48 protein-coding genes and 1 pseudogene (2 of these 49 cut by a window edge) are annotated in these 56,601 nt (G+C 72.5%); 21 read left to right on the top strand and 28 right to left on the bottom strand.

The window, feature by feature from the left end; all coding sequences use genetic code 11:
* Positions 1-663, top strand: the end of a protein-coding gene (locus HD593_RS16070; RefSeq protein WP_185102930.1) for an NAD(P)/FAD-dependent oxidoreductase. It extends 753 nt beyond the left edge of the window; the window shows 663 of its 1,416 coding nt (coding positions 754-1,416); the start codon falls outside the window, past its left edge; the stop codon is at positions 661-663.
* Between the two features lie 58 nt (positions 664-721).
* Here the strand turns inward: HD593_RS16070 and ligD are convergent, their stop codons facing one another.
* Positions 722-1,924 carry a non-homologous end-joining DNA ligase gene (gene ligD / locus HD593_RS16065; protein ID WP_185102929.1) on the bottom strand — a complete coding sequence of 401 codons (1,203 nt, stop codon included), beginning with the start codon at positions 1,922-1,924 and terminating at the stop codon, positions 722-724.
* A gap of 136 nt (positions 1,925-2,060) precedes the next feature.
* Positions 2,061-2,810 (bottom strand): crotonase/enoyl-CoA hydratase family protein, encoded by a 750-nt coding sequence (locus HD593_RS16060; protein WP_185102928.1) that lies wholly within the window; start codon positions 2,808-2,810, stop codon positions 2,061-2,063.
* A 158-nt stretch (positions 2,811-2,968) separates the two neighbouring features.
* Between HD593_RS16060 and HD593_RS16055 the strand changes: the two genes are divergently transcribed.
* Positions 2,969-4,945: a DUF4132 domain-containing protein gene (locus HD593_RS16055; RefSeq protein WP_185102927.1), complete on the top strand. Its 1,977-nt coding sequence runs from the start codon at positions 2,969-2,971 to the stop codon at positions 4,943-4,945.
* Here HD593_RS16055 and HD593_RS16050 read toward each other — a convergent pair.
* On the bottom strand, positions 4,926-6,590 hold the full coding sequence (locus HD593_RS16050) for an acyl-CoA dehydrogenase family protein (RefSeq protein ID WP_185102926.1): 1,665 nt from the start codon (positions 6,588-6,590) through the stop codon (positions 4,926-4,928). The genes HD593_RS16055 and HD593_RS16050 overlap by 20 nt on opposite strands.
* A 31-nt stretch (positions 6,591-6,621) precedes the next feature.
* On the opposite strand from HD593_RS16050, the gene HD593_RS16045 reads away from it, so the two are divergent.
* Positions 6,622-7,341, top strand: coding sequence for a PaaX family transcriptional regulator C-terminal domain-containing protein (locus HD593_RS16045; RefSeq protein WP_185102925.1), 720 nt, complete (start codon positions 6,622-6,624; stop codon positions 7,339-7,341).
* Here HD593_RS16045 and HD593_RS16040 read toward each other — a convergent pair.
* From HD593_RS16040 to HD593_RS16030, 3 genes are all read right to left on the bottom strand, one after another.
* The gene (locus tag HD593_RS16040; RefSeq protein WP_185102924.1) at positions 7,331-8,344 is read right to left on the bottom strand and encodes a hypothetical protein; all 1,014 of its coding nucleotides are present in this window, start codon (positions 8,342-8,344) and stop codon (positions 7,331-7,333) included. The genes HD593_RS16045 and HD593_RS16040 overlap by 11 nt on opposite strands.
* Before the next feature lie 77 nt (positions 8,345-8,421).
* Positions 8,422-9,819 (bottom strand): glutamate-cysteine ligase family protein, encoded by a 1,398-nt coding sequence (locus HD593_RS16035; RefSeq protein ID WP_185102923.1) that lies wholly within the window; start codon positions 9,817-9,819, stop codon positions 8,422-8,424.
* 36 nt (positions 9,820-9,855) lie between these two features.
* Positions 9,856-10,566 carry an SDR family oxidoreductase gene (locus HD593_RS16030; RefSeq protein ID WP_185102922.1) on the bottom strand — a complete coding sequence of 237 codons (711 nt, stop codon included), beginning with the start codon at positions 10,564-10,566 and terminating at the stop codon, positions 9,856-9,858.
* Between the two features lie 102 nt (positions 10,567-10,668).
* Between HD593_RS16030 and HD593_RS16025 the strand changes: the two genes are divergently transcribed.
* Together HD593_RS16025 and HD593_RS16020 are read left to right on the top strand one after the other, a co-directional pair.
* A complete protein-coding gene (locus HD593_RS16025) occupies positions 10,669-11,499 on the top strand; it encodes a helix-turn-helix transcriptional regulator (protein WP_185102921.1) in 831 nt (276 codons plus the stop codon).
* Position 11,500: 1 nt separating this feature from the next.
* Entirely contained in the window at positions 11,501-12,529 is a 1,029-nt protein-coding gene (locus tag HD593_RS16020) for a zinc-dependent alcohol dehydrogenase family protein (protein WP_185102920.1), read from the top strand.
* On the opposite strand, the gene HD593_RS16015 is transcribed toward HD593_RS16020, so the two are convergent.
* Positions 12,530-13,018, bottom strand: a complete 489-nt coding sequence (locus HD593_RS16015; protein ID WP_185102919.1) for a carboxymuconolactone decarboxylase family protein — start codon at positions 13,016-13,018, stop codon at positions 12,530-12,532.
* Positions 13,019-13,191: 173 nt separating this feature from the next.
* Here HD593_RS16015 and HD593_RS16010 point away from each other — a divergent pair, with 173 nt between their 5' ends.
* Entirely contained in the window at positions 13,192-13,797 is a 606-nt protein-coding gene (locus HD593_RS16010) for a response regulator transcription factor (protein ID WP_312904438.1), read from the top strand.
* A gap of 5 nt (positions 13,798-13,802) precedes the next feature.
* On the opposite strand, the gene HD593_RS16005 is transcribed toward HD593_RS16010, so the two are convergent.
* From HD593_RS16005 to HD593_RS64330, 6 genes are all read right to left on the bottom strand, one after another.
* Entirely contained in the window at positions 13,803-15,776 is a 1,974-nt protein-coding gene (locus tag HD593_RS16005; protein WP_185102917.1) for a prolyl oligopeptidase family serine peptidase, read from the bottom strand.
* A complete protein-coding gene (locus HD593_RS64335; protein WP_185102916.1) occupies positions 15,773-17,434 on the bottom strand; it encodes an ATP-binding cassette domain-containing protein in 1,662 nt (553 codons plus the stop codon). Before HD593_RS64335 ends, HD593_RS16005 begins: the two co-directional genes overlap by 4 nt.
* Positions 17,431-19,218, bottom strand: a complete 1,788-nt coding sequence (locus tag HD593_RS15995) for an ABC transporter ATP-binding protein (RefSeq protein WP_185102915.1) — start codon at positions 19,216-19,218, stop codon at positions 17,431-17,433. Before HD593_RS15995 ends, HD593_RS64335 begins: the two co-directional genes overlap by 4 nt.
* A gap of 67 nt (positions 19,219-19,285) precedes the next feature.
* On the bottom strand, positions 19,286-19,417 hold the full coding sequence (locus tag HD593_RS15990; protein WP_103955008.1) for a SapB/AmfS family lanthipeptide: 132 nt from the start codon (positions 19,415-19,417) through the stop codon (positions 19,286-19,288).
* Positions 19,389-21,950, bottom strand: a complete 2,562-nt coding sequence (gene lanKC / locus HD593_RS15985) for a class III lanthionine synthetase LanKC (RefSeq protein ID WP_185102914.1) — start codon at positions 21,948-21,950, stop codon at positions 19,389-19,391. Before lanKC ends, HD593_RS15990 begins: the two co-directional genes overlap by 29 nt.
* Before the next feature lie 136 nt (positions 21,951-22,086).
* The gene (locus HD593_RS64330) at positions 22,087-23,235 is read right to left on the bottom strand and encodes a sensor histidine kinase (protein WP_185102913.1); all 1,149 of its coding nucleotides are present in this window, start codon (positions 23,233-23,235) and stop codon (positions 22,087-22,089) included.
* 212 nt (positions 23,236-23,447) lie between these two features.
* On the opposite strand from HD593_RS64330, the gene HD593_RS15975 reads away from it, so the two are divergent.
* Together HD593_RS15975 and polX are read left to right on the top strand one after the other, a co-directional pair.
* Positions 23,448-24,416: an aldo/keto reductase gene (locus HD593_RS15975; RefSeq protein WP_185102912.1), complete on the top strand. Its 969-nt coding sequence runs from the start codon at positions 23,448-23,450 to the stop codon at positions 24,414-24,416.
* 53 nt (positions 24,417-24,469) lie between these two features.
* Entirely contained in the window at positions 24,470-26,149 is a 1,680-nt protein-coding gene (gene polX / locus HD593_RS15970) for a DNA polymerase/3'-5' exonuclease PolX (protein ID WP_185102911.1), read from the top strand.
* On the opposite strand, the gene HD593_RS15965 is transcribed toward polX, so the two are convergent.
* Positions 26,150-26,455: an SH3 domain-containing protein gene (locus tag HD593_RS15965; protein ID WP_185102910.1), complete on the bottom strand. Its 306-nt coding sequence runs from the start codon at positions 26,453-26,455 to the stop codon at positions 26,150-26,152.
* A gap of 277 nt (positions 26,456-26,732) precedes the next feature.
* Here HD593_RS15965 and HD593_RS15960 point away from each other — a divergent pair, with 277 nt between their 5' ends.
* Complete coding sequence (locus HD593_RS15960; protein ID WP_185102909.1) at positions 26,733-27,779, top strand: sulfite oxidase; 1,047 nt, start codon at positions 26,733-26,735, stop codon at positions 27,777-27,779.
* A 142-nt stretch (positions 27,780-27,921) separates the two neighbouring features.
* On the top strand, positions 27,922-29,403 hold the full coding sequence (locus HD593_RS15955) for a WS/DGAT/MGAT family O-acyltransferase (RefSeq protein ID WP_185102908.1): 1,482 nt from the start codon (positions 27,922-27,924) through the stop codon (positions 29,401-29,403).
* Here HD593_RS15955 and HD593_RS15950 read toward each other — a convergent pair.
* Positions 29,341-29,886 (bottom strand): TetR/AcrR family transcriptional regulator, encoded by a 546-nt coding sequence (locus HD593_RS15950; RefSeq protein WP_312903494.1) that lies wholly within the window; start codon positions 29,884-29,886, stop codon positions 29,341-29,343. The genes HD593_RS15955 and HD593_RS15950 overlap by 63 nt on opposite strands.
* 157 nt (positions 29,887-30,043) lie before the next feature.
* Between HD593_RS15950 and HD593_RS15945 the strand changes: the two genes are divergently transcribed.
* Together HD593_RS15945 and HD593_RS15940 are read left to right on the top strand one after the other, a co-directional pair.
* Positions 30,044-30,619, top strand: coding sequence for a TetR/AcrR family transcriptional regulator (locus HD593_RS15945; RefSeq protein ID WP_185102906.1), 576 nt, complete (start codon positions 30,044-30,046; stop codon positions 30,617-30,619).
* Positions 30,616-32,130 carry an MFS transporter gene (locus tag HD593_RS15940; protein ID WP_185102905.1) on the top strand — a complete coding sequence of 505 codons (1,515 nt, stop codon included), beginning with the start codon at positions 30,616-30,618 and terminating at the stop codon, positions 32,128-32,130. Before HD593_RS15945 ends, HD593_RS15940 begins: the two co-directional genes overlap by 4 nt.
* 42 nt (positions 32,131-32,172) lie before the next feature.
* Here HD593_RS15940 and HD593_RS15935 read toward each other — a convergent pair whose 3' ends face one another.
* Complete coding sequence (locus HD593_RS15935; RefSeq protein ID WP_185102904.1) at positions 32,173-32,607, bottom strand: helix-turn-helix domain-containing protein; 435 nt, start codon at positions 32,605-32,607, stop codon at positions 32,173-32,175.
* Between the two features lie 144 nt (positions 32,608-32,751).
* On the opposite strand from HD593_RS15935, the pseudogene HD593_RS15930 reads away from it, so the two are divergent.
* Positions 32,752-33,084 (top strand): annotated as a pseudogene (locus tag HD593_RS15930) (STAS domain-containing protein); the annotation flags it as partial.
* 205 nt (positions 33,085-33,289) lie between these two features.
* Here the strand turns inward: HD593_RS15930 and HD593_RS15925 are convergent.
* A complete protein-coding gene (locus HD593_RS15925) occupies positions 33,290-34,219 on the bottom strand; it encodes an aldo/keto reductase (protein WP_185102902.1) in 930 nt (309 codons plus the stop codon).
* Positions 34,220-34,390: 171 nt separating this feature from the next.
* On the opposite strand from HD593_RS15925, the gene HD593_RS15920 reads away from it, so the two are divergent.
* A complete protein-coding gene (locus tag HD593_RS15920; protein ID WP_312903493.1) occupies positions 34,391-35,209 on the top strand; it encodes an alpha/beta hydrolase in 819 nt (272 codons plus the stop codon).
* A 20-nt stretch (positions 35,210-35,229) separates the two neighbouring features.
* Here the strand turns inward: HD593_RS15920 and HD593_RS15915 are convergent, their stop codons facing one another.
* Positions 35,230-36,240, bottom strand: coding sequence for a polyprenyl synthetase family protein (locus tag HD593_RS15915; protein WP_246546558.1), 1,011 nt, complete (start codon positions 36,238-36,240; stop codon positions 35,230-35,232).
* 368 nt (positions 36,241-36,608) lie between these two features.
* On the opposite strand from HD593_RS15915, the gene HD593_RS15910 reads away from it, so the two are divergent.
* Both HD593_RS15910 and HD593_RS15905 read left to right on the top strand, forming a co-directional pair.
* Positions 36,609-37,964 (top strand): cytochrome P450, encoded by a 1,356-nt coding sequence (locus HD593_RS15910; RefSeq protein ID WP_185102900.1) that lies wholly within the window; start codon positions 36,609-36,611, stop codon positions 37,962-37,964.
* Positions 37,961-39,499, top strand: a complete 1,539-nt coding sequence (locus HD593_RS15905) for a prenyltransferase/squalene oxidase repeat-containing protein (RefSeq protein ID WP_185102899.1) — start codon at positions 37,961-37,963, stop codon at positions 39,497-39,499. Before HD593_RS15910 ends, HD593_RS15905 begins: the two co-directional genes overlap by 4 nt.
* Here the strand turns inward: HD593_RS15905 and HD593_RS15900 are convergent.
* Positions 39,496-40,557, bottom strand: coding sequence for a terpene synthase family protein (locus HD593_RS15900; protein ID WP_185102898.1), 1,062 nt, complete (start codon positions 40,555-40,557; stop codon positions 39,496-39,498). The two genes, HD593_RS15905 and HD593_RS15900, sit on opposite strands and share 4 nt — an antisense overlap.
* A gap of 193 nt (positions 40,558-40,750) precedes the next feature.
* Between HD593_RS15900 and HD593_RS15895 the strand changes: the two genes are divergently transcribed.
* Genes HD593_RS15895 through HD593_RS15880 form a run of 4 tightly spaced genes read left to right on the top strand, consistent with a single transcriptional unit; the run spans position 40,751 to position 44,469 of the window.
* Positions 40,751-43,111, top strand: coding sequence for a sensor histidine kinase (locus HD593_RS15895; RefSeq protein ID WP_185102897.1), 2,361 nt, complete (start codon positions 40,751-40,753; stop codon positions 43,109-43,111).
* Positions 43,108-43,527: a roadblock/LC7 domain-containing protein gene (locus HD593_RS15890; RefSeq protein WP_185102896.1), complete on the top strand. Its 420-nt coding sequence runs from the start codon at positions 43,108-43,110 to the stop codon at positions 43,525-43,527. The genes HD593_RS15895 and HD593_RS15890 overlap by 4 nt, the downstream gene beginning before the upstream one ends.
* The gene (locus HD593_RS15885; RefSeq protein WP_185102895.1) at positions 43,524-43,901 is read left to right on the top strand and encodes a DUF742 domain-containing protein; all 378 of its coding nucleotides are present in this window, start codon (positions 43,524-43,526) and stop codon (positions 43,899-43,901) included. Before HD593_RS15890 ends, HD593_RS15885 begins: the two co-directional genes overlap by 4 nt.
* A complete protein-coding gene (locus tag HD593_RS15880; RefSeq protein ID WP_185102894.1) occupies positions 43,882-44,469 on the top strand; it encodes a GTP-binding protein in 588 nt (195 codons plus the stop codon). Before HD593_RS15885 ends, HD593_RS15880 begins: the two co-directional genes overlap by 20 nt.
* Before the next feature lie 55 nt (positions 44,470-44,524).
* On the opposite strand, the gene HD593_RS15875 is transcribed toward HD593_RS15880, so the two are convergent.
* The 3 genes from HD593_RS15875 to HD593_RS15865 are packed head-to-tail and all read right to left on the bottom strand — an operon-like array spanning position 44,525 to position 46,360.
* Positions 44,525-45,244 (bottom strand): DUF6882 domain-containing protein, encoded by a 720-nt coding sequence (locus HD593_RS15875; RefSeq protein WP_312903492.1) that lies wholly within the window; start codon positions 45,242-45,244, stop codon positions 44,525-44,527.
* 59 nt (positions 45,245-45,303) lie between these two features.
* Positions 45,304-45,624: a DUF4240 domain-containing protein gene (locus tag HD593_RS15870; RefSeq protein ID WP_185102893.1), complete on the bottom strand. Its 321-nt coding sequence runs from the start codon at positions 45,622-45,624 to the stop codon at positions 45,304-45,306.
* 37 nt (positions 45,625-45,661) lie between these two features.
* The gene (locus HD593_RS15865; protein ID WP_185111886.1) at positions 45,662-46,360 is read right to left on the bottom strand and encodes a TioE family transcriptional regulator; all 699 of its coding nucleotides are present in this window, start codon (positions 46,358-46,360) and stop codon (positions 45,662-45,664) included.
* A gap of 93 nt (positions 46,361-46,453) precedes the next feature.
* On the opposite strand from HD593_RS15865, the gene HD593_RS15860 reads away from it, so the two are divergent.
* Positions 46,454-47,686, top strand: coding sequence for an erythromycin esterase family protein (locus tag HD593_RS15860; protein ID WP_312903491.1), 1,233 nt, complete (start codon positions 46,454-46,456; stop codon positions 47,684-47,686).
* Here HD593_RS15860 and HD593_RS15855 read toward each other — a convergent pair.
* The 6 genes from HD593_RS15855 to HD593_RS15830 form a co-directional block, all read right to left on the bottom strand.
* Complete coding sequence (locus HD593_RS15855) at positions 47,664-49,625, bottom strand: glycoside hydrolase family protein (RefSeq protein WP_185102892.1); 1,962 nt, start codon at positions 49,623-49,625, stop codon at positions 47,664-47,666. The genes HD593_RS15860 and HD593_RS15855 overlap by 23 nt on opposite strands.
* A complete protein-coding gene (locus HD593_RS15850; RefSeq protein ID WP_221524784.1) occupies positions 49,622-52,201 on the bottom strand; it encodes an alpha-mannosidase in 2,580 nt (859 codons plus the stop codon). Before HD593_RS15850 ends, HD593_RS15855 begins: the two co-directional genes overlap by 4 nt.
* Complete coding sequence (locus tag HD593_RS15845; RefSeq protein ID WP_221524783.1) at positions 52,186-52,779, bottom strand: D-sedoheptulose-7-phosphate isomerase; 594 nt, start codon at positions 52,777-52,779, stop codon at positions 52,186-52,188. The genes HD593_RS15850 and HD593_RS15845 overlap by 16 nt, the downstream gene beginning before the upstream one ends.
* An 82-nt stretch (positions 52,780-52,861) precedes the next feature.
* Entirely contained in the window at positions 52,862-53,827 is a 966-nt protein-coding gene (locus HD593_RS15840) for an ROK family protein (RefSeq protein WP_185102891.1), read from the bottom strand.
* A 107-nt stretch (positions 53,828-53,934) separates the two neighbouring features.
* Positions 53,935-54,978, bottom strand: a complete 1,044-nt coding sequence (locus tag HD593_RS15835) for a LacI family DNA-binding transcriptional regulator (RefSeq protein ID WP_185102890.1) — start codon at positions 54,976-54,978, stop codon at positions 53,935-53,937.
* On the bottom strand, positions 54,975-56,601 hold the 3' portion of the coding sequence (locus tag HD593_RS15830) for an MBL fold metallo-hydrolase (protein ID WP_185102889.1). 221 nt of this gene lie beyond the right edge of the window; the window shows 1,627 of its 1,848 coding nt (coding positions 222-1,848); its start codon lies beyond the right edge, outside the window; it ends in the stop codon at positions 54,975-54,977. The genes HD593_RS15835 and HD593_RS15830 overlap by 4 nt, the downstream gene beginning before the upstream one ends.

The following is a 56,601-nucleotide window of genomic DNA, read 5'->3' as shown; positions in this document are numbered from 1 at the left end:
GGCTTCACCGCCGGCCTGGCCGGCCAGCACCGGCAGTGGCTGCCGATGAACAGCTCCATGATCATCACAGAGCCGCTGCCCGCCGACGTGTGGAAGCACATCGGCTGGCAGGGCAACGAGCTGCTGGAGGACGAGGCCCACGCCTACGTCTACGCCCAGCGCACGGCCGACGACCGGATCGCGATCGGCGGGCGCGGCGTGCCGTACCGCTTCGGCTCCCGCACCGACCGGCGCGGCGCCACCCAGGCACAGACGGTCGCGCTGCTGTGGCGCATGCTCGTCAAGCTCTTCCCCGCCGCCGCCGACGTCCGCGTCCAGCACGCGTGGTGCGGGGTGCTGGCGGTGCCGCGCGACTGGTGCTCGACCGTGCACCTCGACCACGCCAGCGGCCTCGGCTGGGCCGGCGGCTACGTCGGCAGCGGCGTCACCACCACCAACCTGGCCGGCCGCACCCTGCGCGACCTGGTGCTGCGGCGCGAGACGGAACTGACGGGGCTGCCGTGGGTGGGGCGGCAGGTCCGGCAGTGGGAGCCGGAGCCGCTGCGGTGGGCGGGGGTGCAGCTCATCTACGCGCTGTTCCGCGCCGCCGACCGCCACGAGAACGAACGCGGCGCCACGACGTCGGCGTACGCGCGCCTGGCGAACCTGATCTCGGGACGCTGACCTCAGGACGCCGAGCCCGCGCCTTGGATCCCGGGACGCCGAGCCCGCGCCTTGGACCTCAGGAGGCTGAGCCCGTGTCGCGCCCCCACGGGTCGTAGTCGACCTCCAGCGGCTCCTGCGGCGGCCGCTCGGCCTCCGGGACGTGCTGGAGGTTGACGCGGATGCGGTACCACACGCTGCTGCGCCCCCGCATGCCGTCCACCAGCACGTCGGCGGGCTCCAACCGGGCGGCGACCTCGGGGTGGCGGGCCTTCCACCGCTCGAACCCCGCCATCGCCTCGTCCTTGTGCTCCGCCCTGGCGATCTCGATCACCGGCATCGTCTGCTGCCTGCGCCCGCTGCCCTTCGGCGGTTTGGGGGCCGGGCCCAGCTCCTCGGCCAGCTCCAGCAGCCCGTCGAGGGAGCCGGGGTGCAGGTCCATGTCCTCCCACGGGTCGCCGCGCTCGGCCAGCCGCTGCGGCACGGTGTCGATGGTGAACGCCTCGGGCCGGCAGCCCGGCACCTCGTCCCAGGTCAGCGGGGTGGACACGCGGGCGTCCTGGACGGCGCGGACGGAGTAGGCGGAGGCGACCGTGCGGTCGTAGGCGTTCTGGTTGAAGTCGACGAACACGCCGTGCCGCTCCTCCTTCCACCACCGGCTGGTCGCCAGGTCGGGCGCGCACCGCTCCACCTCGCGCGCCACCGTCTCGGCCGCCTTGCGCACCTTCGCGAACGGCCAGCGCCGCTCGATCCGGGCGTAGACGTGGAACCCCCGCGAACCGGACGTCTTGGGCCAGGCCACGAGCCCGTGGTCCGCCAGCACCTCCCTGGCCACCTGCGCCGTGCGCAGCACGTCGGCCCACTCGACGCCCGGCACGGGATCGAGGTCGATGCGCAGCTCGTCGGGCCTGGACAGGTCGTCGGAGCGCACCGGGTGCGGGTTGAGGTCGACGCAGCCGAGGTTGACCACCCACAGGAGCTGCGCCAGGTCGGTGCAGACCACCTCCTCGGCGCTCAGCCCCGAGCGGTACTTCAGCTCGGCCACCTCGATCCAGTCGGGCCGCTTGGCCGGGGCCCGCTTCTGGAAGAACGCCTCCTGCTCGATGCCGTGCACGAACCGCTTGAGCACCATCGGCCGCCCGTGCACGCCGCGCAGCGCAGCCTCCCCCACGGCCTGGTAGAACCGGACCAGGTCGAGCTTGGTGCGGCCGGACTGCGGGAAGACCACCTTGTCGGGGCTGGTGATCCGGACCTCGCGCCCGGCGACCTCGATGTCAGGCATGAAGGTCACGATACGCGGGCCGACCGACAACCCCTGGGAACGCCGGTCACAGCTTCAGCGAGGGATCCGTGGAAGCGCCGCGGGAGCGCTGCGGGGGCGCAGCGGGGGCGCAGCGGGGGCGCAGCGGGGGCGCCGTTCAGCGGTCGTGGAAGGAGCCGTGGCGGCCGGCGCCCGCGGCGAAGCGGGCCGCGCCGTCCGACGCGTCCGGCAGCGACACCAGGCCGTGGCGCAGCTCGTTCCGCATCGCCTCGACCTCCTCCAGGCCGTCCTGCTCCAGCACCGACATCCGGTCGCCGCGCAGGCACTCCTGCGGGAACCGCGCCAGCTCCCCCGCCAGCGCCTCCGCGTGCCGCCTGGCGGTGCCTGCGGGCACGAGCCGGTTGGCCAGCCCCCACGCGTACGCCTCGGGCGCCCCGACGGGCCGGCCCGTGAGGATCATGTCCAGCGCCCGCGACGTGCCGATGAGCCGCGGCAGCCGTACGGTGCCGCCGTCGATGAGCGGCACGCCCCACCTCCGGCAGAACACCCCGAACACCGCGTCCTCCTCCATCACCCGCAGGTCGCACCAGAGTGCCAGCTCCAGCCCGCCGGCCACGGCGTGCCCGGAGACGGCGGCGATGACCGGCTTGCTCAGGCGCAGCCGCGTCGGCCCCATCGGCCCGTCGCCCTCCTCGCCGACGTGGTTGTCGAGCGACTTGAGGTCGGCGCCTGCGCAGAACGTGCCGCCCTCGCCCCACAACACCGCCACGGCGGCGTCGGAGCACTCGAAGTCACGGAACGCCTCGGTCAGCGCGTCGGCGGTCTTGCGGTCGACGGCGTTGCGCGCCTCGGGCCTGCTGATCACCACGGTGGTGACCGGGCCCTGGCGCTCCACGCGTACGGTCATGCGGCCCTCCTCGGGGGAACGTGCGGTGGCTCTCCTCGGGGAACGTGCAGAGCGTACGTCGATGCCGGGGAACGGGCCAGGCCGCCTGCGTCAGGAGACGGGCGCGTGCTGTTGGATGATCGTCATCGTCCGACACGACAAACGGGACAGGATGGCCGATGGACGCTCAGGATGACCACGTCTGGTTACGCCGCTACCGGCCGCGGGCGTCGGACCTCATCGGCGAACGGGTGCTGGTGACGCTGGCCGGGCCGGGGACGGACGACCCGGCCGGAGCGGTCCGCGACGTGCTGGGGGAGGAGGATCCGCTCGCCGCCCGGCTGCTCGGCGGGTTGGCGCCCCGGCTCGGGTGCCCGCAGGTGCGGCCGCTGCTGCTGCACTGGGCCACCGCCGTCGAGTCCAGGCCCGGCCTGCGATGGATGTGGGAGGCCAAGGAGCTGCTGACAGAGGAGGCCGTCGAGGTGATCCCCGACGTGTTGCGGGAGCTCGCCGCCCATCGCGAGACGGCGATCCGGCGTTCGCGCGCGTACGGCGAGACCGTCTTCCTGCGGAAGAGCACCGCCACGACGCTGCGCGGCGTGGTGTGGACCTGCGAGCTGATCGACGAGCCGTGGGTGGTTCCGCTGCTCGGCGACGTGGCCGTGACGACGGGCACGGGCGTCGGCGGCTCGGGCGCGCACGCGCGCAGCGAGCTGCTGGCCAACGCCGCGATCGGCGTGCTGGCCAGGCACGGCGGCCTGGACGTGGTCGCGCAGCTCGCCCGCGTGCAGGCCAAGGCGCGCAAGAAGACAATCCTCACGGCGGTGAACCGCACGCTGGCCGAGGTCGGCGAGCGGGCGGGGCTCTCCCCCGAGCAGCTGCTGGAGCGCAGCGTGCCCACGTTCGGGCTCGGCCCCGACGGCACCCGTACCGAGCAGGGGCTGTGCCTGTCGGTGAACGGGCGGATCACCTTCGAGGGCCGCAGGACGATCCCGAAGAGCGTCGACCGGGAGCTGCTCGCCGGGTTCAGGGCCACCGCCAAGCAGCTGAGGAAGGTCCTGGCCGCCGAACGGTTCCGGGTCGAGCGGGCGCTGGCCACCGAGCGGGGCTGGCAGTGGCGGGACGTGTGCGCGTACTACCTGGACCACCCGGTCACCGGCGCGTCCGCCCGCAACCTGATCTGGAAGGTCCTTGACGGCCCCGCCGGGCTGCCGGTGCGGATGGACGGGGAGTGGGAGCTGGCCGATCCGGCGGGCCGGCGCGTCCGGCCCTCCCCCGGCACGCCCGTCGTGCTCTGGCACCCCATCGCGCACAGCGCGGAGGAGGTGCGCGCCTGGCGTGACCACCTCGTCGCGAACGACCTGCGCCAGCCGTTCAAGCAGGCCTTCCGCGAGGTCTACCTGCTCACCCCGGCCGAGGAGCGGACGCGCGACCACTCCCGCCGCTTCGCCCGCCACCTGCTGCGCTACGGCCAGGCCAAGGCGCTGCTGTCCGAGCGCGGCTGGACCGGCCTGTCGCTGGGCCACTGGGGCTGGCTGTACGGCTCCGGCGTGAGCGAGGCCACCAAGGAGCTGCCCGGCGGCCTGACCGCGCACTGGGACTTCCACCTCGACGAGGACTCCATCGACCGCGACGGCGGCGGCACCGTCTCGATCTGCGTCAGCGGCGATCTGCACTTCACGGCGGAGGGCCGCCGCGTCCCCCTGGCCGAGGTGCCTCCGCTGACGCTGTCGGAGGCGCTGCGCGACGCCGACCTGGCCGTCGGCGTCACCTCCACCGGGCTGGACCCGGAGGGGCACGGCGAGTACTGGGAGTCGTACGGGTTCGGCGAGCTCAGCGAGACGGCCGAGATGCGCCGCGACGTGCTGGCCCGGCTGCTGCCCCGCCTGGCCATCGCCGGCCGGTGCACGCTGTCCGGCCGGTTCCTGCGCGTCGAGGGCGATCTGCGCGCGTACAGGATCCACCTGGGCTCAGGCAACATCCTCATGGAGCCCAACGACGCCTACCTGTGCATCGTCCCCGGTGGTGGCGGCGACCAGGTGTTCCTGCCGTTCGAGGAGGACGGCGGCATGCTGTCGGTCATCCTGTCGAAGGCGTTCCTGCTGGCCGCCGACACCGCGATCACGGACCCGTCGATCACCCGCCAGCTTCGCTGAACGCCCCCGCGAGCAGCTCGTCGAAGGGGTCGTCGGCGGGGCGGTCGAGGCCGCGCAGCGGGCCCTGGTCCACCAGGTGCGCCTCGGCGTACAGGCGGGCCACGAGCGCCTTGCGGCCGTCGTCGAGCCCCCACGTGGCCTGGTCCTCCAGCAGGGCGGCGGCGTAGACGTCGGCCATGAACTGCGCGAGCGGGTAGAGGCGCGCCTCGGCCGTCGCGTGTTCCAGCGCGGACCAGGCCTCGATGGCCTTGGTGAGGTCGTCGATGCGGGTCCGTACCAGGTCGGAGGTGGCCAGGGCGCGCAGGTGGTCGAGGAAGGGCAGGTGGGCGCGTTCCTTGAGCATGGCGCGGCGCACGTCGAGGCAGAGGATGTTGTCGCCGCCCTCCCAGATCGGGTTGACCTGCGCGTCGCGCAGCAGCCGCGCCACCGGCCACTGCTCGATGTAGCCGTTGCCGCCGTGCACCTCGATGGCGTCGGTGGCGGCGGTCACGCCGAGCCGGGCGGCGCGCAGTTTGATCAGGGCGGGCGCCAGGCGCAGCCGGGGGCCGACGTGCCCGTCGAACACCATCGCCTGCGCGGCCTCGACCTCGACGATCAGCTCGCTCAGCTTGCGCCGCATGAGCGGCTGCTCGGCGAGGGGCCGGCCGAACGCCTCGCGGGCGCGGGCGTAGCAGAGCGCCTCGACCAGCGCCCGCCTGGCGACGCCGACGCCCATCATGGCCACGCCGAGCCTGGAGGCGTTGGTGAGCTTCATCATCGTGCCGAGCCCCGAGCCGGAGCCCTCGCCGGCCAGCAGGAACGCCTCCGCGCCGGCGAGCTCGACCTCGGCCGAGGCGACGGACCTGGTGCCGAGCTTGTCCTTGAGCCTGCGGATGCGCACCCCGTTGCGGCTGCCGTCGCGCCGCTCCCACAACACCAGGAACGGTGCCACGGCCCCTCCGGGCAGCCTGGCCAGCACGACGAACGCCGAGCCGTTGGCGTTGGAGGCGAACCACTTGAACCCGGTCAGCAGCCATGCGTCACCGGCGGGCACCGCCTCGGTCTCCAGGGCCGCCAGGTCGGAGCCGCCGGTCCGCTCGGTGAACAGTTGCGCGGCCTCGCCGGAGTAGAAGCCGTTGGCGAAGATCTCCCGCACCCGGTCGCGTACGTCCGGAGGCGCGTGCTTCTCGGCGAGCGAGACCACCATGTCCCCGCCCGTGCCGAGCGCGCAGCCCATCCCGATGTCGGCCTGGTCGAGCAGGTACGTCCAGGCGGCACCCAGCGCGGACGGATCGGCCCCGTTCGCGCGGGCCTGCCCGGCGAAGGACGGGGAGGTGAAGTTGTCGGCCATCAGCGCCTGCCTGGCGGTGTGGAACGACGGCGGCATGACGACTTGGCTGACGTCCCTGCCCCACTTGTCGTACTTCTCCAGCCGCGGCGGGTTGCGGTCGGTCTCCTCGGCGCATGCGGCGACGAGGCCGCCCATCAGCTCGCCCAGCCGGTCGAGGCGCGGCTCCGCCCAGGCGTAGCCGTCACCCAGGTGCCGCCGCATGAGCAGGCGGAGCGTGGGATCGCAGCGCCACCAGTTGCGCCCGGCGGCGCCCTGGTACGACTCGGTGGCGTAGCGGTCGCTGCGGTCGAACGGTTCGATGAGATACCGGCCCATACTCGCGAGTGTTACATATACTCGACACGCGATGGAAGAGCGTAATGGCCTGAGCGCGCGTTCGGCGGTGCTGAGCGCGCTGCTGGGCAGCCACCCGCCCCGGCTGCCCGCCCGCCACCTGGTGCGCATCGGCGCGCTGTTCGGCATCGCGGAGGGCACGGTCAGGGTGGCGCTGTCGCGCATGGTCGCGGCCGGCGACCTGCTGCAGGCCGGCGGGCAGTACACGCTGTCGCAGCGGCTCGTCGAGCGCCAGGCCAGGCAGGACGAGAGCCGCGACCCGCACACGAGGCCGTGGGACGGCACGTGGGAGGTGGCCGTGGTGACCGCCGAGCGGCGCGCGCCCGCCGACCGGGCCGCGCTCCGGCACACGATGACCGCGCTGCGCCTGGCCGAGCTGCGCGAGGGCACCTGGCTGCGCCCGGCGAACCTGGTCCGCGGCGCCTGGCCGGAGATCGTCACCGCGCAGTGCACGCTGATCGACGGCCGCCCGCACCGCGACCCCACTCCCCTGCTGTGGGACCTGGACGGCTGGGCGGCCGAGGCGCGGCGCCTCGAACGGTCTCTCGACGGCGCGCAGGGCCTGGCCGAGGGCTTCCTCGTCTCCGCGGCCGTGCTGCGGCACCTGCTGGCCGACCCGCTGCTGCCCGCCGAGCTGCTGCCGGACGGCTGGCCGGGCGCCGCGCTACGGTCCCGCTACGACGCCTTCGACCGCCGCTACCGGGAGGTGCTGCAGGAGCATCTCAGAGGCTGACGCCGAAGACCGTCCGCTTGCCCCTGAACTCGCTGACGCTCCAGAGCTTGCCGTCCTGCACCGTCAGGTCCTCCGGCCCGATCGGGAACGGCCTGGTCTCCAGCTCCCCGCCCTCGTACACCAGCAGCTTGCCGTTGGCGGTGGAGCCGGCCGACTGGCTCAGGTACCACTTGCCGCGGTACGTCATCGCGCCCTGGATCTTGGGGTGCCCCATGACGAACGCGTCCACCGGCTCCCCGCCCTCCAGGTCGAGGGTCCAGCGCCCCACCCAGCCGTCGGGCGTCCTCTCCTGGTACTGCCCGGTGATGAGCATGGGCGTGCCGGCGCTGCGGTCGATCGACACGAACGAGAACAGCGGCCCCGGCCGCGCCACCTTCCAGAAGTCGGTCTGCGGGACGACGTACCGGTAGCCGAAGGCGTGCAGCCTGCCGCCGTGCCGGCCGATCCGCTTGCCGTCGCCCAGGTCGTTCTGGACGGTGCGCAGGTCGAGCACGTTGTTCAGGTCGAAGACGCGCAGGCCGCGCTTGGTGTCGGCGACGTAGAGCAGGTCGCCGAAGCAGGCGATGCCGCCGGCGTGGATGTCGATCGGCCCGTACGATCCGTCCGGCTTGGCCTGCACCAGCAGCGCGTGCTGGTACTTCAGCGACTTGGGGCTCAGGAACGACACCCTGATGCCCCGCTCGCCCGCCTCCGGCTTGAAGTACCAGCTCACCATGAACGCGGGGATCCCGATGTTGCCGGAGTCCTCGCTGCCGGTCAGGCCCTGCGGGTACCAGTCGGCGGTGTCCTGGTCCTTGTCGTCGAAGGCGTACCACTCGGCGGGCCTGGGCCGCATCGTGCCCATGGCGGCCGCGGCGCCCTTCCGCTCGCCGGTCCTGTTGGCCTGCGCCAGCACCGCTTCGACGGAGGTGCTGCCGATCTCGCCCGCCAGCTTGGCCGCCCCCTCGGCCAGGTCTCCCGTCTCCCGAACGAGGGCAAATGCCGCCTTGTCGGTGGGAACCATCCCCGTACCCGCCATATCTGCCTCACTTTTCCGTCTCTTGACCAGTTTGACGGAACGGGGAGGGGCAAGGTTGGCGATCACTTCCACAAATGCACGGGAGTTCCCGACAGTGCCAGCTCCCGGTAGCGGCGGACTAGCTCGCGCCGGTCGCCGCCGAAGCGTGCCAGCGCCTCGCGCTGCCACACCGAGCCGGTACGGCGCAGCCGGGTGCGCTGCGCGATCACGTCCAGCGCCCGGTCAGCGTCGCTCGGCGCCACCCCGGCTCCGAGCAGCCCCTTCCTGGCCTCGGGCAACAGGTGGAGCACCAGGTCCGCGGCATCGCGCTCGCCCTCCATGCCGGGCCAGGAGAGCCGGGCGTCCAGCCCGCGCATGGCCGCGCGGTAGAAGTTCTGGTACGCCGTGGCGAACCGGTAGCCGGTCAGGTCCCGCTCGGCCTGCGACAGCGTCAGCCCGAGCAGGAAGGCCGTGTTCGCCGCCATGTCCGCGCAGGAGGGCCCGGCGGGCAGCGCGCGCAGCTCGATCCGCAGGTGGCCGCCGTCGGCGGGATCGTAGACGGGGCGGTTCCACTGCCAGATCGTGCCCTGGTGCAGCCGCAGCTCCGGCACCTCGTGCCGGCCGGCGCCCTCGGCGAGGTCGGGCACGATCGGGTCGTAGTCCCGCACGTACCGCTCGAACAGCTCGTGCGCGCCCTCGTGCACCCAGTCCGAGCCGAACGTCACCCGCCCGTCCCTGCGCTCGCGCCGCTGCACGTCCCGGTCGTCGGCGGCCTCCTCCATGAGCGCGATGCGGGTCTCCTCCCACAGCTCGCGCCCCAGGAAGAACGGCGAGTTCCCGCACGCCGCCAGCACCGGCCCGATGGCGAGCTGGGCGGCGTTGAACAGCCTGGCGAAGTGCTCGGGCGGCGTGCGGATGTGCACCTGCCAGGAGGTGTTGGCGCTCTCCAGGATCACGTCCTCGACCGAGAGCTCCAGGTCGTCGATCTTGACGAGGAACGGCTCCAGCCGCAGCCTCCTGATGCCCCTGCTCATGGCCCGGTATCGGTTCTGGTCGCTCATGGCGCCCAGCGTGAAGTCCTCGGTGTCGAGCGTCGGCAGGATGCCGATGGGCAGCGCGCCCCCGCCCGCCACGGCCCCGTCCACCTTGGTCATGGTCTCCTGCACCTCGGCGCTCAGCCGCTCGAACGGCCTGCCCGCCAGGGGCAGCGGGGTCAGGTTCACCTCGAGGTTGTAGCGGCCCAGCTCCAGCACCACCCGGTCGTCGCCCAGGGCCTCCCGTACCTGGTCGTTGTGCGGCAGCGGCCGCCCTTCCTCGTCGATCAGGAACAGCTCCAGCTCGGCCCCGATCGTGATCGGGCCCTGGCCGAAGCCGGGGGTGTCGAGCAGCTCGCGCAGCACGCCGAGCTGCTCCTGGATGCGCTCCCCGAAGTGGGTGTATTCCGCCTCGGTAAATCGCTCCTTATCCAGATCTCTTCCCATCACCCCAATCTGTCCTAAATGTCGGTCTTGACACCTTCACCAGCGGACGACGCCCGCATCCTCCAGGTAGGCCCCGGAAGGGCCGTCCGCATCGAGGTTCGCCAGCCGCACGGCGATGGCCGCGCCCTGCTCGGCCGTGCGGAATCCCTGGTGCTGGTTGAGGTCGGTGGCGCAGTAGCCGGGGTTGGCGGCGTTCACCTTGATCGGGGTGTCCTTCAGCTCCTTGGCGTAGGACACGGTGACCATGTTGAGCGCGGACTTGGAGGAGTTGTAGGTCAGGGCGTTGAAGTCGCCGAAGGGGCTGTCCGGGTCCATCGCCATGGCCAGCGAGCCGAGCTCGCTCGACATGTTCACGATCCGCCCCGCCGGCGACCTGCGCAGCAGCGGCAGCATCGCGTTCGTCACGGTGACGACGCCGAACACGTTCGTCTCGTAGACCTCCCGCAGGTGCGCGGCCGTGGCGGCGCTGGGCCGGAAGCCCGCCGGGTCGCCGGTGATGCCGGCGTTGTTGACCAGGATGTCGAGCCGGCCGTACTCGCCGTCGATCCACTTCGCGGCGGCGGACACGCTCTCCTCGTCGGTCACGTCCAGCCGCACGTACGGCTGCCCGAGCCGGTCTGCGGCGGCCCGGCCGCGCTCCTCGTCGCGCGCCCCCACGATCGTGGTGACGCCCTGCCCGGCCAGCAGCCGCGCGATCTCGTAGCCGATGCCCTTGTTGGCACCCGTGATGAGTGCGATCTTCGTCATGCCTCCACGTTCGCCGAGGTCACGAGGGTCCCGGGAGAGACCTGGAGAGGCTGGGATCGGCGGTACCACCCACGGGGCGCCTTCTTCACCGAGGATGGAGGCATGAACCGCGACGAACTCGCCGAATTCCTCCGCGTCTGCCGCGCCCGGGTCACCCCCGCGGACGTGGGCCTGCCGGCCGGGGGCACCCGCCGCACGCCGGGCCTGCGCCGGCAGGAGGTCGCGCAGCTCGCGGGCATGTCGATCGACTACTACATCCGGCTGGAGCAGGGCCGCGGCCCGCACCCGTCCAGGCAGGTGCTGAACGCGCTCTCCAGGGCCCTCGTGCTCGGCCAGGACGAGCGCGCCCACCTGTTCCACCTGGCGGGCCAGCCGCTGGACCGGCCGCGGATCAGGGAGGACGTGCCGCAGAGCATGCTGCACCTGATCGCGTTCCTGGACGAGGTGCCCGCCTACGTGCTCGACGCCCGCTACGACCTGCGGGCCTGGAACCCCATGGCGACCACCATCATGGGCAACCTGGACGGCCTGGCACCCGAGCAGCGCAACGTCCTGCGCTGGATCTTCATGTCGCCCGACATCGGCAAGCACTTCGACGACGAGGAGAAGGGCGCCTTCGCCCGCGCCTCGGTCGCCGACCTGCGCGCCGCCGCGGGCCGCTACCCCGACGACCGGCGGATCCAGGCGCTGGTGGCCGAGCTGCTCGCGCTCAGCCCCGAGTTCGCCGAGCTGTGGGCCAGGCACGAGGTCCGGGTGCGCAGGGAGCAGCGCAAGCGCATCCACCATCCGGTGGTGGGCACGATCGACACGATCTGCCAGGTCATGCCGGTGCCCGACCGCGACGACCTGCGCCTCGTGCTCTACACCACCGAGCCCGGCTCGCCGTCGCACCGGGCCTTGCGCGAGCTGCGGCAGTACACCCTAAGCTCATGAGATGCGAGCGGTTGCCTTTGACATCTTCGGTGGGGAGCTCGACGTGCGCGAGCTGCCCGATCCTTCCCCGGCCCCGCACGGAGCGGTGATCAGGGTCGAGGCGACCGGGCTGTGCCGGTCCGACTGGCACGGCTGGCAGGGCCACGACCCCGACATCAAGGTCCTGCCGCACGTGCCGGGGCACGAGCTGGCCGGCGTGGTCGAGGCGGTGGGCGCCGACGTGCGCGGCTGGCGGCCGGGGGCGCGCGTGACCGTGCCGTTCATCTGCGCGTGCGGCTCCTGCACCGCCTGCGCCACCGGCCAGCAGCAGGTCTGCGAACGGCAGACGCAGCCGGGCTTCACGCACTGGGGCTCCTTCGCCGAGTACGTCGCCATCGACCACGCCGACGTCAACCTGATCGCCGTGCCCGAGGACATGGCCTACGTCACCGCGGCCGGCCTCGGCTGCCGGTTCGCCACCGCGTTCCGTGCCGTGGCGCAGGTCGGCGAGGTACGCCCGGGGGAATGGGTGGCCGTGCACGGCTGCGGCGGCGTCGGCCTGTCGGCCGTGATGATCGCGACGGCGGCCGGCGCCAGGGTCGTGGCGGTGGACATCAGCACCGACGCCCTGCACCTGGCGGAGCTGGCGGGGGCCACGCACTTCGTCAACGGCTCGGCCGGTGACGCGGCGGCCCAGGTCAGGGAGCTGACCAGGGGCGGCGCGCACGTGTCGATCGACGCGCTGGGCAGCCCCGCGACGTGCGCCGCCTCCGTCGAGAGCCTGCGCCGCCGGGGCCGGCACGTGCAGGTCGGGCTGCTGCCCGGCGGGGCGACGCCGGTGCCGATGGACCGGGTGATCGGCCACGAGCTGCGGCTGCTGGGCAGCCACGGCATGGCCGCGCACGCCTACCCGCCCATGCTGGAGATGATCAGGGCCGGGATCCTGCACCCCGACCAGCTCGTCACCCGCACGATCGGGCTCGCGGACGCCGGCAAGGCGCTGGCCTCGATCGGCTCGGTGCCGGGCGTCACGATGATCACTCCCCGGTGATCAGTCCTCCGGCCGCACCCGCAGGGTCCTGAGCACCAGGGCCAGCATGCCGTGGTGGGCCACCAGCATGATCAGCTCGATCCGGCCCGCCTCGTCGTAGCGGTCGCACAGCGCCGCCCACGTCGCGTCCGTCAGGTCGCCCGCGTAGTACAGGTCGTCGGCCACCTGGAGCACGAGCTGGTCCTCGACCGACCACAGGGCGTCCGGCCTGCCTACCAGCTCGACCTCCTGCGGCGTGAGGCCCGCCTCCAGGGCCAGGCGGGCGTGCCTGGCCCACTCGTAGGCGCTGTCGCAGTGGTGGGCGGTGCGCAGGATGGCCAGCTCCCGGTCCCTGGCCGGCAGCGTGCCGTCCTGCAGCGCGCCGTGGAAGCCCCGCCACCCCCGGTACAGGCCCGGGTGGCGGGCCAGGGTGGCGAACACGTTGTACGGATGGGTCTTCGTGAAGTCGTCCCATTCTTCGGGCGGAAGGGGCCGTACGCGGGGTTTCATGTTCGCCAGCATCTCCCAATCGGCCGGACGCTTGGTAGGCCCCCATCAGGGTACGAGCCGCATTCAAAATCCGTTTGACGGCTAAATGGAAGTACTTTTCTTGGTCGGGTCAATACGGCAGGATTGAGGGGCCCGCAGACGTTGCAAGCCTGGTCGACCGCAAGGACGCAATGGTGATTCGAACGTTGCTCGCAGAGGACATGCACCTGGTACGAGGGGCGCTCGTGGCGCTGCTGGCCTATGAAGAGGACATCGAAGTCGTGGCCGAGGTCGATCGGGGCGACCGCATCCTGGCCGCGGCCCGGGCCTCCCACGCCGACGTGGCGGTGCTCGACATCGCCTTACCCGGCATGGACGGGCTCGACGCGGCACGTGAGCTGCACGAGAAATTACCCGAGTGCGGGGTGCTCATCCTGACCGGCGTCGGCACCCCCGGGCTGCTCAAGAAGGCCCTCGACGTGCACGTACGCGGGTTCATGGCCAAGGACGCGCCCCCCGGGCGGCTGGCGGACGGCATCCGCAGGGTCGCCGAGGGCGAGCGGGTCATCGACTCCGAGCTGGCGATCGCGGCCATGCGGCCGGCGGAGGCGCCGCTGACGCCGCGCGAGCTGGACGTGATCGGGGCCGCGGCGGACGGGGCGTCGGTCGGGGAGATCGCGGCTTCGCTCTATCTGGCCGAGGGGACCGTCCGCAACTACCTGTCCAGGACCACGGCCAAGCTGGGGGCGCGCAGCAGGATCGACGCCATCCGCATCGCCAGGGAGTCGGGCTGGATCTGAAAGTTTCAGACTTCCGGGGTCAGTCCGGTGTGCGCCGCCAGGAAGGCCAGCACGTCGGCGGCCAGCCCCACGGAGCGGCTGACGGCCCGGGCCCCGTGCCCCACGTCCGGCTCGTGGCGCAGCAGGACCGGACGGTCGCCGCCGCTCGCCCACTGCAGCGCCGCGCACATCTTGCGGGCGTGCAGCGGATCCACCCGCGTGTCGGCCGCCGCCACCGTGAACAGCGTCGCCGGGTAGCCGGTGCCCTCGCTCACGTGGTGGTAGGGCGAGTAGCCGAGCAGCCAGCCGAGCTGTTCTGGATCGTCCGGGTCGCCGTACTCGCCGGTCCATGAGGGGCCGAGGCCGCTGAGGTGGTAGCGGGCCATGTCGAGCAGCCCGGCCGAGCACACGACGGCGGCGAACAGGTCCGGCCGCTGGGTGAGCGCGGCGCCGACGAGCAGGCCGCCGTTCGACTCGCCCCAGATGCCGAGCTGCTCGGGGGTCGTCCAGCCGTCGGCGATCAGCTTCCCGGCGGCGGCCACGAAGTCGTCGAACACGTTCTGCTTGCGCTCCAGCATGCCGTCGCGGTGCCACGCCTCGCCCTCCTCGCCGCCGCCGCGCAGGTTGGCGATGGCCAGCACGCCGCCCGCCTCGACCCAGGCCAGGGAGTCGGCGGCGTAGCCGGGCATGAGGGGGATGCCGAAGCCGCCGTACCCGCTGAGTATCGCCGGGCGCGGGCCGCCCTCGTGGGGGCGGGCGACGACGACCATGCGGACGAGGGTGCCGTCGGCGGAGGCGTACTCGAGGTGGGAGCTGCGCACCTCCGGCAGCGTGACGCGGCCGGGCGCGGCCGACCAGCGCGTGGTGGCGTCCGTGCGGGCGTCGTAGCGCCAGATCTCGGCGGGGGTCACGGCGTCGGTGTAGGCGAACCACGCCTCGGGGCCGCCTTCCGGGCGGGAGGTGAGCGAGGCGATCGAGCCGTTGCCCGGCAGCGGCACGGTGCCCAGCCGCTCCCCCGTGCGGGCGTGGTGCACGGCGATCTCGCCGACCGCGTGCCGCGTCCTGGACACGAGCAGCCGGTCGCCATCCAGCAGCGTGAACGCCCCCAGCACGGCCTCCGCGTCCTCCGGGATCAGCTCCCGCCAGGCCGCGGGGGCCGCCGGGTCGGCCACGCAGAGCCTGCGGCGGGGCGCGTCCCTGTCGGTGAGCAGGTACAGGCGGCCGTCGCAGGCCACCGCGCCGGCCGTGCGGGCGTGCGAGCCCTCCTGTACGGGCCTGGGCGCCGGGTCCCCGGCCGCCAGGTCGGCCAGCCAGAGCGCGTTGCCCGACGCGGTGCCCGCCGAGATCGTCAGCCAGCGGCCGTCGGGGCTGATCTGCACGCCGTACGAGATCGCGCCCCTGGTGAACACGGGCACGTCGGCCTCGGCCGAGCCGATCGTGTGCAGGAACACGCCCTGCTGGAACCGGACGTAGTAGAACGCCTCGCCGCCCGGCAGCCAGGCGACCGCCGAGTAGCGGCAGCCGCCGATGGGCCCGTCGAGGACAGCTCCGGTGGCGAGGTCCCGCACGTACAGGCAGGCCTTCTCGTCGCCGCTGCGCGAGATCTGGTACGCCAGGCGGCGCCCCTCCAGGTCGGGCTGCCAGTCGTCCAGCGTCGTCAGCCCGCTGGGGTCCAGCTCCATCGGGTCCAGCACCACGCGGTCGTCGCAGCAGAGCACCGGGTGCTCCTGCGACGGGGATTGGCGCAGGTGGAAGCGCTTGTCGCCGCGCCACACGGGCGGGGTCACCAGGCCCGTCTCCCTGAGCTCGGTCAGCCGCGCCAGGAACCGCTCCCGCTGGGGCAGCCCGGCGGCGCTGTCGCGCCACAGCCGGTCCTGGGCCGCCAGCCAGTCCCGCGTGCGCGGGTCGGCGGGGTCCTCCAGCCAGCGGTACGGGTCGGCGATCTCGTGGCCGTGGCGGTGTTCGGTGAGGGGGAGGCGTTCGGCGGGCGGAAAGTTCATGAGACGGGCTCCGGGTGCCAGTGGCCGGCCAGGTCGGCGTACAAGGGGGAGGTCCGGATCAGCTCCTCGTGGGTGCCGAGCGTGATCCGGGTGCCGTCCATGAGCAGGATGCGGCGGGCGCGCAGGGCGGAGGTCAGGCGGTGGGCGATCACGATGAGCGTGCCGCCCCTGCGGGCGAACGCGGCCTCGGCCCTGGCCTCGGTGGCCGGGTCGAGGTGGCAGGTGGCCTCGTCGAGGATGACGAGCGAGGCGGGGGCCAGGTAGGCGCGGGCCAGGGCGATGAGCTGGCGCTGTCCTGCCGAGAGCGCGCCGGGGTCGACCTGCGCGTCGTAGCCGCCCAGCTCGTCCACCAGGCCGCCCGCCCCGACGGCCTCGACGGCCTCCGCGAGCCCGGTGCCGTCCTGGGCGTGGTAGAGCAGGTTCTCCCTGAGCGTGCCCCTGAAGACGTACGCCTCCTGGGGGATCAGCACGCGGGCGGCGGGGTCGAGCTGGGCGGCGGGCACGCCGCCGACCAGCACCTCGCCCTTGCCGGGCCGCAGCACGCCGCTGAGCAGGGACGCGAGCGTGGACTTGCCCGCGCCGCTGGGCCCCACGACCGCCAGGTGGTCGCCCTCGGGGACCGTCAGGTCCAGGCCCTCCAGCACGGGCGCGGAGTGCGGGCCGTAGGCGAAGGTGACGGCGTCGAGCCGGATTTCGTTCGTGAACGGCCTGATCCTGGACGGCGCGGGGGCGGCGGGCGGCGCCATGGCCAGGATGCGGCCGAGCGAGACCGCGAGCCGGACGCCGCTGACGCCGAGCCCCTGCACGAGCCCGCCGAGCGCGGGCGCCAGGGACTGGGCGACGTACGCGAGGGTGCCCACGATCACCCCGGCGCCCACGCCCCGGTCGAGCAGCCACGGGGTCCCCGCCAGGACGAGCACGACGGGCAGCCAGCCGCCGGCGGCCAGGGCGGCGGTGCGGGCGGCGCTCACCCGGGCGAGCGTGCGGGCGGCGCCGGCCTGCGCGCCGACCTGGCGTTCGAGCCGGCCCGTCACGCTCTCCCGCAGGCCGCACGCCTCGATGTCGCGCAGCCCGCCCGCCATGCCGGTCATGGCCTCGGCCAGCCGCTCGTCGGCCAGCAGGTACGCCCGCTGCCGCCGGGCCAGCGCGGGCAGCGAGGCCAGGAAGAGCCCGAGCCCGGCCAGGAACGGCGGCATGACCAGTACGAGCGTCTCCGGCGCCAGCGTCAGCAGCCCCAGCACGACGCTGACCACCGTGAACACGAACCCGCGCACGGTGGTGACCACGGCCGCGAAGGCGTCCCTGGCGAGCTCGACCTGGAGCCCGGCCCTGGCCACGGCCGCGCTGTCGCGCCCCGAGCCCGTCCTGAGCGCGCCCTCCACCACGCGCGTCAGCAGATCGTCCCTGAACGGCTCCGCCACGGCGGCGACGGCCAGCACGACCTGCCGCGCGGCCACGGCCCCCGCGAGCCACGCCAGCCCGAGCGCGGCCAGCCAGCCGAGCCCGATCAGCGGCTCGGCCGGGGCGAACCCGTCCTCGATGGCGCGGGCCACGGCATGCCCGATGAGGAACGCGGGCGCGGCCTCGACCACCGACCAGAGGCCGAGCTTGACGAGCTGCCGCGGCTCCCGCCGGAGGGCACGGACGAGCGGGTTCACGGCGCGGCTCCCTCGGCTGCCCGCACTTCCTCGGCGCTCCGGGCCTCCCGGTCTCCGTCGGCTCTGTCGGCTCTGTCGGCTCCGTCGGATTCCTGGAAGACCGCGCGGTAGGCCGGGTCCTGCCACAGCTCGTGGTGCGGCCCGCACGCGCGGACCATGCCGCCGTCGAGCCAGACGACCTGGTCGGCGCGGGCGGCGGTGGCGAGGCGGTGGGCGGCGATGAGGCGGGTGCGGCCGTGCCGGTCGGTGGTGAGGGCCTGGCCCACCTGGCGCTCGGTCACGGTGTCGAGGCTGGAGGTGGCGTCGTCGAGCACGAGCAGCCGCTCCCCCTGCGCGAACGCCCTGGCCAGGCCGATGCGCTGCCGCTCGCCACCGGACATGGGCGCGTCGCCGAGCGGGGTGGCGTAACCGAGCGGCAGCCGCCGCACGAACCCGTCCGCACACGCGGCCTCAGCGGCCTCCGCCACCCGACCCGCCACGGGCGCCCGCCCGTCGAGAACGGCCTCCGCCGCCCGAGGCGCCGGCTCGGGGCTGATGGCGTCGCCGATCGTCTCGCCGACGAGGGTCGGGCGTTCGAAGGCGTAGCCGATCGCCCGTCTCAGCTCCTCCTCCGCCAGCTCCGCCAGCGGCACGCCGTCGAGCAGCACGGTGCCGCGCCCGGGCTCGGCCAGCCGGCCCGCCAGCGCGGCCAGCAGCGACTTGCCCGCCCCGGACCGCCCGACGACGGCGGTGACGGAGCCGCCGGGGAGCGCGAGATCGCCGACGGTCAGGCCGTTCGCGGCCACGTCGCGGAACTCGACCGTGCCGGGGCCGGGCGGGAGGGTGCGGGTGCCGTACCGGACGGGCGGCAGGTCGAGGACCTCGGCCACCCGTCCGGCGGCGGCGCGCGCCCTGGCCAGGCCGCTGATGTGGCCGAGCGCCGTGCTGAGCGAGGCCCCGAGCACGGCGTAGCGCGCGGCGGCGTACAGCTCTCCGATGGTGAGGTCGCCGGCGGCGAGCATGAAGCCGCCCACGGCGAGCACGGCGACCTCCAAGAGCGGCACGACCAGCCCGGCCCGGACGGCGGCGGAGGCGTTGGCCCGCCACAGCGCCATCCCGTGCGTACGCAGCCCGGGCAGGGGCGCGAGCACACGGCGCGACTCGCGGTCGGCCGTGCCCGCGGCGGCGATCGTGCGGGCGCCGCCCAGCGCCTCCACGAGGCGGGCGGCGATCTCGCCCTGCACCTGCTGGTACCCGCCGGCGAGCGTGGTCGTGGTGCGCAGGAAGGCCCGCAGGACGAGGAGGATGACGACGATGCCCGCCCCGAGCGTGAGCGTCAGGACGGGAGCGATGAGGGTGAGCGCGACCAGCGCGCCCGCCGTGGGGACGAGCAGGGCGAGCGCGCTGGTCACCGTCTCGGGTGCCCTGCCGACCTCCTCGGCGTTCAGTCCTGCCCGGGTGACGAGCTCGCCTTCCGGGAAGCGGCGGGTGGCCGCCGAGCCGGTGCCGAGCACGTGGCGAAGCACGCCGGAGCGCAGGGTCGCGGCGGCGTGGGCGCCGCTGGCGCCGCGCGCCCACACGCCGAGGCTCTCGCAGAGCATGACGGCGGCGACCGCGCCCGCGCAGAGGGCCAGCCAGTGGGTACCGGACGGCTGGCGGGCCACGAGGGCGTCCACGGTGCGGCCGATCAGGTACGGGACGGCCAGCTCACCGGCCGCTCCCACGACCGCCGTGCCGGCCAGCACTGCGGGCCATGGGCCACCGCGCCGTACCGTGCCGGCGACCAGCCGGTCTCCTGCCCGCAAGGCGACCCCTCCTCTGGTGAATGTCCCCGCGCCGTGGGTGGACGGCGCGGGGACCTCTATTCGCACATCAGTGGCAGAGCGCGACACTGAGGTTGCTGGGCTTGCCGGAGTGGCAGGAGAGAACGGTGAGCGTGCTGCCGCCGCTGGCCACGTCGCTGGCCGCGGGAGCCTCAAGACCCTGCAGGTCGAGAAGTACCATGTCGTACACCTCCTTCCGTGGTGTCGTCGGGGAGAGACCGCTCGGGCGCGGCCTCCAGGAACGGCAGCTTGCAGGGACGTTCGCCCAGCGCAGCACCGAGGGCGAAGAGCACGCCGGCCGTTCCGGTCGCGAAATCCATGGACAGGCGCAGGAGCTGGTCGCCGGGGAAGGCCAGGCCCCCGGCGTACGGCAGCGCGTGCCACCGCAGCCCCTTCACCAGTTCGGGCACGTCCCCCGCGCCGGCGGCGATGAGCCCGGCGCGGCCGGTGAACAGCCCGGCCTGCACGAAGAAGCCCGCGCGCCCGGCGAGCCGCAGCTCGGCCAGCGCCGTCGCGAACGCCTCGTCGTGCCGGTGCCGCAGGTAGCGCTCCAGCACGAGGGCGATCCCCGCGGACCCCTCGTCGAGGTACGGCAGCAGCCGCCACCCCTGGTTGACCTGGAGCGAGCCGTCTTCGGAGTGGCGGCAGCGCCGCAGGTCCTGCCGGAGCGCGGTGGCGGCCAGGTCGAGCAGCGCCGCGTCGCCGGTGTGCTCGTAGGCGTGCAGGAACAGCAGCGCGGGGCCCGAGGAGCCGTGCATGAGCCCGGCGCGCGGGCTGGTGCCGCCGCTGATCTCTGGCACGGGGGTGCCGAGCCGCTCCGCGCAGATGTCCGCCGCGCGCAGGGCGAGGTCGGTGCGGCCGAAGTGGAGGAGGTTCAGCCCGATGCCGGACAGCCCGGAGATGAGGGCCGATTCCAGGCGGTCCCACTTCTCGCGCAGGCAGACCTCGACGAGGTCGTGCGCGTCCTCCTGGTGTCCGAGCAGGCCGAGCACGTACGCGATGCCGTGCAGCCCGTCGTACAGGCCGAGGCCGGAGCCCTGGACGGGGCGGCGGGCTCGCTCGCGCAGCCAGCGCTCGTACTCGGGGAAGGGCCCGAGGCCGGTGCTGTGCAGGGCGAACAGCACGCCGGCCGCGCCGTGCGCGAGGTTGAGCCCGCCGCCGGGCTGGAACTGGCCCACGTCGCCGGGGAAGAGCCGGTCGTCCCGGGCGGGCGTGGCGGCGGCCACGATGGCTGTGGCCATGGCGTCCCGCAGCTCGGGCCAGCTCGCCACGCCCGGCATGGAGGTGGCGGCGGTGGCCCGCTCGCCGCCGGCGATGGTCGCGACGGCCTCGTCGATCACACCGTGGGGCACCGGGAACGTCTCCTTGACGATCTCCCCGAGGTGCGTCACCTTCGGCCGGTGCAGCGGCAGCATGATCGTGCACTGTGGCGCGAACAGGCCCAGGCGCAGGCACGCCAGCGCGTACCGGTCCACGTCCACGCCCTGGCGGTCGGCCGGGGCGGCGAAGGCGGGGTGGGCGAGCGCGGCGCGCGCCCTGTCCTCGGCGAGCGTGGCCACTTCGTAGTCGATCAGCGCCACCCGGCCCTCGTCGGTGAGCAGGATGTTGTCGGGGTGCAGGTCGCCGAAGACGACCCCGCGCTCGTGCAGCGAGCCGACCGCGCGCGCCACCTCCTCCAGCGTCTCGACCGCCCACTCGGTGTACTCGGCCAGGTCCCGCTCGGTGCAGGTGGCGCGGGTGAGCGGGTAGCGGTGCACGAGCCGCCGCTGGAGCGGCGTGCCGTCGATGAACTCCTGCACGAGGAAGTGGTGCTCGCCGAGCGTGAAGTAGCCGCGCAGCGCGGGGGCCGCGGGCAGGCCCGACAGGCGTTCGAGGATGTCGCGCTCGTGCTCGATCCTGGCGACCGCGTCGCGGCCCGCCGCGTCGAGCCCGGCGTGCGGCCTGGCCTCCTTGAGCACCACGCGCTCGCCGGTCCGCGTGTCGCGGCCCAGGTAGACGCCGCCGCCGTTGGAGAAGTGCAGGACGCTCTCGATCGTGTACGGCAGCCCGGTCGTCGTCACCGCGTTCCGGGCGGCGAGCTGTGGCTCCAGGAACGCCGGCAGCGTGGTCCACGGCGGCACGGAGAACGTGGCACCCCGCACGTCGGGCACGAGCGTGCCGTTTCCGTCCTCGACGGCCAGCACACGCTCGCCCGACGAGGACAGGCAGTGCCGCTCGGCGAAGCCGCCGTACCTGACGAACAGCGGGCCGTCGTTGTAGCGCAGATCGCTGAGGATGTACGGGCCGCGCACGTCGCGCAGCAGCTCGTCGAGCTCCTTGAGCACCAGTTCGAGCTGCGCCTCGTCGCGCGGGTAGATCGTGACGAGCTTGCCGCTGGAGGCCCGGGAGGCGGCCTTGGAGTTCACCATGACGAGCACGGGCAGGCCACGCAGGAACTTGAACGCGATACCGCGCGGCAAACAGTAGTCCCAAACCGCTTCAATGGCCTTTTCCGCGTCCTCGACGCGGGCGGACACGTGAATCTTCCAGCCCTGCGAAGGCAGCGGCGGCTCGTGGTCCGGGGCGTAATAGCACCAGGTGTCGGTGACCGCCGAGGACCAGCCGGCGGGCAGTGGCCTGCGCAGAATGGGAAAGTCGGCGTCTGCTGCCGTGCTGTGCTCGAGGGTGTCGTAGAAACACGGATCGACCAGGCAATAGAGCTCGTACTTGTCCATCTGGGCGGGACCTCCGGGGCGGTGTGCTCAGTAGCCTCTCGCCGTTGGAGCCGCCCGGCTAGTCACATTTTTCAGCACGAATACATGCCTATTTAAATGGCCTTTGTGAAATACGCACCATTGATCGGGGGGACGATTATTTCTTTCGTGGGACGTACACGCTGAAGGTGAATTGGCCGGTCCTGGAGGAGGTGGCCTCCAGCCAGCCGCCGAGGCCGGAGACGCGCTCGGCCAGGTTCAGCAGGCCCTGGCCGGCGTCGCCGGGGCGGCGCGGCGGGCGTACCCCGTCGTTCCTGATCGTCAGGCGGACCATGTGGTCACGTTCCAGGAGGTGCACCGAGCACTGGCGGGCCTCCGCGTGGCGCAGCACGTTCGTGACGCCCTCCCGCAGGGCGTGCGTGAGCGCCTCCTCCACGTCGCCGGGCAGGTCGCGGCAGGACACCCTGATCTGGCAGCGCACCCGCGCCGACTCCAGCAGCGAGCGGGCCGAGCCCAGCTCGGCGGCCAGCGAGGAGCTGCGCAGGCCGTGCGCCACGGCCCTGACGTCGGTCGAGAGGCTGCGCAGCAGCTCCAGCGTCTCGCTCACCTCGTCCCGCGCCTTATCGTCCTGCTCGGCGACCAGCCGCTCCAGCAGCTGCACCTTCAGCACCAGCACCGTCAGCCGGTGGCCGACGAGGTCGTGCAGGTCGCGGGTGAAGCGGCGGCGCTCCAGGGCGACGGCTCTGCGCATGACGTCCGTACGTGCCTCGCCGAGCCGCTTGGCCCGCCTGGCCAGCGTGATCACCGCGTACTCGGCCAGGCCGGCCAGCGGGGCGGCCAGCGCCCACAGCGGGTCGATCATGGATCGGTCGGGAGCCGCCAGCACCACCGGCCCGCACGCCAGGGCCAGCAGCACCAGCACGGTCGAGCGGATCCGGCCCGCCATCACCAGCAGCGCGCCCGCCAGCAGGCCGCAGACCGGGGTCCACGCCGCGCCGAACACGGTCAGCGGCAGGTACGTCAGCCACGCCTGCACGGCCACGATCCACCACGCGCCCGCACGGCGTACCGGGGTCTCGGTGATGAACTTGACGTGCAGGGCCACCAGCACGAGCAGCGTCACGGCGCCCTCGGCCGCCATCCCCGACCTCGCCAGCCCGGACAGGATCGGCACCGACAGCCCGGCGATGCCCGCCGCCAGGCCGAGGCCGCCCACCCAGTAGGGGGAGGAGAGCCCCTTGAGCCGGGCACGCGGGCCCTTTCGCCTGGCACGCAGATCGGTGAGCCTGGCGCGCGCCCGAGACACGAATCCACCGTGTGTGTCTTCCACCTCACCCCCGGTATGCGTTCGGGTCTGCCGGATCAGGCACGTCGCCAGGGCGCCCACCGTTTTGCAACGTTCCTCTAATCGACCCGATCGGCGTCGCCCGTGTAAAGGTCATTTCCGCTTTTGGACAGACCTGACTTCCCATCCACCCGCTGAGTAACGGCGACAAATCTGGTCATATGGTGAGCGTCATGGAGTACACGCGACTGGGTAACTCAGGTTTGAAGGTCTCCCGGCTGTGCCTGGGCATGATGAGCTACGGCGACCCCGCCAGGCAGCAGTGGGCGCTGGCGCGGGAGGAGGCGGAACCCCTCGTCCGCAGGGCCGCCGACGCGGGAGTGACGTTCTTCGACACCGCCGACGTCTACAGCAACGGCGCCAGCGAGGTCGTGACCGGCGAGGTGCTGCGCGCGGCCTTCCCCAGGCGCGAGGACTACGTGCTGGCCACGAAGGTGTACTTCCCGATGGGCAGGGGGCGCAACGACCGCGGCCTGTCGCGCAAGCACATCCTCGACGCCATCGACGCCTCGCTCACCCGGCTCGGCACCGACTACGTGGATCTCTACCAGATCCACCGCTGGGACGACGAGACGCCGATCGAGGAGACCATGGAGGCGCTGCACGACGTGGTCAGGGCGGGCAAGGTCCGCTACCTCGGGGCGTCGAGCATGTGGGCGTGGCAGTTCGCCAAGGCGCAGCACGCGGCCGAGGTCAACGGGTGGACGAGGTTCGTCTCCATGCAGAACCACTACAACCTCCTCTACCGCGAGGAGGAGCGCGAGATGTTGCCGCTCTGCGCCGACCAGGGCGTGGGCGTGATCCCGTGGAGCCCGCTGGCGCGCGGCGTGCTGGCCAGGGCCGGCTCCGCCACCACGACGGCCAGGACGGGCTCGGACGAGCGGATCGACTACCTGTACGACCCGGAGAACGACAAGCTGATCATCGACCGGGTGGCGCGGGTGGCCGCGGAGCGCGGGCTGCCCGCGGCGCAGGTGGCGCTGGCGTGGGTGCTGCACCGGAGCGAGATCACCGCGCCGATCGTGGGGGCCACGAAGGAGCGGCACGTGGACGACGCCGTGGCGGCCGTGTCCGTGACACTGTCGGAGGAGGAGATCGCGTTCCTGGAGGCGCCGTACCGCCCTCGCGAGGTGCGCTTCTAGCCGGCGGGCCGGAGGGGCCGGGACTGTCGTACCGGACCCCTAAGGTATGGGGCATGCGGGCAAACGAGGAAGCGGCGGCGGCGCTGCAGGAATACGCGGAGCTGTTCGCGCTCTGCGGCGGCGACGCCTTCCGGGTGCGGAGCTACCAGAAGGCGGCCAAGGCGATCGCCGGGTACCCCGAGGACATCTCGGTCGTCGACGTGCGCTCCGTGCCCGGGGTGGGCGAGGCCATCGCCAAGAAGATGGAGGAGTTCCTGCAGCGCGGGAGCTTCCGGCAGCTCGACGACCTGCGGGGCCGCGTGCCCGACGGGGTGCGGCGGCTGACCAGGGTGCCGTCCCTGGGGCCGAAGACGGCGATCATGTTGTTCGAGGACTTCGGGATCGACTCCACCACGGCGCTGAGCGAGGCTATCAGCTCCGGCCGCCTCGACGGCGTCAAGGGCCTCGGCCCCAAGACCCTGGCCAACCTGCTCAAGGGCATCGAGCAGCTGGAGCAGTCGGGCCGCCGGGTGCACATCGGCGTCGCGATGTCGCTGGCCGAGCAGGTGATGGCCTCGCTGAAGGCCGAGCGCATCGCGTACGCGGGGTCGCTGCGCCGGATGCGCGACACGATCGGCGACATCGACATCCTCGCGGTGGCGCCCGAGTCCATCATGGAGGACTTCCGCGCCCAGCCGTACGTCGCCGACGTCATCGCCGCCGGCGACAAGAAGACCTCGATCCGCACCACGTCCGGCATCCAGGTGGACCTGCGCGTGGTGCCGGCCGGCTCGTGGGGCGCGGCCATGCAGTACTTCACCGGCTCCAAGGAGCACAACGTCGCCATCAGGGAGATGGCGGTGAAGAAGGGCTGGAAGCTGTCGGAGTACGGCTTGTTCGAGGGCGAGCGGGTGATCGCCGCCGAGTCCGAGGAGGACATCTACGACGCGCTCGGCATGCAGTACGTGCCGCCGCCGATGCGCGAGGACGGCGGGGAGGTCAAGGCGGCGCTCGCCGGCGAGCTGCCCGTCCTGGTCGAGCTGGCCGACCTCAAGGGCGACCTGCACACCCACACCGACCTGACCGACGGCATCGCCTCGCTGGAGGACATGGTGGCGGCCGGCCACGCCCGCGGCTACGCGTACTACGCGGTCACCGACCACGCGCCCGACCTGGCGATGCAGCGCATGACCCTGGACAAGGCGCTCGAACAGCGGGGCCGGGTGGCCGCGCTGCAGGCGAGCTATCCCGGCATGCGGCTGCTGCACGGCACCGAGCTCAACATCGCCCCCGACGGCTCGGTCGACTGGCCCGGGGAGGTGCTGCGGGAGTTCGACGTGTGCGTGGCCTCGGTGCACTCGCACTTCCGCATGTCGCGCGACGAGATGACCCGCCGCTTCATCGCCGCCTGCGAGAACCCGTACGTCGACATCATCGGCCACCCGACCACCCGCAAGATCGGCAAGCGCGAGCCCGTGGACGCCGACTGGGACGCCGTCTTCCGCGCCGCGGCCCGCACCGGCACCGCCATGGAGATCGACTCCTTCCCCGACCGCTCCGACCTGCCGTCCGACCTGGTGCGGCTGGCCAGGCACCACGGGGTGAAGTTCTCGATCGACAGTGACTCGCACGCGATCCCGCACCTGGCCAATCAGCGGTTCGGGGTGGGGATCGCGCAGCGGGCCTGGCTGACCACGGACGACGTCATCAACACGTGGCCGCTGGAGCGGCTGCTGGCCTTCCTGGGGCGCTGATCACTCCCCCGTCCAGACCTGGAGGCGGTCGCGCCAGACCCAGTTGCCCTTCTGGTCGCCGGTCTTGATGCGTACCCAGTGGTCGGGGCCGCGGCCTCTGGCGGCGCAGGTGGCCTTGATCGGGTCGTCGGACGGGGGGAGTTCGGCCGTCTTGCGGTGCTTCTTGCCCGGGCCTTCCCTGATGGGGGCCGGGTCGTCCGTCTGGTTGACGTAGTGGCAGGTCGGGGAGTGGTGGGCGGCGGTGGCCGGAGTGGCGGGGGTGATGGCGAGTGCGGCGCCCGCGAGAAGGCGGGTTACGGCTCCCATGAGCGATCCCCTTTCGACGGTCTCCGTGACCCCCTGCTCGCAGATACGGACTTAACGCCATATATGCGGATAAATTGCCTCAATCGTGGCGGATCGCGCAGGGCGGCGACGCGAGGCGTTGCGGTGGCCTGACCTCGGGTAGAGGTCTGTGAGCGGCACGAATGGAACGTTCCCGCAGGGTCGAGGACACGTTTTGGCAATGACGGGCGCGCGGAGGACAGCGCGGGGAGATTAAATGGTTTCCTGGTAGGAAATAGGTACTACGAGGTGATGCTCCATGAGGCAGGCCACCGCGGCGATCGTGAAGCCGCTGCCCGACCACCTGTTCAGGGTCCACGGCAACAGTGCCGAGATGCGCTGGGAGTCCATGGCGGGGCTCGGCTACCACACCCCGAACGACCGGTTCTTCGTCCGCAACCACACCTTCACGCCGCTCGTCGACGTCACCACCTGGCGGCTGGCCGTCCACGGGGAGGGCGTGCGATGTCCGCGCGAGTTCGGCTACGAGGAACTGCGCGCCATGCCCTCGCGCACGTACGACGTGGCGATCGAGTGCGCCGGCAACGGGCGGCGCTTCTACCGGACCCAGCAGCACGACGGCACCCCCGGCACGCAGTGGGGACTGGGTGCGATCGGGGTGGCGCGGTGGCGCGGGGTGCCGCTCAAGTACCTGCTGAGCCAGGCCGGGGTGCGGCCCGAGGCGGTGGACGTGCTGCCCACCGGGCTCGACGCCCCGTTCGAGGACCATGGCCACGTCCGCAGGCCGCTGCCCATCGGCAAGGCCATGGACGACGTGCTCGTCGCCTATGAGATGAACGGCGTCCCGCTGCCGCCCGACCATGGATTTCCGGCACGGCTGGTGGTGCCGGGATGGGTGGGAATAGCGTCGATCAAATGGCTCGGCGACCTGGAGGTCTCGACCGAGCCGCTGTACACGCCGTGGAACACGGTCTTTTACCCGGACGTCACGACGCAGCCGGTGAAGAGCGCGTTCGAGGTTCCCTGGAACGCGCGCGTGCCCGTCGCCGGCCCGCACATCCTGCGCGGGCGATCCTGGTCGGGGCGGGGCGGGATCGTCAGGGTGGAGGTCAGCTTCGACGGCGGGCTGAGCTGGCGCCCAGCGGAGCATCACGGCCGGCACCTGGTCAAGGCCTGGCTGCCCTGGCACATCGCCTGGGCCCCCGGGCGTACGGGCACGCGCCTGCTCATGGCGCGGGCCACGGACGAGACCGGCGCCACGCAACCCCTCACCACGCCACGCCATCCGTTCGGATACCACTTCGACGCCGTCGTGCGACATCCCGTTCACGTCGTCAACGGATAGGAAATTGTCACCGATCGGGGCTGAGCTGGCGATTCCCATAATCACTCGTACGGCGCACCGGAATTCATCTGAAAGACTCGCGCAGAAACCTTTCGGAAATCCCCTGATGTGATGCTGCCGACACCCGGGAAAAGGAGAGCCGATGCGCCAGCTGACCGCACTCGACGCCCAGTTCCTGCACGTCGAAACGCCCACGACCGCCGCGCACGTGGCCGGGCTGGCGATCCTCGACTCGGCGGACGGAGCGGTCACCAGGAGCGCTCTGGCGAAGCTGCTCCGCGAGCGCGTCCACCTCTCCCCCGCGCTCAGCCTGCGCCTGGCCGAGGTGCCGCTCGGCCTGGACCACCCCTACTGGGCCGCCGATCCCGAGTTCGACCTCGACAACCACCTCTTCGAGCTGACCCTCCCCGAGCCGGGGGACCACTGGCAGCTCGCCGACGCCGTCGCGCGGATCCACGCCCGCCGGCTGGACCGGGCGCATCCGCTGTGGGAGATGCATCTGATCAACGGGCTGGGTGAGGGGAAGGTGGCCGTCTACACGAAGGTGCACCACGCCGCGATCGACGGCGTCTCGGGCGCGGAAACCCTCGCCACGCTGCTCGACCTGCAGGACACTCCGTGCGAGCTCCCTCCCGACCCCGCCCCCTCTGCCCCGGATGACGCTCCCGGCCTGATGGAGATGCTGGCCGGCGCCGCGTTCCGCACCGCCACCCACCCCGTGCGCGCCGTGCGGTCGGTGGTCAGAGCCGCGGGAGACCTGGACGCCATCCCGATCGTCGGAGCCCTGCCCGGCGCGAAGCTGGTCGCCAGGGCCGCGCGGGTGGTGACCCGCGACCGGCACCACCGCCCCGGGCTGCCCGCCCTGGCGGTCCCCCGCACGCCGCTCAACGGCCCCATCAGCGCCCGCCGCCACCTCTCGTTCGGCTCGCTCTCGCTCAAGGACGTCAAGAACGTCGCCAAGGCCAACGGCATGAGCGTGAACGACGTCGTCATGACCCTGTGCACCTCGGCCCTGCGCTCGTGGCTGCGCGAGCGGGACGCGCTGCCGGAGGCGCCGCTGGTCGTGGGCGTGCCCGTGGCGGTACGCAGGGCGAAGGCCAAGGACCTGGTCGGCAACCAGATCTCGGCCATGGTCGCGCCCATGCCGACGAACCTGCCCGACCCCAGGGAGCGCCTCCAGGCGGTCGTCACCGCCATGGGCAGGGCCAAGCGGCGCTTCGCGCTCGCGCCGGCGACGTGGCTGGGCGAGCTGTGCTCGATCCTGCCGGCCCCGGTCACGAGCCTCGCCACCCCGGCGATCTTCCGGCTGGCGGGGATGGCGTGCCCGCCGATCAACCTCATCGTCAGCAACGTGCCGGGCCCGCAGTTCCCGCTGTACATGTGCGGCGGGCGGGTGCTGTCGTACTACCCGCTGTCCGTGCTGACCGACATGAGCGGCGGCCTGAACATCACCTGCTTCTCCTACGACGGCATGCTCGACTTCGGCATCGTGGCCTGCCCCGAGCGGGTGGACGACGTGTGGGGCCTGCTGGAGCACCTGCGTACGGCGCTGGACGAGCTGCTAGACGAGCGAGTGGGCGATGAGTTCCGCGACGGCGTCGGGGTCGATCTGGTGGCCCGTTAGCTGGCAGAGGTTCTCCTGGTAGATCAGGATGGCGGCGAACGTGGCCGCAGCCACCTCCAGCCGGGCCGCGTCCCCGCGCGCACCGGGCAGGGCCAGCCCGAGCGCGAACCTGGCGCGCCTGGCCAGCTCGCCGTTGAGGCGCCCGAGGCGTTCCTTGACCGAGCCGTGCGTGTCGGCCTCGCGGAACAGGATGCGCCGCATCGCCGGCGAGGCGCGCAGCGGCAGGACGCGCGACAGCCGGGCCAGCGTGCCCGCCGGGTCGCCCGGCACCGCGTCGACCTGGTCGTCCTCCTCGACGTGCGTGCGCTCGGTCACGAGGGCGACCAGTACGTCGATCTTGCGCGGGAAGTACTGGGAGATCAGCTCCTTGGGCACCTTGGCCAGCTTGGCGATGACCGCGGTCGGAGTGCCCTCGTAGCCGCCGCCCGCGAAGAGCTCCTCGGCCGCGTCCAGGATGCGCGTGCGCGCGTCACCGATCACCACAGCTCCGAACCATAGCCCCACCTGCGACTCCATCGCCATCACGGGAGGGCGAGAGGCGTCTGCCGAGCCGTGCTCGGTCTACCCCTGCGAGCGAAACAGTGAGTCTTTCGAGTATCGTATGAGACATAAACGTCTCAAACGATACGCAGGTGTCTACATGGCAGCGACCCGCGACCAGATCATGAAGGCCGCCATCCATCACCTCAACGAGAGCCCCGCCGCCTCCATGGCGCAGCTCGCCGAGGCCGTGGGGATCAGCAGGGCCACCCTGCACCGCCACTTCAGCAACCGCGACGAGCTGATGCTGGCCCTCGCCCACCGCGCCTACGACCAGTGGGAGCACCTTCAGGCGTCCAGCGGCCTGGCGGCGGCGACCGCGTCCGGCGACCCCGAGGAGCTGGAACGGGCCATGCACGCGCTGCTGGAGGGCGTGATCGACGTGGCCGACGAGTACGGGTTCGGCCTGACCGACGAACGCCTGGTGACCCATCCGGAGCTGGCACGGCGCACTCGCGAGCTGGAGGAGCGCGAGGTCGTGTTCTACGCCGCCGCCCAGCGCGCGGGCCTGCTCCGCGCCGACCTGCCCGCCCGCTGGATCGGCAACCTGGTGTACGGGCTGCTGGTGACCGTACGGGAGAGCCTGCGCAACGGCGACGTGGCCCGGCGGGACGTGACGCGGCTGCTGATCAGCACGTTCCTGCACGGCGCCGCACCTCAGAGGGAGGAACCATGACGGTCACCACTCCGCCCGTCTCGTCGAGGAGGCGGTGGGCGGGCCTGGCGGTGCTGTCGGCCAGCGTGCTGCTCGTGGTCATGGACATGACCGTGCTGAACGTCGCCCTGCCCGCCATCTCCGAGGACCTGCGGCCGGAGTCGACCGAGCTGCTGTGGATGGTGGACGCGTACGCGCTGGTCCTGTCCGGGCTGCTGGTCACCGTGAGCGCGCTGGGCGACCGGTGGGGTCGCAAGCGGATGCTGATGACCGGGTTCGCGGTGTTCGGGCTGGCCTCGCTGGCCGTGCTGGCGGCCGGCAGCCCGCTGGAGGTGATCGCGGTACGGGCGCTGCTCGGCGTCGGCGGCGCCATGATCATGCCGTCCACGCTGTCCATGATCCGGAACCTGTTCACCGACCCCGCCGAGCGCGCGAAGGCCCTCGGCGTGTGGTCGGCGATGGCCGCCGTCGGCGCCGCGCTGGGGCCCGTCGTGGGCGGCGTGCTGCTGGAGCACTTCAGCTGGCACGCCGCGTTCCTGGTGAACGTGCCCGTCATGGCCCTCGCGATCGGCTTCGGCCTGTTCCTGCTGCCCGAGTCCAGGAACCGGGCGCCCGGCCGCTGGGACGCGGTGGCCACGGTGCTGTCCATGGCCGGCATGGTGGCCCTGGTCTACGCGATCAAGAACTTCGGCAAGTACGGCCTCACCTCCCCCGGAGCCCTGGTGGCGGCCGTGGTGGCGGTGGTGGCACTGGGCTGGTTCGCGGTGCGGTGCCTGCGCAGGGAGGACCCCCTGCTGGAGCTCAGGCTGTTCCGCAGCGCGCCGTTCTCGGCCGGGGTGGTGACGGCGCTGATCACGTCGATCGCGATGGCATCGGTGCTGCTGCTGCTCGCGCAGTGGATGCAGCTCGTCCAGGGGTACGGGCCGCTGGAGACGGGCCTGAGGCTGCTGCCCGCCGCGCTGGCCGCCGTCATCGCCTCGCCACTGGCGCCCTCGCTGGCGGCGCGGATCGGAGCCCGTACGGTGCTGGCCGGCGGGCTGGCCCTGACCGGGCTGGCGTTCCTGCTGCTGGTCGTGGCGCCCGCCCCGCTGGGTTACTGGCCCGTGGCGGTCGCCCTGACGCTGATCGGTGTCGGGAACGGCTCGCTCGCCATCGCCTCGGCCACCATCATGTCGGGCTCGCCGCCGGCGAAGTCGGGCAGCGCGGCCGCCATCGAGGAGACCAGCTACGAGCTGGGCGGGGCGCTCGGCGTGGCCGTCCTGGGCAGCGTCGCGGCCGCCGCGTACCGGGGCGAGGTGGCGTACACGGGGCCCGGCGCCGAGGTCGCGCGGGAGTCGCTGGGCGGAGCGCTCGACGTCGCCAGGGACCTGGGTGCGGCGGGCGGGCATCTCGCCTCGCAGGCCACGGCGGCATTCACCGACTCCCTCGTGCTGACCAGCGGGGCCGCGGCCGTACTGCTGGCGGCGGGCACGCTGGCGGTGTGGTGGCTCACCCCCCGCGACCTCGACGTCTCATCGGCAAACCACCACTGACCCGCCCCGCCCCCGCCCCGCGATACGCAAGCCGGGGCGGGGTTACTGGTCGGGGCCGGCGACCTGGTCGGCTACGCGGCCGATGCGGGCCAGGCGGGCCAGGGCCGGGCGGGCGAGGACCTCGCCGATGTCGTGCAGGGCCACGATCAGCTCCTCCACCCCGTCGAGCGGCATGTCCGGCTCCCTGCTCAGCAGGATCCCCCGGTAGTCCTCGGGCGAGACGACCCCGCCGGGCAGCTCGATCCGTTCGTGCTCGACGCGGAACAGCACGGGGACGGACGTGTCGAGGGCCAGCGCGAGCGCGGTCAGCTCCGCCGCCGTGAAGGACCGCTGGCCGCGCTCGGCCTGGTGGACGGCCTGCCGGCTCCACGGCCTGTCCAGGTAGCGCCCCAGCGCCTCGCCCAGCTCGGTCAGCGACATCCGGCGCTCGGCGCGCAGCCGGGCGATCTGCCGCCCGATGGCCTCCTCGACCCGCATCTCCTCACCCCTCCCATCCGACTGTCATGCTCCACGATGACACCGACAGCCACCCATTGACGGACGCGCGCCCACCGCAGTACTGTAAATGCACAGAGTTCCCCGTCAATGTAGTCGATGACACGAGCGATGGTGAGGCGCGAGATGCAGGACATCGTCATTGAGGTGGCCGGACCGGTCGGCGGCTGCGCCGTGCTCAAGGTCGCCGGCGAGGTCGACGTGTTCACCGCCCCCAAGCTGCGCGAGCAGATCATCGACCTCGCGGCCAAGGGCACCGTGCACGTCATCGCCGATCTGAGCGCCGTGCAGTTCCTCGACTCGACCGGGCTGGGCGTGCTCGTCGGCGGCCTCAAGCGGCTGCGCACGCAGGACGGCTCGCTCGCGCTGGTGATGACCACGGACCGCATCTCGCGCATCTTCAAGATCACGGGGCTGACCGCCGTGTTCGCCTCGCACGCCTCCGTCCAGGACGCGATCGCCGCCGACCCGCACTGGACGCAGGCCGTCGAGGCCGAGGCGGGCAGCGTCGCCGAGTGGGTCGCGCAGCAAGGCCTGACGACGGCCTGACGACGGCCCGACCTCAGGGCCTCAAGGCCTCAGGACATGCCGCTGCGCCCCTTGCCACCGCGACCGGCGGCCAGGGGCGCAGCGAGGCAGGCAAAGGTCAGGGGCCCGCACAGCGTCAGGGGCGGGAGGCCTCGTCGAGGATGGTGAGCTCCTCGGCGCTCAGCGTCAGCGCCGCCGCCTCCATCAGCGCCCCCAACTGCTCCAGGTTCCGCCCGCTGGCGATCGGCGCCGTGATCGTCGGCTGGGCGGCCACCCAGGCCAGCGCCACCGAGGCCGGCGCGACCCCCCGCTCCCTCGCCAGCATGGTCAGCGCCTCCACCGTCCTGGGCCCGTGCGCGGTGTCCAGGTACTCGGCCGCCCTCCCGGCCCGCGGGCTGTCCACGGCCACGCCGGGCGCGTACTTGCCGGTCAGGAACCCGCGCGCCAGCCCGAAGTACGGCACGCTGGACAGCCCCTCCCCGGCCACGACCTCCCGCAGGTCGCCCTCGTAGCCCCGCTCGACCAGGTTGTACGGCTGCTGCAGCGCGACGTACCTGGCCAGCCCCTCCGCGTCGGAAATCTTGAGCGCCTCGGCCAGCCGCCCCGCGGAGTAGTTGGAGGCCCCGATGTGGCGGACCTTGCCCTCCTGGATCAGCGCGTCGAACGCGGCCAGCGACTCCACCAGTGGCGTGTCGTGGTCGTCGACGTGCGCCCAGTACAGGTCGAGGTAGTCCGTACGCAGCCGCCGCAGCGAGTCCTCGACCGCCGTCCTGATCGTCGCCGGCGCGAGCCCTTCGAGCCCTTCGAGCATGCCGACCTTGGTGGCCAGCACGATCGAGTCGCGGTTGCGGCGCGAGGCCAGCCACTCGCCGATGATCATCTCGGAGGTGGACTCCCCGGTGACCCAGTGCGGGTAGACGTCCGCGGTGTCGAGGAAGTTGCCGCCGCCGTCGACGTAGGCGTCGAGGATCGCGAACGAGGTCTCCTTGTCGGCGGTCCAGCCGAAGACGTTGGTGCCGAGCGATATCGGAAATACGGACAGGTCCGTAGTGCCTATGGATCTCATCTCGCTATTATCCGCACATCCAACAAGGAGATCGCGATGCGGCCCCGGTTACGAGGATGCCTGGTCGGCGTGGCGGTCGCCGCAGGTCTGTGCCTGACGGCCGTGGCGGTGCTGCGACCCGGTACGAACGATCCGGCCCCTCCCGAACCGGCCCCGACCCGGACCGAAATCGTGAGCGAACGCCGGTTGGACGAGCGCAGGCTGGAGCTGACGATCAGGTCGCGGGCGCTCGACGCCACCACGAAGGTGCGCCTGCTGCTCCCCCGTGGCTGGGAGTCCCGTACTGACTGGCCGGTGTTGTGGCTGCTGCACGGCGGGCTCGACGACCACACCTCGTGGACGGCGCGAACCGACGTCGAGGCGCTCACCCGCGGGACCGGCGTGCTCGTCGTGATGCCGGACGGCGGCAGATGCGGCAGCTACTCCGACTGGTGGAACGGCGGCGAGGGCGGCCCGCCGCGCTGGGAGAGCTACCACCTGAAGGAGTTGCTGCCGCTGCTCGAAGCCCGCTACCGGGCGGGCCCGCGGCAGGCCGTCGCGGGGTACTCGATGGGCGGGCAGGGCGCCATGCTGTACGCGGCCAAGGGCCGTTTCGAGGCGGCGGCCTCGTTCAGCGGCGCCCTGCACATCCTGGGCCCCGGCGTGCCGCAGGCCGTGATGGCGGGCACCGCGATCGGCTGCTTCGGCACCGACTGGAAACGCATCTGGGGAGATCCGGAGGAGCAGCGCGAGGTCTGGCGCGCGCACAACCCCTACGACCTGGCGGGCGAGCTGAAGGGGGTCCGGCTGTACGTGTCCGCCGGGGAGGGCGACCTGGTGGAGGATCTGGCGAACCGGGCGGCCAGGGCGTTCGCCGGGCGGCTTGAGGAGCTGGGCCTCCCGGTACGCACCCATTTCCACCAGGGCGGGCACAACCACACGTCGTGGCAGCGGGAGCTGCACCGGGCCTATCCCCTGCTGATGTCCGCGATCGGGGCACGGCCCGCCTGATGACGGGCGGCGAGCAGCGGTCAGCTGACCCGGTCGACCAGGGAGTGGCACACGTCGCGCAGCTCGGTGGCTTCCGGCAGGCACTCGTCGAGCACGCCGAGCGCCGAGTCCAGGTACCGGTCCGCCAGCGCCCGGGCCTTCTCGCGGCCTCCCGCCTCCTCCACGAGGTGGGCGGCGCGCCGTACGGACTCCTCGTCCGCCGCCCCTGTCGCCAGGACGGCGGCCAGCTCGCGGGCGGCCGGGCCGCCGGAGGCGAGGGCGGCGAGCACGGGCAGGGTCTTCTTGTCGCGCCGCAGGTCGTTGTGGACGGGCTTGCCGGTCAGGCGGGGGTCGCCCCAGATGCCGAGCACGTCGTCCACGATCTGGAACGCCACCCCGAGGTCGCGCCCCATCGTCCACATGCGGTCGGCCAGCTCCGGCGCCCCGCCCAGGGCCACGCCGGTGGCCGCGGCCGCCCCGAGCAGGCCGCCGGTCTTGCCCGCGGCCATCTCGGCGTACTCCTCGATCGTGACCACGTCGGGGCCGCTCCAGGGGCGGTTCTCGAAGGCCATGTCGGCGGTCTGGCCCTGGACGAGCTCGATCAGGGCCGCCGACAGGTACGGCATCGCCTCGGGCCGCGCGGCGAGCCGGCTGACGGCCAGGGCCAGCAGCGCGTCACCGGTGAGCAGCGCGGGGCCGACGCCGTACGCCTTCCAGAGGGTGGCGCGGTGCCTGCGCAGCTCGTCGCGGTCGATGATGTCGTCGTGCGCCAGCGAGAAGGCGTGCACCAGCTCCACCGCCACGGCCGCGGGCAGCGCGTCCTCGGCGGTGCCGCCGACGGCCTCGGCGCTGAGCATGGTGATGGCGGGCCGCAGGCCCTTGCCGCCGTCAGCGTCCTGCTCTCTGCCGTCGAGGCCCGCCCAGCCCATCGCGAACGCCACCATCCTGGCGCCCCACGGATGCAGCCCCGAGACGACCTCGCGCAGGGCGGGTTCAAGCAGCCGCCGGCAGCGGACGATCGTGCCGCTGCTGTGCGGATGGCTCAGATTCAATGGTGCTCCTACCCCGGTACGATCTTGAATCTACATGCACAAGCATGTGATACTCCACCCATCGGTTGACTTTTGTCAGGGAATGTCCGTGATGTGAGACGTGCACCCTGCGCGATGAAGGGATCACTTGTGGCAAGTGTGGCTCATCTCGGCGCATCCGTCCCGCTTGCACCCCATGCCCCGCCGGCCGCACGTCTCCCAGAGGACCGAGCCGTCTAGAACGGTAGCGCGGGCCTTCCCGGGTTCAGCCGTACCTCCACCCCTACCCAGCCGCCACGCAGGACATCACCGATGTCCACGCCGTCAACTCTGAGATGCGCCACGCATCCGGATCGGGGATCGCCGCCATGCCGCACGTCAAGGGAGCCTTGACGACCAGCCCTCACATCGTCCCGACGTTCCAGGCCATACCCCGGCTCGTGAGCGACCCGGTCACCGAGCTGGCCAGGATGGGCACCGACGCCTCCGGCCAGGTCGTCCGGCTCCATCTCGGGCCCTTCCGTCCCTATCTCGTCTCGCACCCTGACCACGTCCAGCAGGTGCTCAAGACGGACTGGACCAACTTCGTCCGCGAGGGCGTGTTCTGGCGGCCGTTGCAGCGCCTGATCGGTCAGAGCATCCTCGGCGAGGGCGAGGCCTGGGCGTCGGCGAGAAAGATCCTGCAGCCGCTCTTCACCGCGCGCTACACGGCCTCGCTGGCCGAGGACATGGCCGACATCATCGCCGAGCGCATCGGCGAGCTCGACGACTTCGCCCGAACGGGCCGGCCGATCGACGTGGAGCACCAGATGACCTCCATCGTCAACCAGGCCGTCATCAAGGTCCTGTTCGGCGGCCGGATCACCCGTGAGACCGCCGAGGAGCTGGCGCCCGAGTTCGCCACCTGCGCCACCTCGATCGGCTTCCGGATGCTCTTCCCCTTCGCGCCGTACTCGATCCGGGTGCCGGGCGACCGCGCCTTCCTGCGGTCGGCGAAGAAGATCGACGAGATCGTCTACCCGCTCATCCAGCAGGCGCAGCGCGAGAACAACAACGGGAAGGAGGTCGTCTCGGCGCTGCTCACGGCCAGGCTGGAGAAGGAGGGCAGGGCCGATCTGCACCAGGTGCGCGACGACCTGGTCAACATCTACGGCGCGGCCTCGGAGACGACGGCGATGTCGCTGATCTGGCTGTGGCAGGTGCTGCACGACCACCCGCAGGTCAACGCCCGGCTGCAGGAGGAGGTCGACCGCGTGGTGGGCGGCGGCCCGGTGCGGCCGTCGCACGTCGCCGAGATGCCCTACCTGCGCATGGTGCTGCAGGAGCTGCTGCGGGTCTACCCGAACGCCTGGGTCGTCCCGCGCCAGACCGTGGCGGACACGGAGATCGGCGGCGTCCGGATCGAGGCCGGCTCGCAGATCCTGATCAGCCCGTACACCACGCACCGGCTGGAGGAGTTCTGGCCGCGGCCGCTGGAGTACGACCCCGAGCGCTGGGCCGACGAGAAGAACGGGCGCCGGCACCGCTACGCGTTCATCCCGTTCGGCCTGGGTCCGCACGTCTGCCTCGGCCAGCACCTGTTCTACGTCGAGGCGTCCCTGGTGATCGCCAACCTGATGAGCAAGTACCGGACGGTCGTGGCCAACCCGCAGAAGCTGCGGCCCGTCCCGGGCGGGGCGACCCTGCGGCCCAAGCAGAAGCTCTTCCTCCACCTGCGGCCGATCGAACGGAACCGTGCGGCATGAGCATCGGCGAAGCGATGGACATCACCGCGGAAGCGGACGAGCTGGTCACGAGCCTCATGCTCCGCCCATGGGGGCAGGTCTCGCCCTCGGTCTACGAGACCGGGCGGCTGGTCTCGCTCGCCCCCTGGCTGACCGGCCACCGGGAACGCGTCGACTACCTGATCCGCACCCAGCGGCAGGACGGCTCCTGGGGCGCGCCCGACGGGTACGGCGTGGTGCCGACCCTGAGCGCCACCGAGGGCCTGCTCGCCGCGCTGACGCGCGGGGACCTGGACGGCTGCGGCGAGAGCCTGTCGGCCGCGGCCGACCGGGGGCTGCGGATCCTGTCCGCCTGGCTGAGCGGCCCGCTGGACCTTCCCGACATGCCGGCGATCGAGCACATCGTCCCCTCCCTGGTCGACCGCATCAACAAGCATGTCGAGGGGCTGCCGGGCCGCTCGCCGGTGCCGTTGCCCGAGAGCATGAGCTACGACGCCCTCCACCTGGTCAGGTCGCGCGTCCGGTCCGGCAAGGAGGTGCCGGAGAAGCTGCAGCACGCCCTGGAGATCGCGGCCGAGGCCGCCGCCGGAGCGCCCGGCATCCGTCCCACGCCCATCGGCAGCGTCGGCGCCTCGCCCGCGGCGACCGCCGCCTGGCTGGGCGAGCACGGGAAGCACGACGCGCACGAGCCGGCCCGCGGGCACCTGGAGGCGGTGGTCCGGTTATTCGGCGGCCCGGTGCCCGTCGGGCTGCCCATCACCGTGTTCGAGCGCGGCTGGGTGCTGAGCTGGCTGCTGCGGGCGGGCGTGGCCGTCGAGGTGCCGCCGGAGATGGTGGCCGACATCAGGGCTGCCATCGGTCCCGCCGGAACGCCCGCCGGGCCCGGACTACCCGCCGACTGCGACACGACGTCCGTGGCGCTGTACGCGCTGGCGCTGCTCGGCGCGCCGTACGAGCCGGACAGCCTGTGGGCGTTCCGCACCGGCACCCACTTCGCCACCTGGCCCGGCGAGCAGGGGGTCTCGGTCAGCGTCAACGCCCACGTGCTGGACGCCTTCGGCGAGTACGTCCGCCGCAGGCCCGACGCCGCGCCGCGCTACGAGCAGGCCATCGCCGAGCTGGCCGCCTGGATCCGCGATCGCCAGCTGCCGGACGGGAGCTGGACGGACCGGTGGCACGCCTCGCCGTACTACGCCGCCGCGAGCTGCGCGCTGGCGCTCGACGCGTTCGGCGGCGACGCCTCGCGGGAGGCGGTGCGCGCGGCGGCCGAGTGGGCGCTGGACACGCAGCGGCCGGACGGTTCCTGGGGCCGCTGGGAGGGCACCGCCGAGGAGAGCGCGTACGCGATCCAGATCCTGCTGCTGACCCGGGACGCCGAGGACCCGCGGCGCCTGCGCGCGGCGGAGCGCGGGCAGGCGCACCTGACCGGCACCGCCGGCGGCGACCACCCGCCGCTCTGGCATGACAAGGACCTGTACGTCCCCCGGGCCGTGGCCCGCGCCGCGGTGATCGCGTCGTCGCACCTCATCCGGCGCGCGCGGGCCCAGGTGGGCTAGCCGCGATGGGCGTCGGCATCCGCGGCGAGGTCCCGGACGGTGTAGGCGTGCGTGTCCCTGGCCATGTACCAGCCCCCGCTGAAGGTCACGCACCTGTACTGCCCGTCCGCGACCCACGCGAGACCGTCAGGCAGGCCGGCGATCGCCTCCGCGAACTCCGCGTTGAGCCGGCGGATGTGCGCCGTCACCCGCTCGACCGCCGCCTCGGTGCTCGTGCCGGCGCCCTCGAGGATCAGGACCGCGTTCGGCTTGCCCTCGTGGCGCTCCCGCTGGAAGGTCCTGACGTCGTTGGCCAGCCGCAGGCACGCCGCGCCGAGGTCGGTGACCTGCTCGATGGAGCGCCAGACGGCGGCGGCGTCGGCGGGGGCCGGGCCGCAGATCGCCAGGGCCGCCAGCCACCAGGTGTGGTAGAGGAACGTGACGGCGGCGTGGGGCAGGTACTCCTCGTACGCCGGCCACGGCTCGCCGCCCGTCGCCCAGACCCGCTCGCGGGCCATGGCCTCGCCGGTGCGTTCGAGCTGTGCCGCCAGGATCGGCAGGTACGCGCCGGCGCCGTCGTACCGACGGAGGCGGGCGCACCAGGATTGCCAGGCGGCCATGGCCTCGTCCACGGGCCGCGTCCCGGCGTCCGCAGCGGCGCCGGCGGCGGCGTCCACAGCGAGCGGCGCGCCGGACAGGACGGAGGCCAGGTCACCGAACAGCACCACGATGTCGCGGTCGGTCCAGTCACCCGCGAGGTTGTCGGTGATGTCGTCGACGCCGAACAGGATCGTGCTCAGGGCGCCGAGGTCGGCGATCTGCTCCCGTCGCGCGTGCGGGAACGTGGCCGCGGCGGACAGGCAGCTGAAGGCCAGGCGGCTGGCGGCGCTGTTGCCGTCGGCGAACAGCGAGGCGTAGGGGCGCAGCAGCCGCTCCACCTCGGGTACGGCGTCGAGCGCGGCCTCCAGGACGGCACCGCGGTCCTGCTCGGGCACCCCGGCCAGCTGATGAGACTGTTCGAGGAGCCGGTCGGCGAGCTCATTGCGGATGTCGAAATATGCGGAGACAGGATCGTTCACTTACCAAGAATACCGATTTTGACATATTTCATCGCAAATTTGACCAAATTGGGTCAAGTCACTGACATCGGTGATTCTGGTTGCTTGAGAGGTGCTTTGCCCTGCGCTAGGGTTCCTTGATCGATATGATGTCCCGCGTCACCGTACGCCAGGTGACCGGAACACAACATGTGACTTTCACAGGGTGGATACAATGCGCTTCCGCAAGACGCGGCTGCGGACCAAGATCACCGCCATGCTGCTCTCCCTGGCAGCGTTGTGGGTCTTCGCCGCGTGGGTCACCCTCCGTGAGGGTGTCAACCTCCTGTGGGTCTCCCAGCTCGACTCCTCCGTCTCAGCCCCGAGCGACCCCCTGCTCTTCGCCCTGCAGAGGGAGCGCAGGCTGTCCATGGTCAGGCTGAACGAGAAGACGCCCCAGACCCGCAAAGAGCTCGAGACCCAGCGGAAGGAGACCGACCGCCTGCACGCCGCCTTCCGCGAGTCGGCGGACACCACGGTGGTGGGCTGGGCCCTCGACGACCAGGGCGAGGAGCAGCTCGCCGAGATGTTCACGCGGCTGGAGTCGCTCAAGGACATCCGCCGGAGCATCGACGCGGGCCGGTTCGACCAGGGTCAGACGTCGGGCGCGTACAACGGCGTCATCGACCCCATCTACGGCCTGTACGGCTCGCTGGCGACGCTCGACGACAAGGACCTCGCCAAGGACGTCCGCTCCCTGCTCGCCCTCAGCCGCGCCCGCGAGCTCCTCACCAGGGAAGACGCCCTGCTGGCCAGCGCGCTCAGCGACGGGCGGCTGACGCCCGCGACGGTGGCCGAGTTCGCCCAGATCGTGGGCTCCTGGCGGACCACCGCCGAACAGGCCGCGACCGACCTGCCCGACGCCGACAGGGCCGCCTACGACAAGCTGATCAAGGGCCAGGCGGCCGTACGGCTCCAGAACCTGGAGCGGCAGGTCATGGAGCACGACCCGGGTTCGCTGAGCCTGCCGTTCACCGCCGTCGAGTGGAAGGCGGCGACCGATCGTTTCCTCGCCGACTTCAACACCATGGTCCTCACCGCGGGCGACAACGTGGTGGACCGGACCGTGCCCGTCGCCGTCAACGTGATCATCCGGCTGGTCCTGGCCGGCGGTCTCGGCCTCCTCGCGGTCATCGCCTCGATCATCCTGTCCATCACCACGGCCAGGCAGTTGCTCGCCCAGCTCCAGAAGCTGCGCGACGCCGCCCACGAGCTGTCCGACGAGCGCCTGCCCGGCATCGTCGAGCGCATCGGCCACGGCGAGGAGGTGGACGTCGCCAAGGAGGCCCCGGCGCTCGACTTCGGTGACGACGAGATCGGCCAGGTGGGCCAGGCGTTCAACACCGTGCAGCGCACCGCCATCTCCGTCGCCGCCGAGCAGGCCGAGCTGCGCCGCAGCATCCGCGACATCCTGCTCAGCCTCGCCCGCAGGACGCAGGGCCTGGTGCACCGCCAGCTCACCGTGCTGGACGTGATGGAGCGCCGCGAGACCGACCCCGAGGAGCTTAAGGAGCTCTTCCGGCTCGACCACCTCGCCATCCGCATGCGGCGCAACGCGGAGAACCTCATCGTCCTGTCCGGCTCCTCCCCCGCCCGTACGTGGCGGCGCGCGGTGCCCATGGTCGACGTGGTCCGCGGCGCGCTGGCCGAGGTCGAGGACTACACGCGGGTCTCGCTCATGCCCATGGGCGACGTGGTGCTCGTCGGCCGCGCCGTCGGTGACGTCATCCACCTGCTCGCCGAGCTGATCGAGAACGCCGTGTCGTTCTCGCCGCCGTACACGAACGTGCAGGTCAGCGGCCAGCTCGTGGCCAACGGGTACGTGATCGAGATCGAGGACCGCGGCCTGGGCATGAAGCCCGAGGACCTGGAGGCGGCCAACGAGCGCATCGCGGACCCGCCCGAGTTCCGCATCACCGGCACCGCCCGGCTGGGGCTCTACGTGGTCAGCCAGCTCGCCAAGCGCCACGACATCCAGGTGGTGCTCAAGGCGTCCCCGTACGGTGGCACGACGGTCGTGGTGCTGCTGCCGCAGGAGCTCGTCCAGCTCGACCCCACGCCCGAGCCGCAGGACGGCGGCGAGCGGGAGCGGCTGCCGCGCAGGCAGCCGGCCGTGGCCACGGCCATCAGGCCCGCCACGGCGGAGAACGTGCGCACGTTCCCGTCGCGACCCACTCCCGTCCCCGCCCCCGCCTCGGCCCCCGCTCCCCCGCCCGCCCCTCGGCCCCGGCCCGAAGCCGTGCCGAGGCCCGAACCCGCGCCCGCCCCGGAACCACAAGCCGAAACGCCAGCCGAACCGGAGCAGGAGTCTGTGACCGAGTTCACACCAGGGGGGCTCCCCCTTCGGGTGCCCCAGGCCAACCTGGCGCCAGCGCTGCGGGACGACACGCCCACGCAGCCCGACTTTGAGGAGGACGATGACGAGCGCTCGCCGGAGGAGATCCGCGCGATGATGGGATCTCTGCAGTCAGGCACCCGGCGCGGCCGCTCGCAGGCGGCCAAGATGCTGGAGGAACAGCAAGGAGGTGACGCATGACCCCCACCGCGGGCACCGACCTCAACTGGCTGATGGACGACCTGGTCAACCGGGTCAAGGAGGCCGAGCACGCCATCGTGCTGTCGTCCGACGGGCTGCTGATGGCCTCGTCCGCCGCGCTGCAGCGCACCGACGGCGAGCACCTGTCCGCCGTCGCCTCCGGGCTGCAGAGCCTGGCCAAGGGCGTCTCCGACCACATCTCCGCCGGTGCGGTGCGGCAGACGGTCGTGGAGTGGAAGAACCAGTTCCTCATCGTCACCGCGGCCGGAGAGCGGGCCTGCCTGGCCGTCCTGTGCGCGCAGAACGCGGACATCGGGCTGGTGGCGTACGAGATGGCGATGATGGTCGCGCGGGTGGGCCAGTACCTCACCTCCGGCGCGCGCGGCGCCCAGGCCGTCGCCGGGAGCGACCGGTGAGAGGCGCGGACGAGCCCACGGACGAGCACTGGGTGGATCCGGAGATCATCCGGCCCTATGTCGTGACCCGTGGCCGTACCCACTCTGCCCACGGCAGGTTCAACCTGATCTCCATGGCGCTGGCGGTCGGCCCGCCGCCGGGCCCCGACGCCGGGCTGGACCCCGAGCACCTGCGCATACTGCAGCTCTGCCGCGAGCCCAAGTCCGTAGCCGAGATAGCCGCATACCTGGACCTACCGGCCGGCACCATCCGCGTGCTGCTCGGCGACCTGTTCGACCGCGAACTCGTCTCTGCCCAGGAACCCCGATCCGAGGTGGACATGCACGACATGAAGATGTACAGGGCGGTGCTCGATGGTCTTCGCTCGCTCTGAGCGTCCGCGCCTGCCGACGGCGATCAAGATCCTGGTCGCCGGCGGGTTCGGCGCGGGCAAGACGACGATGGTCGGCGCGGTCTCCGAGACCAGGCCGCTGCGCACCGAAGAGGTGCTGACCGACCGCGGCATCGGCGTCGACGACCTGACCTCGGTGGAGGCCAAGCGCACCACCACCGTGGCGATGGACTTCGGCCGGATCACCCTCGGCAACGACTACGTCCTGTACCTGTTCGGCACGCCGGGGCAGGAGCGGTTCTGGTTCGTCTGGGACGAGCTGGCGGAGGGCTCCCTGGGCGCGGTCATCCTCGCCGACACCCGGCGGCTGGCCGACTGCTTCCCCTCGGTCGACTACTTCGAGCGGCGCGGCACGCCGTTCGTGGTGGCGGTCAATTGCTTCGAGGGGGCGCCGACGTTCGAGCTCGACGAGGTACGGCTGGCGCTGCAGCTCAACCCGTCGATCCCGATCATCCTGTGCGACGCCCGCAAGCGGGACTCCAGCCGGGAGGTCCTGATCACCCTGGTCAAGCACTCGGCCCGGCTCCGCGCGGAACCGGTCGGCAGCTGACCCTCGCGCGAGAGGGCTCCCCGGCCCTCTCGCGCTCTCCCCTGGCGGGGCCGGGTCAGCCGCCCTGCGGGGAGGACAGGCTGGCCTTGATGCCCGCCAGGCGCCCGTACCCGTCGAACTCCACGACCGCCTCCAGCCCGGGCCCGACGAGCCTGGCCTGGTCACCGGCGAAGTCCACGCCGAGGCCGCGCTTGACGGCGTAGCTGTGCAGGGCACGCCGCCGGTCGGCGAGCTGCGGGCCGATGAGCGCCTGCTGCAGGACCCGCATGACGCGGGTCGGCTCGGGCGCAGGCAGGCGGAAGTCGGGGTGCTCCACCAGGAAGGCGGCGCGCGTGCCGCCGCCCGCGTCGCCGTTGTACGAGCTCCAGAGGCCGGTCACCGCCTTGGCCGCCTCCGTCAGGATGCCCGCCGCCAGGTGCGGCTCCTCCGGCGAGCCTGGCAGGGCGCTGAACGGGACCTCCGCCGAGGCGAGCTCCTGGATGCCGTACCGGACGCCGAAGTCGCGCAGGCGGGCGGACGCGGCCACGACCGGCTCGGCGAAGCCGGACGGGTTCGCCCAGGCCCACAGCCACGTGGCGGGGCCGGGGGCGGCGCTGCCGAGCAGGTGGAAGGCGGTGCAGGTGATCGTGCGGGTGCCGGTGAAGTCGAAGCGCGGCTGCTGGAGGTCCACGTGCCAGCCGTGCTCGGCGAGCACCTCTTCGAGGTGGATCTGGTGCTCCAGGGAGAGCAGGGCGGCGTCGTCGAGCAGGTTGGCGAAGGTGAGCGAATTGTGCACGTCCGGCAGCCTAGGGGCTCAGCGGTTGTAGAGGGCGGCCAGCCGGGGCAGGCGCCGGCTCAGCTCGTCGCCCTCCTCGAAGCCGAAGCCCCACTCTCGGCCACGACCTGCTCGAACACCGCGCGCCCCTGCGTGATCAGCCGGCCCCTGAAGTACTCGAAGCCGTCGTCGGAGCAGCCGCCGTTGATCATGTACGCGGCACCCCAGAGCGGGGCCCGGCAGGAGTCGGCCATGAGGTCCCAGAAGGCCTGCTGGGCGGCGATGATCTCGGCGGGAGGCAGGGCCGACAGCCGGTCGGTGAGCCGGTCGGCGACCTCCCACTCGTCGCCTGCTCCGGCCCGGGAGTCCTCGACGAGCTGCCAGTAGCGCGTGGTGTCCATGGCCGGAGATCACGCCATCCGGTCCGACAAAGAACCGTCACGCCTGCCCGTCGAGGTACGCGTCCAGCGCCGCCGCGCCCCGCAACATCGCCCGCCCCCTGGCCGACAGCCGCGCCTGCCAGTCGCGCAGCGCGCTCTCCAGCGGCGCGAGCCCGCCCGCCGCGCGCACCTGCCGGATCAGCGGCGCGATCTGCTCCAGCAGGTAGCCGCCCCGCCTGAGCTGGTGGGCGAGCTGCGCGTCGCGTACGTCGGCGGCGCTGTAGACGCGATAGCCGGTCGCCGGGTCGCGGCCCGGCTCGATCAGCCCGGCCTGCTCCCACTTGCGCAGCGTCGCGGGCCGGATGCCCAGCCTCCTGGCCAGCGGCCCGATGAACGTGACCCCCGGCTCCGGCGAGCGCAGCGGCACCAGCGAGCGCAGCGCCTGCTCGACCGCCTGGAGGGTGCGCCGGTCGTCGAGGAGCTGCGCGTGGCTCTCGTCGATCAGCCGCAGCGCCTCCTCGGTGCCGCCCTCGTTCGCCGCCCGCATGATCGACGTCGCGGTGGCGTGCCCGTGCGCGGGCACCAGGGCGAGGAACGCGCGCAGCGCCTGGGCGTGGCGAGCCGTGTAGGTGCGGTAGCCGTGCTCGGTGCGCGCGGCGGCCGGGAGGATCCCCGCCTCCTCGTAGTTGCGGACCGCCTGGGTGGACAGGCCGTGCTCGCGTGCCAGGTCCACCGGCCGCAGCCGCGCACGGGGCATGACGTACCTCACCAGGTTGAGGGTCCCGCCGCGACTTCTCGCGGGACCTGCGGCCAAAGTCTCAACAGGAACTTCAACGATACCGTAGAAGGCATGGAGATGACCCCTGCCCCGGCGGTCCGCGACGCGGCCCGGGACCTCGACGCCGAGGGCGTCGCCGCCGTCACCCGTCTCGTCCGCTCGCTGCCCGCCCGCCCCCGCCTGCTCGGCCTGGGCGAGGCCCTGCACGACGAGCGGCCGATCCACGAGCTGCGCAACGAGATCTTCCGCGAGCTGGTCGAGCACGAGGGTTACCGCGCGTTCGCCATCGAGAGCGACTGCGTGGCCGGTCTGGTCGTGGACGACTACGTCCGGACGGGCGCCGGCTCGCTGGACGACGTCATGCGCACCGGCTTCAGCCACGGCTTCTGGGACCGGGAGGCGACCCGCGACCTCCTCCGGTGGATGCGCGCGTACAACGAGGGCCGTCCCGACGAGGACCGGCTGCGGTTCTTCGGCTTCGACGCGCCCCTGGAGATGATGAGCGCGGCCAGCCCGCGCCACACCCTCCTCGCCCTCCACGACTACCTGACGGCGGCCGCCGTCCCCGTCCCCTGCTCCCGAGACACCCTGGAGCGCCTGCTGGGCCCCGACGAGCGGTGGACGGACGAGGCCGCCGCCATGGACCCGTCGCGGTCCGTGGGCGGCTCCCCCGACGTGGCCGAGCTGCGCCTGCTCACCGACGACCTCGTACCGCTGCTCACCGTGCACGCGCCGCACCTGCTCCGCGCGAGCTCGCGGGAGGAGTGGGAGCGGGCGCACCTGTACGCGCGCACCGCCACGGGCCTGCTGCGCTACCACACCATCATGGCCGACCCGTCGCCTGAGCGGGTCGCACGGATGCTGGGCCTGCGCGACGCGATGATGGCCGACAACCTGGAGGCCATCGCCCAGCACGGCCCCGCGCTCGTCTTCGCCCACAACCGGCACCTCCAGCGGGAGAAGAGCACGTGGCAGCTCGCGGACCTGGCGCTGGAGTGGTGGAGCGCGGGGGCGATCACCAGCGCCCGCCTCGGCACCGGGTACGCCTTCCTCGCCTCGGCCCTCGGGGCCGTCCGCCATCAGGGCCTCGGCGACCCGGATCCCGGCACGGTCGAGGGCGTGCTGGCCACGCTCCCCGGCGAGCGCCACGTCGTCGACTCGCGCCTGCTGGCGGCGGCCGTCAAGGACCTCGCCCCGGCCCGGCGCACGGACGCCGCGGCCAACCACGGGTACTTCCCGCTCGACCCCGCCCACCTGGGCGAGACCGACGGGATCGTCTTCGTCAGGAACGTGCGCGAGCGCTGACCCCGCCACGGGCGAGCACCTGCTCGCACGCCAGCAGCAGCACCCCGGCGCTCCAGGCGTGCGACAGCGTCAGGTACATGCCCTTGGGCTGGAAGCAGTCCGTCTGGTAGTAGCGCTCGGTGATCATGCCCCGGTAGGCGTTGAGGTCGCCGTCCGCCGCCGGGAGGAGCTGGCGGAAGCAGTCCAGCGTCTCGAGCGCCCGTTCCGCGTAGTACGGGTCCCCGAGCGCCTCCGACAGCTCCACCAGCTCCGCCGTGCACACCAGCCCGTACGCGTGCAGGTGCTGGTTCGACGGCGAGGCCTGGTCGGCGCCGCGGGTGGCGAAGCCGTAGCGGCCGAGCGGGGTGCGCGGGCCGAAGCGCACGTTGTAGGTGTAGCGGAAGGTGAGGGTCCAGTCGGCGGCGCGGCGGGCCAGGTCGAGCCAGCGGGCGGCGCCGGTGCGGCGGTGCAGCGCCATGTACGCCAGCACGGCCGCGTACCCGTCCTCCGAGGTGGGGGCCAGGTCCACGTCCTCGGGCGCGCCGTAGACGAACTCGTCCTCGACGAACGAGGCGTAGTACTCCCCGGCGCGCTCGGCCGCCCGCAGGTGGCCGGGGTCGCCGGACTCGGCCAGCGCGGCCACCCAGGTCAGGCCGGAGGCGCCGGACCAGGACAGGACCTCGCCGGTGGCGGCGTGGTGCAGCGTGCCGAGGTTGCCGTCCTCGCGCTGGCGGGCCGCCATCACCCGCAGGTTGGAGCGGGCGGCCGCCTCCCAGGCCGGGTTCGGGCGGGAGCGCAGCGCGCGCAGCAGGAAGAGGGTCGCCTCCCCCAGCGTGCGCGCGTGCAGGGCGTCCTTGACGTGGCTCCAGCTCTGCGACCAGCCCGACCGCCGGTACCAGGTGCCCCAGAACGTGCCGGACGGCGACAGGTTGGCGCAGATGAAGTCGATGACCCGTTCGGCGGCGGCGACGTGCTCGGGCCGTCCCCTCCGCAGCCCGTGCTCCAGGAGCGCCGCCGCCCACGGGATCCCGCTCACCCAGCCGACGTGCATGGCCTGCCGGTCCACCCGCTCGCCGTTGGTGCCGCTCACCTCCCGGTCGAACCCGACCGTCTCCAGCAGCACGCCGAGGTCGGGGTCGTAGTGCCAGCGGTACAGGCCCTCGGCGGCGATGTCGGCGGCCTCCGCCACGTCCTCCCACGGCTCGACGGGGGCGGCGGGCAGGCGCAGGTCGCGGTCCTCGCGCAGGAGCGGCGCGTACGCGTGCCGGTCCGCGGGCAGCGCGCCGGTCGCGAGCGTGAGGACGTGCGACTCACCCGGCTGCCACACGTGCGTGGCGGCCCGGGCGGGCAGCGCCAGCGCGGAGCCGTAGTACGTGACGGGGAACTCCCGGTACGGGAACAGCAGCGCGACCGCCGCCCGCCCGTCCTCGTGCTCGATGGACAGGCCGGTCGGGCCGAGCGGCGACTCCTCGTCCGCGATCAGGGCGGTGCCGCCGGTGTCGCCCCAGACCAGGACGGCGGGGGTGGCGGCCCGGTCGGCGCGGAAGCCCCAGCGGGCCGAGACCATCTCCTCGGGGCGGTCGGCGCCGGGCTCGAAGCGCGGGAAGACGCGCTGGCAGTCCGCGGGCCTGTTCTCGCCGTAGAAGAGACCGGGGATCAGCCACCACGGATCGCCGGTGGCCGCCACCGACCTGCTGACGCGGACGGTCGCGGCGGCGGGCGCGGCGCCGCCGTACCGGATGCTCAGGCTCAGCTCGCGGCGGCCCGTGGGCCGCCGCTCGCCCCACGTCCACTCCACGCCGAACGGCCCGGCCGCGTCCAGCAGCTCGACGAGCACCTCGCCGCCGTCGGGATCGGGAACGACCACGCACGGCACCCGCCGCGGCGGATCCGCGACCGGCTCACCGGCCTCGCCGGGCCGGGGCTGGTCGGCGACCGGCCCGGCGGCCCCGCCGGTCACCAGGGCTCCACGGTGAACGCGCCCTTGCGCACGCCCAGCTCGACCAGGTCGGTCTCCATCGCGGAGAGCGGGTCGTCGAGCGGGATCCTGAACGTGCGGATCTCGCTCGGCCCGAACTCGGCGATGAGCCTGATCCCGGCCATGGGGATGTTCAGCGTCGCGACCGCGGGCCGCCCGGTGCTCTCGACGGCGCGGACCACGAGGTCGCGCGGGGCGTCCTCGTGCAGCTTCACCGCCGTGACCAGGACCTGCCCGTTCCCGTCGTCGAGGTAGCCGCGCGCGCTGGGCAGCGCGCCGTCGTGGAAGCTCTCCAGCATGGCCCGCACCGGGGAGCCGAGCAGCGCGGCCCGCCTGGTGAGCCCGGCGGCCCGCCAGTCGCCCGCGTGCGGCACCAGCAGGTACGAGAACCGCTGCGTCCCCTGGTCCTGGAAGGAGTAGTAGCCGTCCGGGTCCAGCAGCCGGGGGTCGTGCCAGGAGTAGACCGGGCTGCGCACGGCGGTGATGCCGATGCTGTGACCGCGACCGGGGCTCGGCGGGGAGACGTCGTAGCCGTGCTTGGCGTTGTTCACCACGGCCAGGCCGGCCCGCGTGCCGCGCACGGCGCCCGACAGGTCCACCCACGACTGGGCCGGCTCCTCGGCTCCGTCGATGGGCCTGTTCAGGTGGGCGAACGGGATCTCGTACGTGGCCACCGGGCTCTCCAGCCCGACCGGGAAGCGCAGCTTCATCAGGTGCGCCTGCTCCCGCCAGTCGAGCGTGACCCGCACCTCGACGGCGTCGTCGGCCCCCGCGCCCAGGATGAACTCCTCGGCCATGGTGGAGCGGCCCCACTCGCGCTCGACCCGGAGGCGGGCCCGCAGCGGCCCGCGCTCGCGCAGGACGATGCCGGTGGTGACCATCTCCTCGCCCGGCCAGTCGTAGGAGACGACCCGGTGACCCCAGGTGTCGGTGGGGTCCTCGCAGACCTGCGTGTGCGGGCCCGAGGCGCCGGCCAGGAGGTCGACGCCGGTGCGCTTGTCGACCAGGCTGGACAGCCAGCCGGTGACGGGGTCGAGCTCCAGCCGGAGAACGTCGTTCTCCAGGTGGTGTTCCGAGGCCAGCAACGTGCCTGACGCGTGCTGACCGGGGCCCTGGCGCAGCCGGTAGAGGCGGTAGCCCAGCGCGGGCAGCTCCGCCTGGAACACGGTGGCCCCGCGCCCCTTGTCGTCGGTGGTGGCGACGGACTGGGTGCGCTGGCAGGGCACGTCGGCGCCGTCGGCGTCCACGACGTGCACGCCGTTCGGGGCCAGGCCGTACTGCATCTCGACCCGGGTGGTGACCGGCCACGGGTGCGGGTTGAACACCACGACGGGCTGGGTGCCGATCTCCTCGGGCACGGCGATGTCGCGGGCGATCACGTTGTGCGCCCTGGTGATGATCCGCTTGGAAATCGCCACGGCCTCGCCGAGCTGGTCGCGGGCGTCGTCGTAGGCGGGCTCGATGGCCGAGCCGGGCAGCACGTCGTGGAACTGGTTGAACAGCACCTGCTTCCACGCCCGTTCCAGGTCGGCGCGGGCGTCGTGGCCGGCGACGGCGGCCCACCGCTCGGCCGACAGGACCGCCGCCTGCGCCCTGCGCTGCCAGGCCTTGATGCCGGAGTGCGCGGAGTAACAGCCGGCCGCGTGGTGCTGCAGGTCGTCGCGCCAGACGGGCAGCTCCGCCAGGCCCTGCTCGCCGAGCCGCTTGCTCATCTCGTCGAAGTAGCGGCGCGGGGACGACATCGTCAGCTCCCCGAACGTGCCCATCCGGTCGTAGCGGTGGATGGACTCGATGTTGGCCTTGGTGGGGCCGCCGCCGTGGTTGCCCACCCCGTAGAAGATCATCAGGTCGCCGAGCGAGCGGTCGAGCTGGCCGAGCGCCTTCTCCGTCTGCCCGGCCACCTCGCCGGGCGGGCTGCAGTACTCGAACGGGATGCGGTAGGCCAGCACGCGGCTGCCGTCGGGCGCCTCCCACCAGAACATCGTGCCGGGCAGCTCGCTCTCGTGCGGCCCCGGGCGCAGGAAGCAGTACGAGTCCATGCCCTGGCCGCGCAGGATGGCCGGCAGCATGGCGTTGTGGCCGAACGGGTCCACGTTCATGCCGACCGAGGCCGTGACGCCGAACTTCTCCTTCAGGTAACGCTGCCCGTACAGCCCCTGGCGGACGAACGACTCGCCCGACGGCATGTTGCAGTCGGGCTCCACCCACCAGCCGCCCGTCATGACCCAGCGGCCCTCGGCCACCTTCTCCTGGATCCTGGCGAACAGCTCGGGGTCCGACTCCTCCACCCACGACAGCAGCACGACCTGGTCGCAGGTGAAGACGAAGTCCGGGTACTCGTCCATGCGGTGGATCGCCGACCAGAACGTGGCCCGCGCCTCCTGGTAGCCCTCCTGCCACGGCCACAGCCACACCGGGTCGAGGTGCGCGTTGCCGATCATGTGCAGGGTGCGGGAGGGGGAGGCCACGGGCCTGGGGGCGCGGGGGAGGTCGCGTGGCTGGCTGCCGGAGGGGGCGTTCGACATCGGCGCCCTGCGCCCGGTCACGCGGCCGCCCAAGCGTCGACCTTTTCGCTGATCATGTGCAGCATCAGTGTGTGGATCTCCTGGATGCGCGGGGTCTCTGAGCTGGGGGCGAGGAGGAGGTGATCGGCGTGCTTGACGGCGGCACCGCCGTCGCCGCCGCCGAACAGCACCGTGACCGCGCCGTTGGCCTGCGCGGCCTCGAGCGCGCTGACCACGTTGGGCGAGTTGCCGCTGGTGGTGAAGGCCGCCACGACGTCGCCCGGCCGGGCCAGTGCCCGGACCTGCCGGGCGAAGACGTCATCATAGGCGTAGTCGTTGGCTATGCACGTCATGACGGTCGCATCGGTGGTCAGCGTCACCGTGGGGAGCGGGCGGCGGTCGCGCTTGTAGTGGCCGATCAGCTCGCCGGTGAGGTGCTGGGCGTCGGCGGCGCTGCCGCCGTTGCCCATCGTGTAGAGGGTGCCGCCGCGGGTGAAGGTGTCGATGAGCAGGTCCGCGGCGGCCTCGACGGCGGGCAGGAGCGCCGTCATGCCGCGGGCGGCGGCCAGGTGGGCCGCCACGTGTTCGGCGAGGACGTCGGGGATCGGGGGCATCGGGGGAAGATCAGGCATGGGTCTTTCCTGAGGCGAGGTCAGGGTCCGGTTCGTGGTGCCGGTCCAGTTCGCGGCGCCGGCTGATTTCGGGGACGCCGGTCTATCTCGCGGCGCCGGTGAGGAGGTCGTGGGCGACGGCACCGGCGCCGACCACGCAGACGCCGTCGCCGAGCTCGGCCAGCGTGAAGCGGGCGGCGCGGGCGGCGGGCGGCATGGCGTCCCTGGCGACGGCAGCGGCGACGGGGTCGAGGAGCCGGGCACCCGATCGGGTGACGCCGCCGCCGAGGACGACCAGCTCGGGCTCGAACGCGTTCACCAGGTCGGTGAGCGCGGTGCCCAGTGCCCATGTGGTCTCGTCCCACACCTCGATCGCGAGCGGGTCGCCCGCCTCGGCGGCGCGTGAGACGTCCTCCGCCGTGGGAAGCGCGAGGGCGGACAGCGACGAGGGGCGGCCGGCGGCCAGGGCCTCGCGGGCGCGCTCGGCGATGGAGGTGCCGGACGCGTACGCCTCCAGGCAGCCCCGCCGCCCGCAGGAGCACTTCCGCCCGCCCGGACGCACCATGACGTGCCCCAGCTCACCCCCGTTGCCGGCCGCGCCGCGGTGCAGCCGGCCGCCGATGACGGAGCCGCCGCCGACGCCCGTGGAGATCGTGAGGTACACCATGGTGCTGGTGCCGCGGCCCGCGCCGTACCGGAATTCGCCCAGCGCGGCGGCCGTGGCATCGTTCTCAAGGGCGGCGGGGACGCCGAAGGTCTCCGTGGCCAGGGCGACGATCGGGATGTCGATCCATCCCGGCAGGTGCGGCGGGCACTCCAGGACGCCTGCCGTGGTGTCCAGCGGGCCGCCGCAGGAGATGCCGACAGCGGCCACCTCGGGCACGCCGGCCTCCGCGACCGCCTTCCTGCCCAGATCGAACAGCCTGGTCAGAACGGGTCGCGGCCCCTCCTCCCTGCGGGTGGGGGTGACCTGCCAGCCGTGGATCAGGCCATCGCCTGTGACCACGCCCGCGGCGAGTTTGGTGCCGCCGATGTCCAGGGACAGGACGGCGGGAAGATCGTGCTCCATTGGGCCTCCGACGGGAACGACTGCCGCGTTGAGGCTGTGACATCGTTCCCACACGGGATCCTAGGGCGACCTTTCCCCGCGGGTCAACGCACCGGATGGCAGAAATGTCAGACGGCGGGAGGCTGCGCGGTGGATTCGCGCTCGATGAGCCGCACGTTGAGCACGGTCGTGACCGAGTCGGACTCAGGCCGCTCGATACGCTCGTCGAGCCTGCGTACGGCGGTCGCGCCCAGGTTGAAGGTGTCCTGCGAGACCGCGCTGACCGTGGGCGAGACCATGCTCATCCAGGGCGCGTCGTCGAAGGCGACGAGGCTGATGTCGCCGGGCACGCTCAGGCCCAGCTCGCCGATCGCCCGCCAGACGCCTTCGGCGAGCACGTTGTTGGCGGCGAACACGGCTGTGGGACGGTCGGGGCCGCGCAGCATGTCGAGCGCCCGGCGGCGCGAGTCGGCCACGTCCCAGCCCGAGGAGACGACCAGCTCGGGATCGACCTTGATGCGACCGGCGTTCAGCGCCTCCAGGTAGCCCTGGTACCGCTCGTACCCGGTGGTCCAGTCGGTCTCGTCGATGAACAGCGCGATCCTGCGGTGGCCCAGCCCGACGAGGTGGGCGGTCGCGGTACGGGCGCCCACGCGGTTGCCGACCACGACGCCGTCGGTCGAGCCGGCCGCGAACTGGCGGTCCACCTCGACCACCGGGATGCCGTGGGAGCCCAGATAGGTGGACACGGCGGAGGAGTTGGGCGTCACGACCACCCCGGCCACCCGGAGCGCCACCAGTGCCTCCGCGGCCTCACCCTCGGCCTCCGCCGACAGGCTCGTGTCGGCCAGCACCATGGTGTAGCCGCGCTCGCGGGCCTCCCTGCTGGCGCCGGCGGCCAGCTCCGCGTAGAACGGGTTGCGCAGGTCGCTCACCAGGACCCCGACCGACCGGCTGACCTGCTGCTTGAGCGTGCGTGCCATGACGTCGGGCACGTAGCCCAGCTCGGCCGCGGCCCGCAGCACCCGCTCGCGCACGTCGCTGGCGGCGTAGCCGCGCCCGGTCAGCGCCCTGGAGACGGTGGAGCGCGAGACTCCGGCGGCCTCGGCCACGTCCTTGATCGTGGGGCGGCGGGAACGGCCGAGAGGGGCGCTGCGCCGTTCTACGGTCATCGAATCCCTTCCGGGACCACGTCGACCAGCGCCTCGGCGTGCTGCCCGAGACGCAGATCGCCGATGGTCAGATCGACTGCGAGGCGAACACGGCGTCGCGGCACGACGTCGGCGACGAGACGGAGATGCACCTGCTCCATACCCCCTCCGGGCAACCTAAGCGTCAGGGATCCCTGCTCGCACCGCCAGCCGGGCGGCACCACCGGCTGGAGGGTGGCCACGGCCTTGTCCGGCCACGGGTTGCGCACGGTGGCCGTCAGCACGATCTCGCCGCCCGTGGGGACGCTCGTATAGTACGGCGTCAGGCGGCACAGCACCCCGTCAGCCCCGAGGTCGAGCCGGTCCAGCGGGAGCAGGTCGTGGTGCAGCGCGACCAGCTCCTCACCGCGCTCGGTCATCATGTGCAGGTAGTCGTCGTCCACCCAGCGGGGCCGCCAGTGGCCGCTGACCATGAGGTCGGGGCGCAGGCGCCGGTAGAGCGCGGCGCTCTTGCGGTAGTCCTCGATCTGGAACCTGTTCTTGTACTGGAAGTTCAGGATCTCCTGGCGTTCGTTCGGGATGCCCATCCCGTCCTGCTGGTCACCGGTCACCAGCACGCGGTGCCCGTCCACCTCGAACTCGTACGCCGCCGCGAACAGCGTGTGCCCCGGCAGGTCGTGCACCGTGATGTCGTACTCCCGCCAGCGCACGGTCTCGCCCAGCCCGAGCACCCGGTCGGCGGGGATCGGGTCGAACCACTGGCACGGCAGGTCGTGGTGGAGCGGCGTGGCCAGGATGGGGGCGATGTGGGAAGGTGCCCAGATCGCGGTGCCCTCGACGTCGCGCAGCAGCGGCATGCCCGCCACGTGGTCGTCGTGGTAATGGGTGGGCAGGGCGACCTCGACGCCGGTCACGCCGTAGTGCTCGCGCAGCGCGGGCAGGGAGGCCAGCCAGGGGCGGCGCGCCTCGCGGGCGGTGCTCTTCACCAGGCCGGTGGACATGTCGTAGCCGAAGTCGAACACCATGGCCGCGCCCGACTCCGACAGCAGCACGTAGCTGTAGGACTGGCTGCTCCTGTTCATCAGCAGGTGCGGCGTGACCTGCACGAACGGGTTGTTCAGCAGGCCGCGCACGTCCCAGGGGTGCGGGCGGCGGAAGTCCACGTAACGCTGCATGGCGGCCGACAGCCGGGCCAGGGCGTCCTTCGGGTCGGTCATCGGCTCGCCGTGCGAGGGCAGCAGCACGTCGAGCTCCTCCCGCTGGAGCAGCTCGGAGCTGACGACGACCATGGCGGGGCCCTCGTTCTCGGTGTACGACCACTGGGTGGCGGCCAGCGACCACACCTTGCCCGGGGCGTAGATCAGGTCACCGGTGAAGGCCGCGCCGCCCACGACGTACGTGACGGAGCCGGGAGTGTGACCGGGTGTGGGCAGGACGCGCACGTCCACCCCGCCATATCGGGCCGTCCGATACTCCGGCACCACGCCCGTGATCGGAACCGGCTCCAGCAGCGAGAAGCGGTCGTCGCGCAGGTCGTAGTCGTTGAGGAGCTGGCGCCCCTCCCACATCTCGCCGACCCTGTCGAACAGGTCACGCTCGACGGGCGGCACGTGGACGGCCACGCCCGCCTCGACCGCCCGGTGC

The sequence above is a fragment of the Nonomuraea rubra genome (assembly GCF_014207985.1).
In the GTDB taxonomy this organism is placed as follows: domain Bacteria; phylum Actinomycetota; class Actinomycetes; order Streptosporangiales; family Streptosporangiaceae; genus Nonomuraea; species Nonomuraea rubra.
This window is presented reverse-complemented; position numbering and strand designations above follow the sequence as displayed.

Excerpts from the sequence above, each read along its gene's own strand:
- HD593_RS16040 (WP_185102924.1), bottom strand. The coding sequence starts at position 8,344 with ATGGTTCCCACCGACAAGGCGGCATTTGCCCTCGTTCGGGAGACGGGA.
- HD593_RS16005 (WP_185102917.1), bottom strand. The coding sequence starts at position 15,776 with ATGAACTTTCCGCCCGCCGAACGCCTCCCCCTCACCGAACACCGCCAC.
- HD593_RS16060 (WP_185102928.1), bottom strand. The coding sequence starts at position 2,810 with ATGACCGTACGCGTGGAGCGCCAGGGCCCGGTCACCACCGTGGTGATC.
- HD593_RS16055 (WP_185102927.1), top strand. The coding sequence starts at position 2,969 with ATGGACGCTCAGGATGACCACGTCTGGTTACGCCGCTACCGGCCGCGG.
- lanKC (WP_185102914.1), bottom strand. The coding sequence starts at position 21,950 with ATGGACAAGTACGAGCTCTATTGCCTGGTCGATCCGTGTTTCTACGAC.
- HD593_RS15870 (WP_185102893.1), bottom strand. The coding sequence starts at position 45,624 with ATGGACACCACGCGCTACTGGCAGCTCGTCGAGGACTCCCGGGCCGGA.
- HD593_RS15960 (WP_185102909.1), top strand. The coding sequence starts at position 26,733 with ATGAGGCAGGCCACCGCGGCGATCGTGAAGCCGCTGCCCGACCACCTG.
- HD593_RS15890 (WP_185102896.1), top strand. The coding sequence starts at position 43,108 with ATGACCCCCACCGCGGGCACCGACCTCAACTGGCTGATGGACGACCTG.
- HD593_RS15925 (WP_185102902.1), bottom strand. The coding sequence starts at position 34,219 with ATGAGATCCATAGGCACTACGGACCTGTCCGTATTTCCGATATCGCTC.
- ligD (WP_185102929.1), bottom strand. The coding sequence starts at position 1,924 with ATGCCTGACATCGAGGTCGCCGGGCGCGAGGTCCGGATCACCAGCCCC.
- HD593_RS16045 (WP_185102925.1), top strand. The coding sequence starts at position 6,622 with ATGGAAGAGCGTAATGGCCTGAGCGCGCGTTCGGCGGTGCTGAGCGCG.
- HD593_RS15955 (WP_185102908.1), top strand. The coding sequence starts at position 27,922 with ATGCGCCAGCTGACCGCACTCGACGCCCAGTTCCTGCACGTCGAAACG.
- HD593_RS15865 (WP_185111886.1), bottom strand. The coding sequence starts at position 46,360 with ATGCCCCGTGCGCGGCTGCGGCCGGTGGACCTGGCACGCGAGCACGGC.
- HD593_RS15940 (WP_185102905.1), top strand. The coding sequence starts at position 30,616 with ATGACGGTCACCACTCCGCCCGTCTCGTCGAGGAGGCGGTGGGCGGGC.
- HD593_RS15945 (WP_185102906.1), top strand. The coding sequence starts at position 30,044 with ATGGCAGCGACCCGCGACCAGATCATGAAGGCCGCCATCCATCACCTC.
- HD593_RS16035 (WP_185102923.1), bottom strand. The coding sequence starts at position 9,819 with ATGGGAAGAGATCTGGATAAGGAGCGATTTACCGAGGCGGAATACACC.
- HD593_RS15840 (WP_185102891.1), bottom strand. The coding sequence starts at position 53,827 with ATGGAGCACGATCTTCCCGCCGTCCTGTCCCTGGACATCGGCGGCACC.
- HD593_RS15975 (WP_185102912.1), top strand. The coding sequence starts at position 23,448 with ATGGAGTACACGCGACTGGGTAACTCAGGTTTGAAGGTCTCCCGGCTG.
- HD593_RS15905 (WP_185102899.1), top strand. The coding sequence starts at position 37,961 with ATGAGCATCGGCGAAGCGATGGACATCACCGCGGAAGCGGACGAGCTG.
- HD593_RS15965 (WP_185102910.1), bottom strand. The coding sequence starts at position 26,455 with ATGGGAGCCGTAACCCGCCTTCTCGCGGGCGCCGCACTCGCCATCACC.
- HD593_RS15895 (WP_185102897.1), top strand. The coding sequence starts at position 40,751 with ATGCGCTTCCGCAAGACGCGGCTGCGGACCAAGATCACCGCCATGCTG.
- HD593_RS16020 (WP_185102920.1), top strand. The coding sequence starts at position 11,501 with ATGCGAGCGGTTGCCTTTGACATCTTCGGTGGGGAGCTCGACGTGCGC.
- HD593_RS16015 (WP_185102919.1), bottom strand. The coding sequence starts at position 13,018 with ATGAAACCCCGCGTACGGCCCCTTCCGCCCGAAGAATGGGACGACTTC.
- HD593_RS16030 (WP_185102922.1), bottom strand. The coding sequence starts at position 10,566 with ATGACGAAGATCGCACTCATCACGGGTGCCAACAAGGGCATCGGCTAC.
- HD593_RS16050 (WP_185102926.1), bottom strand. The coding sequence starts at position 6,590 with ATGGGCCGGTATCTCATCGAACCGTTCGACCGCAGCGACCGCTACGCC.
- HD593_RS15835 (WP_185102890.1), bottom strand. The coding sequence starts at position 54,978 with ATGACCGTAGAACGGCGCAGCGCCCCTCTCGGCCGTTCCCGCCGCCCC.
- HD593_RS16025 (WP_185102921.1), top strand. The coding sequence starts at position 10,669 with ATGAACCGCGACGAACTCGCCGAATTCCTCCGCGTCTGCCGCGCCCGG.
- HD593_RS15935 (WP_185102904.1), bottom strand. The coding sequence starts at position 32,607 with ATGCGGGTCGAGGAGGCCATCGGGCGGCAGATCGCCCGGCTGCGCGCC.
- HD593_RS15990 (WP_103955008.1), bottom strand. The coding sequence starts at position 19,417 with ATGGTACTTCTCGACCTGCAGGGTCTTGAGGCTCCCGCGGCCAGCGAC.
- HD593_RS15880 (WP_185102894.1), top strand. The coding sequence starts at position 43,882 with ATGGTCTTCGCTCGCTCTGAGCGTCCGCGCCTGCCGACGGCGATCAAG.
- HD593_RS15860 (WP_312903491.1), top strand. The coding sequence starts at position 46,454 with ATGGAGATGACCCCTGCCCCGGCGGTCCGCGACGCGGCCCGGGACCTC.
- HD593_RS15845 (WP_221524783.1), bottom strand. The coding sequence starts at position 52,779 with ATGCCTGATCTTCCCCCGATGCCCCCGATCCCCGACGTCCTCGCCGAA.
- polX (WP_185102911.1), top strand. The coding sequence starts at position 24,470 with ATGCGGGCAAACGAGGAAGCGGCGGCGGCGCTGCAGGAATACGCGGAG.